The 57671-nt window shown below is 46.2% G+C and carries 54 protein-coding genes (2 of these 54 cut by a window edge); 17 read left to right on the forward strand and 37 right to left on the reverse strand.

All coding sequences use genetic code 11. From position 1 onward, the window contains the following. The 4 genes from CSH93_RS07725 to CSH93_RS07740 form a co-directional block, all read right to left on the reverse strand. Nucleotides 1-78 carry the 5' portion of a DUF808 domain-containing protein gene (locus CSH93_RS07725; protein ID WP_100642658.1) on the reverse strand. It extends 867 nt beyond the left edge of the window, so the window shows 78 of its 945 coding nt (coding positions 1-78); the start codon lies at nt 76-78; its stop codon lies off the left edge, out of view. Nucleotides 79-153: 75 nt separating this feature from the next. Further along, complete coding sequence (locus CSH93_RS07730) at nt 154-333, reverse strand: hypothetical protein (protein ID WP_100642659.1); 180 nt, start codon at nt 331-333, stop codon at nt 154-156. A gap of 11 nt (nt 334-344) precedes the next feature. Next, nucleotides 345-638, reverse strand: a complete 294-nt coding sequence (locus tag CSH93_RS07735; protein WP_100642660.1) for a hypothetical protein — start codon at nt 636-638, stop codon at nt 345-347. 224 nt (nt 639-862) lie between these two features. Then, complete coding sequence (locus CSH93_RS07740; protein ID WP_124748956.1) at nt 863-1585, reverse strand: hypothetical protein; 723 nt, start codon at nt 1583-1585, stop codon at nt 863-865. A gap of 233 nt (nt 1586-1818) precedes the next feature. Between CSH93_RS07740 and glnK the strand changes: the two genes are divergently transcribed. The 4 genes from glnK (at nt 1819) to CSH93_RS07760 (ending at nt 6224) form a co-directional block, all read left to right on the forward strand. Then, the gene (gene glnK / locus CSH93_RS07745; RefSeq protein ID WP_100642816.1) at nt 1819-2157 is read left to right on the forward strand and encodes a P-II family nitrogen regulator; all 339 of its coding nucleotides are present in this window, start codon (nt 1819-1821) and stop codon (nt 2155-2157) included. 32 nt (nt 2158-2189) lie between these two features. Next, nucleotides 2190-3428: an ammonium transporter gene (locus tag CSH93_RS07750; protein WP_100642662.1), complete on the forward strand. Its 1239-nt coding sequence runs from the start codon at nt 2190-2192 to the stop codon at nt 3426-3428. A gap of 179 nt (nt 3429-3607) precedes the next feature. After that, nucleotides 3608-5296, forward strand: a complete 1689-nt coding sequence (gene ggt, locus CSH93_RS07755) for a gamma-glutamyltransferase (RefSeq protein WP_100642663.1) — start codon at nt 3608-3610, stop codon at nt 5294-5296. Between the two features lie 10 nt (nt 5297-5306). Beyond that, the gene (locus CSH93_RS07760) at nt 5307-6224 is read left to right on the forward strand and encodes a Dyp-type peroxidase (RefSeq protein ID WP_100642664.1); all 918 of its coding nucleotides are present in this window, start codon (nt 5307-5309) and stop codon (nt 6222-6224) included. On the opposite strand, the gene CSH93_RS07765 is transcribed toward CSH93_RS07760, so the two are convergent. From CSH93_RS07765 to CSH93_RS07795, 7 genes are all read right to left on the reverse strand, one after another. Beyond that, a complete protein-coding gene (locus CSH93_RS07765) occupies nt 6214-7317 on the reverse strand; it encodes an adenylate/guanylate cyclase domain-containing protein (protein WP_420807248.1) in 1104 nt (367 codons plus the stop codon). The genes CSH93_RS07760 and CSH93_RS07765 overlap by 11 nt on opposite strands. Nucleotides 7318-7333: 16 nt before the next feature. After that, nucleotides 7334-8623 carry a glutamate-1-semialdehyde 2,1-aminomutase gene (hemL, locus tag CSH93_RS07770; RefSeq protein WP_100642665.1) on the reverse strand — a complete coding sequence of 430 codons (1290 nt, stop codon included), beginning with the start codon at nt 8621-8623 and terminating at the stop codon, nt 7334-7336. 14 nt (nt 8624-8637) lie between these two features. Then, nucleotides 8638-9645, reverse strand: coding sequence for an aspartate carbamoyltransferase (locus tag CSH93_RS07775; RefSeq protein WP_100642666.1), 1008 nt, complete (start codon nt 9643-9645; stop codon nt 8638-8640). A 174-nt stretch (nt 9646-9819) separates the two neighbouring features. Then, nucleotides 9820-10197 (reverse strand): VOC family protein, encoded by a 378-nt coding sequence (locus tag CSH93_RS07780; protein WP_100642667.1) that lies wholly within the window; start codon nt 10195-10197, stop codon nt 9820-9822. Between the two features lie 209 nt (nt 10198-10406). Further along, entirely contained in the window at nt 10407-11732 is a 1326-nt protein-coding gene (locus tag CSH93_RS07785) for a S41 family peptidase (protein ID WP_100642668.1), read from the reverse strand. 1 nt (nt 11733) lies between these two features. Further along, a complete protein-coding gene (locus tag CSH93_RS07790) occupies nt 11734-12210 on the reverse strand; it encodes a winged helix-turn-helix transcriptional regulator (protein ID WP_124748957.1) in 477 nt (158 codons plus the stop codon). 128 nt (nt 12211-12338) lie between these two features. After that, on the reverse strand, nt 12339-12992 hold the full coding sequence (locus CSH93_RS07795; RefSeq protein WP_100642670.1) for a TetR/AcrR family transcriptional regulator: 654 nt from the start codon (nt 12990-12992) through the stop codon (nt 12339-12341). A gap of 136 nt (nt 12993-13128) precedes the next feature. Here CSH93_RS07795 and CSH93_RS07800 point away from each other — a divergent pair, with 136 nt between their 5' ends. The 3 genes from CSH93_RS07800 to CSH93_RS07810 all read left to right on the forward strand — a co-directional run bounded on the left by CSH93_RS07800 (nt 13129) and on the right by CSH93_RS07810 (nt 18291). After that, entirely contained in the window at nt 13129-14274 is a 1146-nt protein-coding gene (locus CSH93_RS07800; RefSeq protein WP_164078322.1) for an efflux RND transporter periplasmic adaptor subunit, read from the forward strand. Between the two features lie 2 nt (nt 14275-14276). Next, nucleotides 14277-17420 (forward strand): efflux RND transporter permease subunit, encoded by a 3144-nt coding sequence (locus tag CSH93_RS07805; RefSeq protein WP_100642672.1) that lies wholly within the window; start codon nt 14277-14279, stop codon nt 17418-17420. Between the two features lie 181 nt (nt 17421-17601). Then, nucleotides 17602-18291 carry a DUF2982 domain-containing protein gene (locus CSH93_RS07810; RefSeq protein ID WP_100642673.1) on the forward strand — a complete coding sequence of 230 codons (690 nt, stop codon included), beginning with the start codon at nt 17602-17604 and terminating at the stop codon, nt 18289-18291. Nucleotides 18292-18298: 7 nt separating this feature from the next. Here the strand turns inward: CSH93_RS07810 and CSH93_RS07815 are convergent, their stop codons facing one another. Continuing rightward, entirely contained in the window at nt 18299-21457 is a 3159-nt protein-coding gene (locus tag CSH93_RS07815; protein ID WP_100642674.1) for a hybrid sensor histidine kinase/response regulator, read from the reverse strand. 134 nt (nt 21458-21591) lie between these two features. Here CSH93_RS07815 and parC point away from each other — a divergent pair, with 134 nt between their 5' ends. Further along, nucleotides 21592-23904: a DNA topoisomerase IV subunit A gene (gene parC / locus CSH93_RS07820; protein ID WP_100642675.1), complete on the forward strand. Its 2313-nt coding sequence runs from the start codon at nt 21592-21594 to the stop codon at nt 23902-23904. 24 nt (nt 23905-23928) lie between these two features. Here parC and CSH93_RS07825 read toward each other — a convergent pair whose 3' ends face one another. From CSH93_RS07825 to rpe, 10 genes are all read right to left on the reverse strand, one after another. After that, nucleotides 23929-24306, reverse strand: coding sequence for a GFA family protein (locus CSH93_RS07825; RefSeq protein WP_100642676.1), 378 nt, complete (start codon nt 24304-24306; stop codon nt 23929-23931). Further along, entirely contained in the window at nt 24306-24842 is a 537-nt protein-coding gene (locus CSH93_RS07830) for a DUF4136 domain-containing protein (protein ID WP_124748958.1), read from the reverse strand. The genes CSH93_RS07825 and CSH93_RS07830 overlap by 1 nt, the downstream gene beginning before the upstream one ends. Nucleotides 24843-24915: 73 nt before the next feature. Beyond that, nucleotides 24916-25716, reverse strand: coding sequence for a DUF1338 domain-containing protein (locus CSH93_RS07835; protein WP_100642678.1), 801 nt, complete (start codon nt 25714-25716; stop codon nt 24916-24918). Between the two features lie 14 nt (nt 25717-25730). Further along, nucleotides 25731-27203, reverse strand: a complete 1473-nt coding sequence (gene astD, locus CSH93_RS07840; protein ID WP_100642679.1) for a succinylglutamate-semialdehyde dehydrogenase — start codon at nt 27201-27203, stop codon at nt 25731-25733. Beyond that, nucleotides 27200-28246 (reverse strand): arginine N-succinyltransferase, encoded by a 1047-nt coding sequence (gene astA / locus CSH93_RS07845; protein ID WP_100642680.1) that lies wholly within the window; start codon nt 28244-28246, stop codon nt 27200-27202. Before astA ends, astD begins: the two co-directional genes overlap by 4 nt. A 19-nt stretch (nt 28247-28265) precedes the next feature. Further along, nucleotides 28266-29489 carry an aspartate aminotransferase family protein gene (locus tag CSH93_RS07850; RefSeq protein WP_100642681.1) on the reverse strand — a complete coding sequence of 408 codons (1224 nt, stop codon included), beginning with the start codon at nt 29487-29489 and terminating at the stop codon, nt 28266-28268. A gap of 281 nt (nt 29490-29770) precedes the next feature. Next, on the reverse strand, nt 29771-30895 hold the full coding sequence (locus CSH93_RS07855) for an HDOD domain-containing protein (RefSeq protein WP_164078323.1): 1125 nt from the start codon (nt 30893-30895) through the stop codon (nt 29771-29773). A 113-nt stretch (nt 30896-31008) separates the two neighbouring features. Beyond that, nucleotides 31009-31623: an anthranilate synthase component II gene (locus CSH93_RS07860; RefSeq protein ID WP_100642818.1), complete on the reverse strand. Its 615-nt coding sequence runs from the start codon at nt 31621-31623 to the stop codon at nt 31009-31011. Between the two features lie 4 nt (nt 31624-31627). Then, a complete protein-coding gene (trpS, locus tag CSH93_RS07865) occupies nt 31628-32638 on the reverse strand; it encodes a tryptophan--tRNA ligase (RefSeq protein WP_100642683.1) in 1011 nt (336 codons plus the stop codon). Between the two features lie 17 nt (nt 32639-32655). Beyond that, nucleotides 32656-33336, reverse strand: a complete 681-nt coding sequence (gene rpe / locus CSH93_RS07870) for a ribulose-phosphate 3-epimerase (protein ID WP_100642684.1) — start codon at nt 33334-33336, stop codon at nt 32656-32658. A gap of 336 nt (nt 33337-33672) precedes the next feature. Here rpe and CSH93_RS07875 point away from each other — a divergent pair, with 336 nt between their 5' ends. From CSH93_RS07875 to CSH93_RS07885, 3 genes are all read left to right on the forward strand, one after another. Further along, nucleotides 33673-34314, forward strand: coding sequence for a TorF family putative porin (locus tag CSH93_RS07875; protein ID WP_100642685.1), 642 nt, complete (start codon nt 33673-33675; stop codon nt 34312-34314). A gap of 228 nt (nt 34315-34542) precedes the next feature. Next, entirely contained in the window at nt 34543-34854 is a 312-nt protein-coding gene (locus tag CSH93_RS07880; protein WP_100642686.1) for a hypothetical protein, read from the forward strand. Nucleotides 34855-34861: 7 nt separating this feature from the next. Next, nucleotides 34862-35059: a DUF2970 domain-containing protein gene (locus CSH93_RS07885; protein WP_100642687.1), complete on the forward strand. Its 198-nt coding sequence runs from the start codon at nt 34862-34864 to the stop codon at nt 35057-35059. A 16-nt stretch (nt 35060-35075) separates the two neighbouring features. Here CSH93_RS07885 and CSH93_RS07890 read toward each other — a convergent pair whose 3' ends face one another. The 9 genes from CSH93_RS07890 to pilM all read right to left on the reverse strand — a co-directional run bounded on the left by CSH93_RS07890 (nt 35076) and on the right by pilM (nt 44062). Then, entirely contained in the window at nt 35076-35900 is an 825-nt protein-coding gene (locus CSH93_RS07890) for a Dam family site-specific DNA-(adenine-N6)-methyltransferase (RefSeq protein WP_100642688.1), read from the reverse strand. Between the two features lie 72 nt (nt 35901-35972). Further along, a complete protein-coding gene (locus CSH93_RS07895) occupies nt 35973-37577 on the reverse strand; it encodes an SPOR domain-containing protein (protein ID WP_100642689.1) in 1605 nt (534 codons plus the stop codon). Between the two features lie 75 nt (nt 37578-37652). Next, on the reverse strand, nt 37653-38720 hold the full coding sequence (gene aroB / locus CSH93_RS07900; protein ID WP_100642690.1) for a 3-dehydroquinate synthase: 1068 nt from the start codon (nt 38718-38720) through the stop codon (nt 37653-37655). A 17-nt stretch (nt 38721-38737) separates the two neighbouring features. Continuing rightward, entirely contained in the window at nt 38738-39253 is a 516-nt protein-coding gene (gene aroK, locus CSH93_RS07905) for a shikimate kinase AroK (RefSeq protein WP_100642691.1), read from the reverse strand. 237 nt (nt 39254-39490) lie between these two features. Continuing rightward, the gene (locus CSH93_RS07910) at nt 39491-41263 is read right to left on the reverse strand and encodes a type IV pilus secretin PilQ (protein ID WP_100642692.1); all 1773 of its coding nucleotides are present in this window, start codon (nt 41261-41263) and stop codon (nt 39491-39493) included. After that, complete coding sequence (locus tag CSH93_RS07915) at nt 41256-41804, reverse strand: pilus assembly protein PilP (RefSeq protein ID WP_100642693.1); 549 nt, start codon at nt 41802-41804, stop codon at nt 41256-41258. Before CSH93_RS07915 ends, CSH93_RS07910 begins: the two co-directional genes overlap by 8 nt. Beyond that, nucleotides 41801-42427 carry a type IV pilus inner membrane component PilO gene (locus CSH93_RS07920; protein WP_100642694.1) on the reverse strand — a complete coding sequence of 209 codons (627 nt, stop codon included), beginning with the start codon at nt 42425-42427 and terminating at the stop codon, nt 41801-41803. Before CSH93_RS07920 ends, CSH93_RS07915 begins: the two co-directional genes overlap by 4 nt. Before the next feature lies 1 nt (nt 42428). Further along, nucleotides 42429-43010: a PilN domain-containing protein gene (locus CSH93_RS07925; RefSeq protein ID WP_100642695.1), complete on the reverse strand. Its 582-nt coding sequence runs from the start codon at nt 43008-43010 to the stop codon at nt 42429-42431. Continuing rightward, entirely contained in the window at nt 42998-44062 is a 1065-nt protein-coding gene (gene pilM / locus CSH93_RS07930; RefSeq protein ID WP_100642819.1) for a type IV pilus assembly protein PilM, read from the reverse strand. The genes CSH93_RS07925 and pilM overlap by 13 nt, the downstream gene beginning before the upstream one ends. 265 nt (nt 44063-44327) lie before the next feature. Between pilM and CSH93_RS07935 the strand changes: the two genes are divergently transcribed. From CSH93_RS07935 to CSH93_RS07955, 5 genes are all read left to right on the forward strand, one after another. Continuing rightward, the gene (locus tag CSH93_RS07935; protein ID WP_100642696.1) at nt 44328-47066 is read left to right on the forward strand and encodes a penicillin-binding protein 1A; all 2739 of its coding nucleotides are present in this window, start codon (nt 44328-44330) and stop codon (nt 47064-47066) included. A gap of 29 nt (nt 47067-47095) precedes the next feature. Then, complete coding sequence (locus CSH93_RS07940) at nt 47096-48781, forward strand: NAD-dependent malic enzyme (RefSeq protein WP_100642697.1); 1686 nt, start codon at nt 47096-47098, stop codon at nt 48779-48781. Between the two features lie 6 nt (nt 48782-48787). Beyond that, nucleotides 48788-49543: an MBL fold metallo-hydrolase gene (locus tag CSH93_RS07945; protein ID WP_100642698.1), complete on the forward strand. Its 756-nt coding sequence runs from the start codon at nt 48788-48790 to the stop codon at nt 49541-49543. A gap of 26 nt (nt 49544-49569) precedes the next feature. Then, complete coding sequence (locus CSH93_RS07950) at nt 49570-50004, forward strand: PAS domain-containing protein (RefSeq protein WP_100642699.1); 435 nt, start codon at nt 49570-49572, stop codon at nt 50002-50004. A 66-nt stretch (nt 50005-50070) separates the two neighbouring features. After that, the gene (locus CSH93_RS07955; RefSeq protein ID WP_100642700.1) at nt 50071-50466 is read left to right on the forward strand and encodes a hypothetical protein; all 396 of its coding nucleotides are present in this window, start codon (nt 50071-50073) and stop codon (nt 50464-50466) included. An 18-nt stretch (nt 50467-50484) separates the two neighbouring features. Here CSH93_RS07955 and argA read toward each other — a convergent pair whose 3' ends face one another. The 6 genes from argA to argC are packed head-to-tail and all read right to left on the reverse strand — an operon-like array spanning nt 50485 to nt 57211. Continuing rightward, entirely contained in the window at nt 50485-51798 is a 1314-nt protein-coding gene (argA, locus tag CSH93_RS07960; protein ID WP_100642701.1) for an amino-acid N-acetyltransferase, read from the reverse strand. 5 nt (nt 51799-51803) lie between these two features. Continuing rightward, nucleotides 51804-53201 (reverse strand): argininosuccinate lyase, encoded by a 1398-nt coding sequence (argH, locus tag CSH93_RS07965; protein WP_100642702.1) that lies wholly within the window; start codon nt 53199-53201, stop codon nt 51804-51806. A 2-nt stretch (nt 53202-53203) separates the two neighbouring features. Further along, nucleotides 53204-54421 (reverse strand): argininosuccinate synthase, encoded by a 1218-nt coding sequence (locus tag CSH93_RS07970; RefSeq protein WP_100642703.1) that lies wholly within the window; start codon nt 54419-54421, stop codon nt 53204-53206. A gap of 21 nt (nt 54422-54442) precedes the next feature. Continuing rightward, on the reverse strand, nt 54443-55372 hold the full coding sequence (locus CSH93_RS07975) for an ornithine carbamoyltransferase (RefSeq protein ID WP_100642704.1): 930 nt from the start codon (nt 55370-55372) through the stop codon (nt 54443-54445). Nucleotides 55373-55383: 11 nt separating this feature from the next. Beyond that, nucleotides 55384-56184: an acetylglutamate kinase gene (argB, locus tag CSH93_RS07980; protein ID WP_100642705.1), complete on the reverse strand. Its 801-nt coding sequence runs from the start codon at nt 56182-56184 to the stop codon at nt 55384-55386. A 1-nt stretch (nt 56185) separates the two neighbouring features. Beyond that, nucleotides 56186-57211, reverse strand: a complete 1026-nt coding sequence (argC, locus tag CSH93_RS07985) for an N-acetyl-gamma-glutamyl-phosphate reductase (RefSeq protein WP_100642706.1) — start codon at nt 57209-57211, stop codon at nt 56186-56188. 380 nt (nt 57212-57591) lie between these two features. Between argC and CSH93_RS07990 the strand changes: the two genes are divergently transcribed. Beyond that, nucleotides 57592-57671 carry the start of a methylglyoxal synthase gene (locus CSH93_RS07990; RefSeq protein WP_100642707.1) on the forward strand. The gene runs 331 nt beyond the window's last position, so only the first 80 of its 411 coding nucleotides appear in the window; it begins with the start codon at nt 57592-57594; its stop codon lies off the right edge, out of view.

Consider the following 57671-nt stretch of genomic DNA (forward strand, 5'->3'; position numbering starts at 1 on the left):
AACTTTTGATAATACAGCGATATCATCTAGAACGGTGGCGATATCATCGAGCAGAGTAAGGAGGCTGCCTGCTGCCATGTGGGGATCTCAAATTTTTTCGCTAGCATACCGTAGCGACTTGGGGAATTCAAAGACGGCTGCGAGTCGCCGAGATTAACGACTCGCGTTATGCAATGCGAACGATTGAGATGTTGACTGATTCAACTGGCTGATTCTAATGATGTTATTGCTTAACTTACGTGTTTGAGTTAATGCCGCAATGGTTAGCCCTGCAACCACGAAAGCCGCGATGGGTACCATTAAGATCACAAGTAATACTAATGGGTCAATCATAATCGTAAACCTTATTCTGCGCCTTTATTAAGCTGTTTGCGTGCTTGCGCTTCGCTAAGCTCAGTTACTTTAACGGTTGCGACCAACGTAGTGTCAGCATCTGAATCGAGCTCAAATCGATATGCGATGTTGGCAACACTTTCGCTAGTGCCATTATTTAATTCGTACTTAGTGACGGCTACCTGGTTGGCAACGACTGAATCTAGATACTGTTCCAAAGATGAATCATGTGCATTTGCTGCAAAGCCAACTGATGAAAGTAATGTAACGGCTACGGCAGCTTTTAAAGTTGATAAACGTGTCATGGTTATGTCCTCAATAAAAAATATAAAACTGCTCTCTCATTACTGCTTGGCAGTTGTACTACTAAGTCGTATGAACTATTGCGATAGTTGTGCCAAACTGAAAATAATTTTTAAGTAATTGAAAAATATAAGATTTAAATTAATTGATTGAGTGGGTGTTAAGCGCAGGAATATTCCTTTTGCCAAAATGTGCGTAAATTGACCAATGGATTTGGCAAAATAGACTACTGTTTCTTTTCGATGCGCTTATTGATAAAGGTGTCGATGTCAGATTCCTCTCGACACCGTAGCGTGCCCCCTGCAATTTGACTGACCATGCGTAAAATATTGACGGTGGTATTGTCGCACGCCACTATCTTTTGCTTAACGACGGGCTCATTGCTGGGTTCCTGATAGGCCGGAATATTCAAATCAGGCGAGGTTTTTTGTTGCTGATAGCCTTGGCTAGCTTCGCGGGCGGTTTGGATTTGTTGTTGGGAGTGCAATTGACCCAAATGCCTATTCAACATATCACGTGTCGATGTCGATCTCGGAGAACGTTGTGAAGGGGAGCCGTTGTCGACAGCAGGTAGGTCTTCTTGTGTTCGTGTTTGTGTTGTAGGTATTGGTTGCGCCGACGGCTCAGGCTCCCTCAATTGAGTCGTTTTTTCTGCTGCCGTACTCGTTTGCTCAACCTCCTCGGACAATGCTTTTTCTGTCGCGTCGGCACTCTCCACTTCAGCTTTGTCATATTCGCTCTCTTTAATGACTGCTTCAGGAAGAGTCGGATACACGATACGTGCCCGGATAGTCTCAGGCTCGGTGACGTTAGGAGTCGTGGCATCCATTGTGGATTTGCTTAATACCGCAATGATTAAGCTATGCAAGGCTATGGAGACAACAATAAATATCAGTAGCGAGCGATTCACCTCGACCGATTTTAGTGGGGGATGTTGGGGGGCTGTCATTTCCATGATGTCTGAGAGCCGAAGGATGAATTTTAGTTCCCGACGCAATGCGACTTATTGGTGCACTATTTTGGTGCATTTTAAAGGTGCAGATCAAAAATAGTGCAAATATTAGGCGTGGTTATAGGTGCTAGCTGCATAACTATATGAATTTGCTGCATAAAAATTATGGCACGGGACTTGTGAGAGATAAGGCAAAACAACAGAAATACACAATCCTGTGGGAGCAATCTATGAAACTAGTAACCGCCATCATAAAGCCGTTCAAGCTTGATGATGTTAGAGAGGCAATCTCTGAAATTGGAATTGACGGATTAACCGTAACGGAAGTTAAGGGTTTTGGTCGTCAGAAAGGGCACACCGAGCTTTATCGTGGTGCCGAGTATCAAGTCGATTTCCTGCCAAAAGTTAAATTGGAAATTGCAGTACTTGACGATCAAGTAGAACGATTGGTGGAAGCCATCGTTGGGGCAGCCAAAACCGGCAAGATCGGTGACGGCAAAGTGTTTGTATATGACCTCAATCAGGCAGTGCGTATCCGTACCGGTGAAGCTGATGCTGAAGCGCTGTAACGTCAGAATTTAGAATTGCGGAGAACTCAACAATGGAAATCACATTCGAACTTGGGTATGCATTAGATACCTTTTACTTCCTAATTTGCGGTGCACTGGTTATGTGGATGGCCGCTGGTTTTGCCATGCTAGAAGCTGGCTTGGTTAGAACCAAAAACACCACAGAAATTTTAACTAAAAACGTAGCTTTGTATGCGATTGCATCAATCATGTACTTAGTGTGCGGTTACGAATTAATGTATGGCGGTGGCTTTTTCCTTGATGGCCTAATGGCTGACGGTGCTACTGGCGTAGCAGAAGACCCAGCAACTTATGCACCTTCTGCAGACTTCTTTTTCCAAGTGGTATTCGTAGCGACTGCGATGTCAATCGTCTCTGGTGCGGTGGCTGAGCGTATGAAGCTGTGGGCTTTCTTATTGTTCGCTGTTGTTATGACGGGCTTTATCTATCCAATGGAAGGTGCTTGGACGTGGGGCGGCAACGCTGTGTTTGGTATGTACACGCTTGGCGACCTTGGTTTTAGTGACTTCGCTGGCTCGGGTATTGTACACATGGCAGGTGCTGCTGCAGCGTTAGCCGGTGTGCTTGTGCTAGGTGCTCGTAAAGGTAAATACGGCGCAGATGGCAGTGTTAAAGCGATTCCTGGTGCGAATTTACCACTGGCAACATTGGGTACTTTCATCCTTTGGATGGGCTGGTTTGGTTTCAACGGCGGTTCTGTGTTGGCAACCGCGACGGTCGAAAGTGCAAATAGCGTTGCAGTCGTATTCTTAAACACCAATGCAGCTGCTGCTGGTGGATTGGTTGCTGCACTACTATTAGCACGCATCATGTTTGGTAAAGCCGATTTAACCATGGCGTTAAATGGTGCGCTTGCGGGTCTTGTTGCGATTACCGCTGAGCCGAGCACACCAACTGCACTGCAAGCGACTTTGTTCGGTGCGTTAGGTGGTGTTTTAGTAGTATTCAGCATCGTTGGTTTGGACAAATTGAAGATCGACGATCCTGTAGGTGCTATTTCAGTTCACGGCGTTGTTGGCTTACTCGGTCTATTGCTAGTGCCGGTAACTAACGGTGACTCAAGCTTTTCTGGCCAAATCATCGGTGCACTAACAATCTTCGTTTGGGTGTTCGTAACAAGCTTAGTGGTATGGTTAGTACTGAAAGCGATTATGGGTATCCGCGTCTCTGAAGAAGAAGAGTTTGAAGGTGTAGACCTAAGTGAATGTGGTCTAGAGGCCTACCCAGAATTTACGAGTGGCCGTAGCTAATCGTAAAAGTAAAAAGCGTTTCTGACAGGCACATGCGCTAAACAATAACTATAAGGCCTGCTCACCTGACTTAGCCCCGCGATGCGGGGCTTTTTTATGTCGATTGATTGTCAACGTAGCAAATAGCGGTTGATGCCGTTATATTAATCAATAAGTTGCACCAAACGAGATCCTACTCAATGACTGTTCGCTTTTTTGTTTTTGTATTGGCACTTTCGCTTATTAACCCGTTATTTGCTTATGATCGCATCACTGGGGAAATGTTCGCTTCGCGTTCAGAAGTGCTAGCGCGTAACGCCATGGCAGCAACAAGTCAGCCGCTTGCGACTCAAGTCGCTTTAGATGTTATGGAGCGTGGGGGAAATGCCATCGATGCGGCGATTGCTGCGAACGCTATGTTGGGATTAGTTGAACCAACAGGCTGTGGGATCGGAGGAGATTTATTTGCCATTGTATGGGATGCTGAAACGCAGCAGCTGTATGGCTTAAATGCATCTGGGCGCTCTCCGCAAGAACTGACGCTTGACTATTTTAAACAAAACAATCTGACCTCGATCCCTAAATTTGGCCCACTTCCGGTATCGGTTCCTGGCGCGGTAGACGGTTGGTTTCAGCTGCATGAACGTTTTGGCAGCATCCCCATGACGGCAATTCTGGCCCCTGCCATTACCTATGCGAAAGAAGGATTCCCAGTATCAGAACTGATTGCCTACTATTTTGAAATGAATAAGGCGCGTATTGGTCAGTATCCCGGATTTGCCGATGTATACATGCCTACGGGTGATGTACCTAAAAAAGGTGATATTTTTGCCAACCCTAATTTGGCGGCAACCTATGAGAAAATTGCAACCGGTGGCCGAGATGCCTTCTATAAAGGCGATATTGCTAGAAGCATTGCCGCATATATGAAAGCGCAGGGCGGATTCTTAGCTTATGAAGATTTAGCAGCGCACACATCTGAGTGGGTCACGCCGGTGTCTACCAACTATCGTGGGTACGATGTTTGGGAGTTGCCACCAAACGGCCAAGGGATTGCGGCGTTGCAAATTCTCAACATCCTTGAACAGTATGACATTAAAGGGATGGGATTTGGCTCTGCTGAGTATGTGCATACATTTGTCGAAGCGAAAAAACTGGCGTTTGAAGATAGGGCAAAATTTTATGCCGACCCAGCCTTTAGCCAAGCCCCTGTTGATTGGTTGATCTCCAAACCCTACGCACAACAACGGCGCCAACTTATCGATGACAAAAAGGCTGCAAAACGCTATGACGCTGGGCGTTATGAGGGTGACACCATTTATTTAACCGTGGCTGACCAACAAGGCAACATGGTGTCGCTTATTCAAAGCAATTATCGTGGTATGGGCTCTGGCATGACGCCACCCGATTTAGGTTTTGTGCTGCAAAACCGTGGCGAAATGTTTACTTTACAAGAAGGGCACGCAAACGTGTATGCCCCCAAAAAGCGCCCATTTCATACCATCATTCCCGCGTTTGTTACGCATAAAGGGAAACCATGGCTAAGCTTTGGTGTAATGGGGGGAGGAACACAGCCCCAAATGCATGCTCAGATCATGGTGAATTTGCTCGATTTTGGCATGAATTTGCAAGAAGCGGGCGATGCACCGAGGGTCTTACACAGTGGTTCTAGCCAGCCAACGGGTGAGAAAATGGTGGATGGCGGTTACGTCAGTCTTGAGTCGGGTTTTTCACCACAGGTAAGACGCCAATTGATGGAAATGGGACATGAGCTAACGGATAAAGTAGGCGTTTATGGTGGCTATCAAGCGATAATGCGCGATCCTAAAAGCGGTGTATACTACGGCGCGTCTGAATCACGCAAAGATGGGCAAGCGGCTGGTTTTTAATGGATAAACGATGACACAACCACAAAAGGGCGTATGCGCTGAGCCCAACTTACATGCACAATATTTATTGTTAAACGTGGTCGATGAAGATACTCATGCGATTCGCGCAAAGTTAGCACGAACGTTAGAATTGTTTGATCACTATGATAATGAACATTATGAAGCGATGGTCACGGGAGTGATTGCCATAGGTGTGCATTATTGGCCTGAAGTGTATCCAGAAGCTTACCCCACTGAACTCAGTCCGTTCCCCGATATGCAATGTGAAGACCGTTGTGCACCTTCAACACCCTGTGATGTGTTTATTCAGATCCGTGCTGATCGTCAGGATATTTGTTTTGAGCTGGGGCTCGAGATCATGGAGCTATTTCGCATTCATGTGGATATGGTTGAGCATGTGCATGCCTTTCGTTATCTGGATGGGCGTGATTTTACCGGCTTTCTCATTGCGCCTGATAATCCTCGTGGAATGAAAAAGCTAGACATCACCATTGTCGGCGATGACGATCCGGAATTCGCTGGGGGCAGCTACATTCATGTGCAACGCTTTCGACACGACTTTCGTCGTTGGCAGTCACTGACCGAGAGACAAAAAGAACAGATCATGGGGGTTACCCGTGAGCATCACAGAGAAAGTCCGGAAGCCAATGCCAGTTCTCACTATGTGCGTATGCAGGCGTTGGACGCGGATGGTAAAACGGTTCCACTGCTGGACCAGTCAATGCCCTACGGTGATATGAATGAGCAGGGGTTATTTAGAGTGACTTGTTCTGCTGTTGGGCCAGCCTTTAAACAACAACTCCACAGTCGAATATTTGGCGACGAAAACGGTGACTATGATCGTTTGTTAGATTTCACTGTCGCGGAAACGGGATCAGCGTTCTTTGCGCCTTCCATAACCTTTATTCGTGAACAGGCTATAAAGTAAAAGCACCATCCCAATCATCGGGGAGACTTAATTTTTTATATCGATGACAGACATCGATATGATGGAAAACCAATGGGTCGTCCGGAGAGGTTGCGAGAGCCTCGTGCAATAAGTCCAATGCATCTTCAAAACGTTGTTCGATACGGGCCTTTAAGCTGGACTCGATAAGATCAGCGACAACTAAACGTTGTTCTTGCTGCTCTTTAGACAAATGCCCCAACACCTCAAATATCTTGATAGGCGCTTGCCTACCGCGAACTTTTACCCAATCCAATGTGCGATATGTCACTGATTTATTGGCTGCTGTCGTAAGTAATTGTTCACTTACCACTATATCCGCATGATAAAGAGGCGCGAGTGCCTCTAATCGATTTGCGATATTCACACTGTCGCCAATAACCGTTGTATCCATGCGGTCATCTGAGCCTACCGTACCGATGATAACGGCGCCAAAGTGAATACCGATACCAATTTTGATTGGTTCATAACCCGATTTTGCACGGTGGTGGTTGTATACCGCGAGGGCTTTATTCAGATCTATCGCGGCGCGCAGTGCATCGTTGGCTTTGTCTTCTGGGCGTCCATTGGGATGGTCAAACAATGCCATAATCGCATCACCGATAAACTTATCGATAAAGCCGCCATTCTGGTGGATTGGGTCATTCATTCTGAGGAAATAGGAGTTCAAGAACTTCATCAGTTCTTGTGGTTTCATTTTCTCTGAAAGACCGGTAAAACCGCGAATGTCGCAAAATAGGATCGCCACGTCATCTTCATCCGCTCGACCTAACTCCAAGCTACTAGAGCCATGTTTAGCAAAATGATCGACAAACTGCCGAGGGACAAATTTCTGGAACGTTTGTGTGAGGCGCAGGGCTTCATCGGCCTTATCCTGAAAGCGCGTTTGTTCTAACAGCAAGTCATCAGGTACTTCGGCTGGCACAGGTTGAATCAAGCTATTCGATAATACAACGCCCTCATTAGAGGCTGCAGCATTGTCATTTGATTGAGATGGACGGCGCTTGAGCAGCAATAGCGTAACGACGATACTGTATATCGCTAATATGACTAAACCCCAAACAATCATGTCCATCTCTACCTATGCCTCGCTACATCGCCGCTACTTTGGCAAATGCTTTATCAGCAGCTGCAAGTGTAGCATCGATAATATCAGCTGTATGTGCTTTTGAAACAAAGCCTGCTTCATAAGATGCCGGCGCAAGATAAACCCCTTCATCGAGCATAGCGTGATAAAACACATTAAACTGTTTCGTATTACAGTTTATGGCTTGCTGATAATTGGTCACTTTTGGCACGTCGGTAAAGAAAATACCAAACATGCTACCTGCGATATTATAGGTCATGGGAATGCCATGTGCATGAGCAAGCTCAGTTAATCCTTTTGCTAGTCGTTCCGTTTGCGCGAAAATCTGGTTATACATATTCTCATCGCGTAATTGCCTCAACGCAGCAAGGCCTGCCGCCATCGCGACGGGATTCCCTGACAATGTGCCGGCTTGATAGATGGGGCCTGTTGGGGCTACGTATTCCAAGATCTTACGTTTACCACCGAAAGCACCCACCGGCATGCCACCACCGATCACTTTACCCAAGCAGGTTAGGTCCGGTTCTACTTGGTAGCGTTGTTGCGCGCCACCTGGGGCGACTCGAAAACCGGTCATCACTTCATCGAATATAAGCACGGCACCGTATTCGTCACAAATTGAGCGCAGCCCTTCTAGAAAGCCTTCAATCGGTGGAATACAGTTCATGTTACCTGCTACCGGCTCAACAATGATGCACGCAATATCATCACCGTGCTGCTCAAACGCTTCACGCACACTGTCTAGGTTATTAAACTCAACGGTTAGCGTGTGTTTGGCAAAATCTTCGGGAACGCCGGGTGAGCTGGGTACGCCCAATGTCAACGCACCGCTGCCGGCTTTAACTAACAAAGCGTCAGCATGGCCGTGATAACAGCCTTCAAATTTAAGTGTTTTGTTGCGATTCGTGTAGCCACGAGCAAGGCGTATTGCTGACATGGTAGCTTCTGTACCCGAATTCACCATGCGCACCATTTCCATGGAAGGCACTATTTCACTGACCAACTCAGCCATGATGATCTCCGCTTCAGTCGGCGCACCGAAACTCAAGCCATTGGCCGCCGCTGCGATGACGGCTTCACGGATGTCATCATTATTGTGCCCCAATACCATTGGGCCCCATGATTGAATGTAATCGATATAGCGTTTGCCATCGACATCGTAGATATAAGGGCCATCTGCTTTGGTAATAAAACGTGGGGTTCCGCCAACGGCTTTAAATGCGCGCACCGGAGAATTAACCCCACCTGGGATTGTTTTTTGTGCACGGGTGAAAAGTACTTCTGATTTTTGCATGGAATAAAGATCTCTTACTTATTGGTGTACCAGACGACGTCTCTATCGTAGTTACTGACAATATTTTCTACCCCAAGGGTCAGCGCAAACAGAGCCATGCGTACGAGTACACCGTTATCTGTTTGTCTGAATATGGCTAAATTGGGGTTAAGGTTTAAATCATTGTCTAATTCGTTGGCTTCCGCGCGCGAGTCACGCGGTAGCGGATGCATGATAACGGTATTGGACTTAAAGTGTTTGGTATATATATTCTGATTCAAACGAAACTTGCCGCGGTAACGATTGGCTTCTTCCTGCGAAGCAAAGCGCTCTTCCTGAATACGAGTTTGATAACAAATATCAGCGCTAACACTGCCACTCAATTGGTCTGTGATTGTGACTTCATGACCATGCGCCGTAATGACGTCTACGACACTGTCAGGCATGGCTAATTCGGTTGGCGATATCAGTGTGAAGTGAACCTTCTTGAACAAGGCGAGTAACTTGGACAACGAATGCACAGTGCGGCCATGCTTTAAATCACCAATCATGGCAATGTGCAAATTGTCGATATTGGCGCCATGAGCGCGTAATTCTTTATCGATTGTGTATAGATCTAACAGCGCCTGAGTAGGGTGTTCGTTGGCTCCATCGCCACCGTTGATGACCGGTACACGACTGCCTTCAGCGAACTCAGCAACAGAACCTGACTGAGGGTGACGCATGGCAATAATATCAGAATAGCCACTGAGCACTCGAGCCGTATCAAACAGTGATTCGCCCTTGGCGAGCGCAGAAGAGCTCATACCGGTGGTTTCGCGTACCTCTCCACCTAGCAAATTAAAAGCCGTGCCAAAACTGACGCGGGTTCGTGTGCTGGCTTCAAAAAATAGGTTACCCAGAATGGCACCGTTTAATACGGTTGTGCGTTTCTGTCTTAGTGCATAGGGTTGCATGCTATCAGCGACCCTAAATACCTGCTCGATGGCTGCGCGGTCAAACTGTTCGACTGAAAGAATATGTTGGCCGGTAAAAGAATTCATCGCGATTTAATACTCAAGGACATAAACCCGACAATTGTATCAAGTAAAATCGCATTCGTCGTTAATCAGACATCAACTTTCGTTGATTGAGGTCAACATGGATCCGTTATTCATTTGTATGCATGGAGCAAACGGAGATGGATAATACCAGCTGCTATAGTGCCAGCGTAATAGCTAGGGGATAAATCTGGCACTTTCGCGGATACTGATAGGGTTGCCATCAGGGTCGACACACCTGACAATCGTGCCCCAGTCATTGTCTATCAACTTCGCCTTTGGATCATGGTGCTTTGCTTCCTCAAATGCCGCGTATATGTCTTCAACGTTGAAACGCAGAATTGTGGGACTTTGCGACAGGGTTTTTTCTGTGTCACTGGCAACTCCTCCGGTTTCAATCATCAAATAAGCTCCGCCGAACTCAAGACAGGTTAACCTGAAGTCACCCTCAACTTTTGAGAATTCTTGCTGAAGTCCAAATAAAGATTGATAAAAGGAAACGCACGCGTCGAAATGGGCGACGTTTAAAATGATCCCGCAGCGTTGTATATTCAAAATGACTCCCTCTATATGGTCAGGAAAAAGGCAGTCGACATATAGTCGCTTCCAATACAGTTCTAAACTCTACTGTGCGATATATGCGACTGCAAAGGTCCCCCTGAGTTCAAAGACTATACCTGTACAATGCGTTTGATTAGACGCTTAAAGTTCAAAATTCATAGCTCGACGTTCAAAACCTAGACGCCTTCATTAAGCGAGTCGTACTATGATTCGATAATGACGTTTGGTGGGCGTTTTGCCCTGAATACCTGTACCGCCCATTTTCCATTGGTCTTGATAAACCTGAATTGGCGTTGAATGGATCTATCATCGTAAAAATACCCATCATGCAATGTTTGAAGCTTAACCCAAGGCAATTCTCTGAAAGACATCCACAGTTCACCGTTGCGTGGGCTAAACCTAAATTCTTCAAAATGTTGGTTTTCATCAATATCGGGTAACACTGGTTGCTGCTTAGGTGGATCGATTTCAGCTGCTACTACTCTTTGTAGCCATTGCAAGTAATCCGTTTGCGATGGATTTTTGTCATTTTCTAGCATCAGTTGCTGCAATGCTGCCAGGTAAGCAACATGAAACGCCGAATCAGCCGACACGGCTATATCAGGCAGGATCCCTTTGCCTTCCTCATACATGTCATGTGTAACGGCATTGGCCATTTCTATCCTGGGGATCCGAAGATAAAAGTCGTCATTTAAAACTACTGGGTCGAACGCTTTACCACCGCCATATGTACGTTCTCCAACGATGGTAGCACGGTCGAAAGCTTTCAAATGATAGGTGACATGTTCAGCCAAACTAAAGGTTGTACCGCTGGTGAGAATATAGAGAGGTTTATCAAAGAAGCGTGCGCCCTTAACTTGATTGTCTGTCATCAGTGTTTCTTGACTGCCCTTCCAGCGCTCATAGCGAGTAGCGAAATGGACAGGTTCGGGGCCCAAAAAATAGCCTAAAAATAACGGCAAGATGCGACTATTCCCGCCGCCATTACGACGTAGGTCCAGAATAATAATGTGTGAGCTACTGAGAAAATTCATTGCGCTCTCAAATACCGGAGCACTTTCATCGACAAAACCATCAAAGTAACTCATTTCTATGTAACCTATATCCCCGTCAAGCACACGAAGTTGCCGGATACCAAAGTTTTCGGCGACTGATTCGGCTAGGCGATGCTGATAGTTTTCTTTGTTCTGAGTTCGTGCGGCGTCATTTACTTTTGCCTTTTCGCGGATGCGATAACGCTCAACATCCTTTGGGGCGAATACGATACCAATGTGATTATCGCCTGATACTTGCCGCAAGGCTTTAGACAACTTTTGAGCGAATGCTTGCTTGTCTTCAGACGTTGCGTAATACGCTATAAAATCGGGCTGCTTGATCTGTTGGGCAACCTCTTGCCCAATAGTTTCAGAATATAATTGTGTCTCAATGATGTCCGCGGCGCTGAGGATGACGTCTTTAAATTCATTCTCGTTGGCGACGCTTGTCTGAGTGTTAAGCATAACAGCCAAGGCAAAAATGTACGGTTTCATATTAATCACCACTGTTAAAAAAACGCGTCAGCAATGAACGAGAATGAAAGCTATCGCTAAGGTTTATTAGTACTTTTTGTAGGTCAAAGCCGAGCTCGTCGTTAATCTGCTTAAATACCGCATCGGCTCGTTGCATATAGGCCTCGATAAGTTCACATTGCGCTTCGCCCAATTCAGTCAAGGAATAATTGGTTTTGCGTTTATCCGAGCTGTCCTTTTGCGCCACAATAACCTCGAGTTTAAGTAACGTTTTTACCCGTTGAGCAGCCAATTGATGCGATATATCCAGACCCCGAGCAATGTCCAGTAAAGAGGCTTCTCGGTGTTGCTGTATAAACATGATGGTTGACGTTGTGATCACAGGGATAGTAATCCCCATGCGCTGATATACCGGCTTGGCTTGGTTTTCCATCATTGAAGCAAAGTCTAAAGCGGCCTTTGGCATGAAACCCTGCCTTGAGGTTAATTGTTTACGCATGGTTGGTTCACTCGATGTGTATATGCAACATATTGCGCAATATATTGCATATGTTTGTGAAAGTAAACATAAAGAATGGTTAAGCGATTACGACATTCTATATATGGGTATTTAAAAATCCGACTGGATCAGTGACTCACGATGGGTAAGTTAGCAGCATTCGCAATCAACGTCTGGATCTGCTGGCACACCCGCAAACAGACTAGGCGTTGCTGCTCTTGTGAGAGGGTAAATTGCAGCTGCAATAAGCTGCGCATATGAAAGTCCGCTTTGAGTAAATTAAAGAAATCCACAGCGAAACTCTGCGCTTGTTCTTCACTTAGAGATGGGTAAAACGACGCGAGAATCGACGCGACGGTTTTCACACTTTGTTGTGGACCAGCGCGATAAAACAGCTCCGCTACGCGAGGGTTATTGTTGGCTTCTCCAATCACAACTTTGTACATTGCGATAACGTCGCTGTCCTGCAAAAGGCTAATCGTCTGATTGGCAATTTCAAATAATACCTCTTGGCATGGCGCATCACATCCTTCTAGGCGTGATGCATCTAGCCTATATTCGCGACACTTGGCATCAATCACCGCAGTATACAAGTCATCTTTATTTCTAAAATGGGAATACACGGTTTGCTTTGAGACGCCCGCCTCTTTTGCCACAAGGTCCATTGACGTATTAGTAAAACCATTGCTTAGGAATAGGCGGCTGGCGCACGCCATGATCGCTTGGCGCTTTTCTTCGCTTTTCGGTCTGCCGAGTTTTACTGCAGGGGCTTGGGACGTCATATCTACTTCGTTTAAACCATTTATTTGTGTCACACGTAATTATCATACTGGACAGTCCAGTAAATTTAAACTACCATTTTAATTAGTGAACTGGCTAGTCCAGTAATTAAGTTAAATGATTTTAGGAATACAGTCCATGTCAGGCGCAACATCCAAACTATCCTTTTGGGGGCTCGTTACTATTTGCTTCACAGGCTTAGTCGTCTTGTTGTTTATGTCCGGCGCGGGCAAAGCTTCAAACAGTAACGTTGACACCTTTATTGAAACCGTCGAAGTAAGTGATCTTCAGTGGCAAGACAGTTACGAAAAAATTCAACGCATCGTTGGTCGGGCAGAATCTGCACAAACAGCGCTAGCGGGATTTGAGATTGGTGGGCTTGTTAATGCCGTAAGTGTTGACGATGGTGACAGTGTGAAGCAAGGGCAAGTGATTGCTGCGCTGGATACATCATTATTGCAAAGCCAATTAAATCAAATGCAAGCAAGCTTAACCCGTGCGGAAGCCGAACAAACGCTAGCGAAAAGTACGCTAAAACGTATTCATGACTTGGTTAAAAGAGGCCTTGAATCGCAGCAAAAATTAGACGAAGCGAAGCAGGCGCTGGAGGCGGCTAATGCTAGCGTAAATGAAGCTCAGGCACGTGTTGAATTAATAAAGGTTAATTTAGCGAAGAGCACGCTGGTTGCCCCATTTGACGGCGAGGTTGTACATCGACACGTTGATACGGGAACCGTGGTTGCTGCTGGCCAGCCCATCTTGGAGCTAATTGCGTCGAATGTAACCGACGTACGCTTGCCCATGCCAGCCAATCTGGTGCAGACCCTGAATGTAAACGAACGCTATGTGCTACATGCCGAAAACCATTCATTCCCAGCGGTGCTAAGAGCGGTAGGAAAACAGCGTAATCGCACAACTCGTGCGGTTGATGCTCTATTTCAGCTGGCGCCAAGTGCAGAAACTAGCACTTGGCTACTGCCAGGTGATTTACTTTCTTTAGATGTCTCGATTGAAGTTAAAGAATCTGGTGCATGGATACCCATGTCGGCGTTAAGTCATGGTGTCAGAGGGTTATGGAATATTTACACAGTGGATAGTGATAGCCCAACTATCGTCACCCCCAGAGCGGTTGAAGTGCTATACAGTGATGGTCAGTTTGCTTTTGTGCGTGGCGCTATTTCGCCAGCCATGCAAGTCGTGGTATCTGGCACACATCGCTTAGCGCCAGGCCAAGAAGTGGCTGTTAAATACGTGCCAGCTGACGCAATCGCAGAGCGCCGATAGTCATGAATACGCCAACCAATCAGCATACTTGGTATACCTTATTTTTTAGACGTGGGCATTTATTGCTGCTGAGTTTTATCATCATTATGGTAGCAGGTTACTCGGCGTTAACTAACCTTCCTCGTTTGGAAGATCCGCGCATTGATACGCGCAATATGTTGGTCATCACACCATACCCTGGTGCTTCGGCTGAACGTGTCGAGGCCTTAGTAACCGATGTACTTGAGGACCGTTTGCGTGAGATCTTTGAAATCAAAGAAATCAAATCAACGTCTCGGGCTGAGATATCGGTCATTTCTATTGAATTGCAAGACTGGGTAAACAACAGCAACAACGAGCAATTATTTTCAGAAGTGAGAGATGCGATAGGGGAGGTAGCACAAACGTTCCCCAATGGCGTAGGCGATCCGGTTTTAGATGAAAAACGTGGCGCCACAGCATTTACGGTTTTATATGCGATCAAGCCGACATTTCCTGACACCACATCCATGCCGATGGTTGCACGCTTATCAACCGAGTTGGCCGATCGTTTACGCAACGTGGCGGGCACCGAACTGGTGCGCATTTATGGTGAGCCAAAAGAAGAGTTTGTGGTCAGTATTGACCCACAACGTTTGGCACAAGCAGGATTAACAATAGCGGATGTCGGGCGAGCGATTAGCTCTGCCGACCCCAAATTACCCGCAGGTGTTTTATATACAAGCGAACAGAATATCAGGCTGCAAGTAGCTGAGCCATTAGAGGGGCAAAGTACAATCCGTAATGTACCCTTGGTCAATCAAGATGGTCTGTTTTTACGCTTAGGTGATATTGCTGAGGTTCAACGCCAATTTCAACAGCCAATGAATGATGTTGGTTACGTTAATGGTGAACAAGTAATATTTGTCGCTGCTCGCATGCAAACCACGGTCAGAGTTGACCAGTGGACCGCGAACGTTAAACAGGCGGCGTCACAATTCTCCCAGCAATTCAGTGGCACCGTAGAGACTCAATTGGTGTTTGAACAAAACATTTATACTGAGCAACGCCTATCAGACTTGTCCCAGAATTTGTTGATGGGATCTGCTGTTGTAATGCTGGTGGTGCTGGTCTTTATGGGGCTTAAAGCTTCTGTAATTGTTGGTGTAGCACTTCCATTGTGTGCCGCGTTTACGTTGTTTAGTTTGAGCTTTTATGATGAACAAATTCATCAAATGTCCATTTTTGGAATCATCATTGCGATTGGTTTGTTAATTGATAACGCCATCGTGATCACCGACGAAACGCGATTGAATCTTCAGAACGAATCATTAACGCGTGTGCAGGCACTGGAAAAAACGCTGAAGCATTTATTTGCGCCTTTGACGGCATCAACCTTAACCACGATCTTAGGTTTTATGCCGGTATTTCTGCTAAGTGGTAATATCGGTGACTTTATCGGCGGCATTGCTATCAGTGTCGTGATGGCGTTGATTGGTTCTTTGTTCATTTCGCTAACATTGATTGCAGCCTTGGCAGCGCGCTACCTGTCGCGAAAACCTGCGACGTCCAGAGCTTGGTACTTATCGGGTCTGCAAATGCCGGGTATTACTTCGTTATTCCGTGAGTTAATACTGGGCGCTATTCGAAAGCCATTGATTGCACTCCCCCTAATCATGGTGTTCTGCCTAAGCGGTTTTGTATTGTCATCGCAATTAGCCAATGTGTTCTTCCCCAGTGCCGATCGTGATCAATTCGAAATTTATGTCTGGACTGCAAATGGCAGCGGTATCAAGCGCACAGAAAGTGCGGCTTTGGCGGTTGATAGTGTGTTGCGCAATTACGATTCGATCGAACAAGTGACTTGGTTGGTCGGAGGATCTGCTCCGTCAGTGTATTACAACCAAGTGATGAACCGAGACAATACGCCGAATTTTGCCAATGCTGTGATAACCGCGGAATCGGTTCCGGCTGCAGCAAAGCTGATTGGGCAACTGCAGCGCGAGCTAAGTGAGGCCTTTCCGGCATTAAAAATTGTGGTGCGCGCGTTTGGTCAAGGCCCACCGATTGCAGCACCAATAGAAGTGGATATTTACGGTCCTGATCTCGAAACGTTAACCGAATTGGGTATGCAAGTGAAACTGGCTATGACCCATATCCCCGGGATAACACAATCGATTGCATCAGTGACGCAAACAGAGCCTGAATTTAAGCTAAATACCCACAGTGATGTTGCTGAGTTAGCTTCGCTTTCGTTGGCTAGCATCGCGAATCAGTTGCAAACAGCGCTGCGCGGACAGTTGGGTGGTACGGTTTTAGAAGGCACAGAAGATATTCCGGTGAGAGTGCGTATTGGCGATAACCTGCGTGAATCTATCGTAGATATTGCCAATCAGCCTTTACAGGGTGGTAATGGATTGTCGAATACAACGACAACGGTAGCTGCCTTGGGGGATTTCACATTACGCCCAACCATTTCAGGGATTACCCGTACCAACGGAGAGCGTTTGAATCGGATCCAAGCATTCTTGATGCCTGGCGTCCCCGCGATTGACGTGTCTAATCAACTGCGAGACCGCTTAGAGAATGGTGACTTTGTGTTGCCGCAAGGCTATAAAATCAAGATGGCCGGTGACGCAGATGAGCAGCAAGAAGCGGTCGGACAACTGGCAACTTATGCACCGGTTTTATTGGTGCTGATGATTACGACATTGATCCTCACATTTAGCAGTGTGCGCATGGCCGGTGTGATTGTGTTAGTTGCTATCTTATCGGTGGGATTGGGTTTTCTAAGTTTATGGATCAGTGGTTTGCCGATTGGCTTTAACCCGTTATTAGGTACTGCAGGGTTAATCGGTGTTGCGATTAATGGCTCCATTGTAGTGATCGCTGCGATCAATGGGAATCCCGAAGCAAAAGCGGGTAAAACCAGCGCTATCATGGCTGAAACCATGGGATGTAGCCGCCATATTCTGTCTACCACATTTACCACTGTGGGTGGGCTAGTGCCGTTGCTGCTGTTCAGTGAAGGGACATTTTGGCCGCCATTGGCGGTCGTCATTGCCGGTGGTGTTGGCTTCTCGGTGATCCTCTCGTTGCTGTTCACACCATCACTGGTGGCATGGTTGTGTCGGGTAAGACACAAGCGTGTAAGCCAAGCTGCTGAACTTTCGTTAGGCAAAGCGTAATACGCTAGAGTTAAGCCAAAACGCTGTTATTATCGTATTGGTGTAATGACAACTATCTGGCGAAGCAAACGAATGCGCAGTGAAAAACCAGCGGCAAGCTGGTGGAATACAACATGTGAACGATGTAAGCGATGGCGTCTCATTATTTTGTGGGGGGTTATTATGCTGGTGGTGTATTTTTATGTCTGGCGATAACTCAGTCATCGCCATCCGGGCAACGTCTAAACGCAATGGGATTACAACCACGGTTATCGGTGTCGCACTGGTGGTTTTCGGTTTTATGTTGTTATCGCTATTTCGTGAGTACCTGTTCCTCGCGGGAGTGTTTGTCGCCAGTGCTGGTATCGTCGGAATTATCATGGGCTGGTTTAAAATTCGAGAGCCTGAGCACAGCGTATTGATATCGCCAGAGGGTATCAGGTATATCCATCGACATGGTGAGTGGCAGGTAAGTTGGGACAATGTTCAACGCATTGATGCCCCCAGAGTAACGCGTGGCGTGACGACTCACAACCTCGACATGTTGGGGATCCGCTTGCGTGATTGGGAATCGATTGTTCATAACATTTCTCCGCGTTTGGCTACGAACATCCTCATGGAACAACGCCCCCTTTTATTGCAAAACCCCGACGACAAGTGCGTCACCGGCACTTGTGCTAGCAGTGATTTACTGGAAGACGACCGTTTTAAATTGAGTAGCGGTGAATTTCTGGTGGGGATCAAAGCGATGTTTGCTCACCGTATGTGTAAATTGAGAGAGCGTTTAGGTTTTGATTTATATATTGCCGCGGCTGAGCTTGATCGCCCTGTGCTGGAGTTTGTTCAGCTATTGAGAGATGTCCAGAGCCAGCAGCAGAAGCATCATTCCTAATTACGGGCTAGCGCATACCAGAGTTAAGCATCTCATTGCCTTGCTTGATGACACTTTCACTTTCTTTTAATAATGTCGGCACGAGTGCATTCACGACATCCATTTGCTCACGTTTAATAGCACTTTCTAATTGATCACATAAGGTTTGAAACTGACTGACGCCGGTGTAACAACTTGCGCCATGGATACGGTGTACTTGTTGCAACAAGATCTCATGTTCTTTAGTTTTCCATGCGTCATGAATGAGCTCAACACTTGAGGGAAGTTGGCTCACAAAAGCTTCTAACAACTCGATGGCGGTCCCAGCATTGCCATTGGCGCGTTTCAGTGCAAGCTTCCAATCCACACTGGTCATTTCTTTGGGTTTTACTTCGTTATTCGTGCACCAACGGTTAATAATATCGACTAGCTGAGTCAATTCGATGGGCTTAGGCAAATAATCGTCCATGCCCGATGCCATGAGTCGCTCTTGTTCCTCTTTAAACGCATGTGCGGTAACTGCAATAATCGGGGTTCCGGCGTTTAATTCAGAACGCCGAATAAGTTTAGTGGCTTGCAAGCCATCCATATGGGGCATTTGCACGTCCATAAGAATGACATCGAATTCGGTTGATTGGCAGTGCTCTACAGCATCTTCACCGCTAGGCGACAAGGTTAAACGCACTGGCGTGTCACGCAGCCAGGTGTCGATTAACTTCAAGTTCATATCCATATCATCAACAGCAAGAATGTTGACACTCGGTAGTTCAGCTAGGCGCGTATTGACGGGGTTTTTATCGGCGAATTGTGGCGCTTTCAACAAACTATCGACCTTGTTTGGCGTCAATGGCATGCGCAATTGGGTATTAAAATGCTGACTTAAACTGGGATAATGATTGAAAGGGTCTGGGCCAGAGTATAGCAGTATGCGTTTGCCCGCTCTAAAGTCGAGTAAATGGCTTAAAACATCGTTGCGTTGCTCAAGCTTGTATTGCGGCAAGCAGGCGAACAAGTAGTCTACTGCGTGGCCTTCAGCGTCCAGGGCTGATAAGTAGCTCAATGATTCGACGCAAGTAACCTTTGCACCAAGGTAAATCATGAGTTTGGCACTGGTTTGTCGTGTGGTTGGGATCGGGTCATAAATCACAATATGCTTATTGCGCCACTCATCACCAGGCGTTAGATAGTAGCGATTGCTGAGTTGATTCATTTGTAATGTGACGCAGAAACTACTGCCTTGTCCCGGTGTGCTGTGTAGGGTCAGTTGGCCGCGCATGAGGCGAACCAATTCCTGCGAAATGACTAAGCCTAAGCCTGTGCCCTGATAGTTCCTGTTCAGTGCATCATCTACTTGCGAAAAAGCACTAAACAGTTTTTTGCGATCCTGGCGGCTAATGCCTATCCCAGTGTCTTCAACCGTCAACGTTAGTTCATAGAGGCCATGCGGTAGATTGCGCCCTTGCGCTGAAAATGCAATGTGTCCACTGGCAGTAAATTTAATCGCGTTACCTAACAAATTGGTTAGGATTTGCTTAATACGATAAACATCACCAATCAATTTGTCAGGTAATCGACCAAGATCAAAAATAAATTCCAACTGCTTTTGATGCGCCGATTTTGCCATCAATGTAACCATTTCCTCTAACAACATGTTCGGGGAGAAGGGTTGGCTATTCAGTTGTAGTTTGCCGGCCTCAATTTTAGAGAAGTCGAGGATGTCGTTCACAATGGTCAGTAGACCGTCTGCTGCACCATTAATAATTTTAACCTGTTCTTGCTTATCAGCGGGGAGCGGTGCATGCAGTAGTTCGCGGCTAAAACCGAGGATGGCATTTAATGGGGTTCTGATTTCATGGCTCATATTGGCCAAAAATTGTGATTTAACATTGCTGGCTTTAATGGCGTCTTTCCGCGCAATGTCCAAACGAGCGTTTTGTTCTTCTATCAGCTCCATATTATTGCGCAAATCGGTCGTGGCTTGTTCTACTTCACTTTCGAGTTGATTGCGACTCTTGTCCATCAAGGCTAATGAGAACAATGCCGCTTGAAGGAACACGCCGATTTGGAAACAGTGCGCGGTAAAACTGTTCGCGGGTAATACGCCGAACAGACTTAGGATCCCGACAATTGCACCCGTCGCCAACATTGCCCAAGCCAATATGAAGTAGCGTGCTGAACTGAATTTATTGGTATAGCTTTCGACGCCGGCCATTATATAGCTGCTGATTGCTAAGGTACCGATGGTGTAGATAGCACCGTTTAGCCACATAACAGGGAGAATATTTACCAGTGAAGCAATGCCTAAAATGCCCTGTAAATACAGCATGAGCATCACCAGAATATGGGCTTTTGACGCATTGACTGCTGTTTCTAAGAAGGTGAGAGTGAATACACCGCTACTGATGCCGATAATGATAAAAATCAGCCCTGTGTGTTCGATCAGCCAGGGCGACAATGCGCCAACACTGAACAAATGGATGTGCCCGCCCCAGATAAATTGCCAGATCAACACGGTTGTTATATAGCCCACATAGGTCAGTAGGCTCTTTTCTCGCACGCCAAAATAAAGGACAAGGTTGTATATTGCTAGAATAATCAGGCCACCGTAAAACAGCCCCCAAGCAAGGCTATCTATCGCCATGGTTCGCGTGTGCTTTTGTTCCGAGTGAATCGTTACTGGCGCGATTAAGCTTGAGCTGCTGCTTTGAATGCGAAGATAGAGTTGTACAGGCGTGCCACTGGGCACTTCAGCCAACATCACCGGCATTCGGTAACGTTGATTCGCACGTAGCTTTCCTTGTTTTTCTTGGGCGATTATTTCGCCATTGGCGACCAGATAAAAATCCACCTGATCCAGTTGGCTAAAGTTTAAATCAATAGCCCAATGAGTGTTGTTGGTAAAATGGGTGAAACTGGCAAGTAGCCATATTCCTTTGTCACTAAAACCAAAATTGGGATTGCTTTCACCCGCCCAGCGAAAACTGTTACGTGAGGCAATGACATCTTCTATTGAGAGTTCACTTTCACCTTCGCGGTAGATGAGGAAGTTATCTGACAACTTGATGCTGTCTGTCTCATCGAGGATCTGCATGGAAATTTGTGCATGAGCATTGGGCAGTAAACACGTTACAGTGAAAATAAGCGCTACTTTAATCAGCAACAACCAACACGGCGCGCGATCATGCATAAAATGCCATCCGCTGATTATTCTCATTTTTCCACGTTAAGCTCATATCACTCTGCTAATGAATCGTTTATGATGATCAAAACTCAAACGTCATTGTTACCAAAACAACAGCAAAAATACAGTACAACAAGCATATGAGTGACAACATTACCATTAACGCTGATGGTGTAGAGCAACTAGCACTGCAGCGATTCACCGAAGAAGCCTACCTTAACTACTCCATGTACGTCATCATGGATAGGGCTTTACCCCACATAGGCGATGGTCTGAAGCCCGTACAGCGCCGCATTATTTATGCGATGTCAGATTTGGGACTCAGTGCCAATGCTAAGTATAAAAAGTCAGCACGTACCGTAGGTGACGTACTCGGTAAGTTTCACCCGCACGGCGATAGTGCGTGTTATGAAGCTATGGTGTTAATGGCACAGCCGTTTTCGTATCGGTATCCGTTGGTCGATGGTCAAGGAAACTGGGGAGCGCCAGACGATCCGAAGTCTTTTGCAGCGATGCGTTACACAGAGGCTCGCCTGTCTAAATTCAGTGAAGTTCTGCTGAATGAGTTAGGCCAAGGCACAGCCGACTGGATCCCCAATTTTGACGGCACATTAAAAGAACCTAAGGTTCTCCCTGCACGCTTGCCTCATATTTTATTGAACGGTGTAACGGGTATCGCGGTAGGCATGGCAACTGATTTGCCTCCGCACAATGCACGGGAACTGGCAAACGCTTGTGCGGCATTGTTAGATAATAGCCGTACAGAACTGTCTGAGCTGCTTAATATTGTACAAGGTCCGGATTACCCTACGGAAGCTGAAATCATTACGCCACGCAGCGAAATCGCTAAGATATACGAGTCAGGCCGCGGTTCGATTAAGATGCGCTCGGTATTCCATGAGGAGAGTGGTGACATCGTCATTACTGCGTTACCGCATCAGGCCTCCGGCGGTAAAATACTGGAACAAATTGCGGCCCAAATGCAGGCCAAGAAATTACCTATGGTCAGTGATCTGCGCGATGAGTCTGATCATGAAAATCCAACGCGCCTGATCATTACGCCACGTTCAAACCGTGTGGATACAGAACAGCTAATGCAGCATTTGTTCGCCACCACAGATTTGGAAAAGAATTACCGCGTTAACCTGAATATGATTGGCCTTGATGGGCGTCCACAGGTAAAAGATCTTAAGTCGATTTTGTCAGAGTGGTTGGTATTCAGAAGGGATGTGGTAACGCGTCGTTTGCAATACCGTTTAGACAAAGTACTGGCTCGCTTACATATTCTTGAGGGCTTGTTGATTGCCTTTTTGAATATCGATGAAGTGATCGCGATTATTCGAAATGAAGATAAGCCTAAGCCGGTATTGATGAGCCGTTTTGGGCTCTCAGACACACAAGCGGAAGCGATTTTAGAACTGAAATTGCGTCATCTTGCTAAGCTTGAAGAAATGAAAATCCGCGGCGAGCAAGAAGAATTAGCCGCAGAACGTGACAAGCTGCAACTGACATTAGGCAGTGATCAACGCATGAAGACCTTGATCAAAAAAGAACTACTGGCTGATGCTGAAACCTACGGTGATGAGAGACGTTCGCCAATTGTTGAACGTAGCGACGCACGTGCGCTGTCTGAAAAAGAGTTGGTACCTTCTGAGCCAGTAACGGTAGTCTTATCGGAGAAAGGTTGGGCACGTTGTGCTAAAGGGCATGACGTGGATGCACCAGGTTTAAGTTATAAATCCGGTGATAGTTATCTTGCCAGTGCGATAGGTCGTAGCAATCAACAAGCAGTGTTTATTGATACGTCGGGGCGGGCGTTCGCATGTGATGCTCATTCGTTACCGTCTGCACGCAGTCAGGGAGAGCCAATGACCGGACGCTTCTCCATTGTCGCCGGCGAATCTTTCGCGCATGTATTAATGGCGGCTGATGATCAAGCGTTCTTAATGGCTTCAGATGCGGGCTATGGCTTTGTCGGTAAGTTTGCCGATATGGTAAGTAAGAATAAGGCCGGTAAGGCTTACTTGACTTTGCCGACCGGGGCGAAAACCATGGCACCTCAGCGAGTCGTCGACCTACAAACTGATTGGTGTTTATCAATCACCACTGAAGGGCGTATGTTGATGTTCCCATTGCGTGACTTACCGACGTTAGGTAAAGGTAAGGGGAATAAGATTATTAATATTCCAAGTGCGCGAGCTCAGAGTCGAGAAGAGTACGTGAAGGTACTGTGTGTAGTACCTGAAGGTGCCAGTGTGCGTATTGTCGCGGGCAAGCGTGGTATGTCATTGAGTGCCAGTGATCTTGAACACTATAAAGGTGAGCGCGGAAGACGTGGGAACAAATTACCACGTGGTTTACAACGTGTAGATTCGGTTGAACTGGAAGCTCCGGCATTAACTACGAGTGCCCCAGAAGAAGGGCCTGAGACACCAGAATCACCTGATGCATAGATGATGGAGCGCTAGGCTTCTTGCCTAGCGACTTTTATGCGCCAATGTATGGGCGTTTTGTTCCCAATTATCACCATCGAATGGTACCACTTTCACAACCGGTGGTTGGCTATCTAAACAGCGTAAATTGACATCAATACCGTCCGGATTTGAGCGCGGAATATAATACGGCTTGATCCCACAGGTTTTACAGAAATAGTGTTTAGCGACCCCTGTCCCAAATGTATAAAGCGATAGCTCGTCTTCGCCGTCTGTTAGTGTAAAGTCACGTTTTGGCACTATCACGTGTAAGTAGCCCGACTTTTTACACACGCTGCAATTGCAGTCTTCAACTTCTATTTCATCCGGTAGGTCAATGTCGAATCTAACCTTTCCGCAATGACAACCACCATGGTAAATCATTATTGTGGCTCCGTTTTTGTATTGATTGGGAGTTGTTCGAGTAGTCTATCGAGCATGTCATTGTGCAGTTTATTGAGCCCTTTGCCGTCTCGTATAGAAATTTTTGCTTCATCATGGGCGGTCCAAATCACCTGATTTTGTTCAATCAAATCAAGTTGCATGACCTGCCAATCTACCGTTTCTTCGCCGATGGGGATATTGACCGACGTGCCAATACCAATACTCGAGTGACGCCCACCCGTGTGCGAACCTAAACCAATCGAAATGGACTGGTCATTCGCACGTTGTTGGATGTCCATTTTGAGTCTGATCGTTATCTCTGCATTAGCATCTGTGTTGATACCTTTAGCAAGGAGTTTTTCTTGCAGTAGGCGTTGGGCGTAATTCAGAGACGGTTGTTCACTCACATCGGGGGTAAGGATCTGGACGTTAGTTATGCGGGAGAAATCATATGCGGGGTCAAAGTCGGTGATAACTTTTTTCGCTGCACATGAAGCCAGTAGGCATGTCATGGCTAATAACAATATGCTTTTCATGAGGCGGCACTCATAGTCCTTGAAAAGCATTAGCATATCAGCTCCACGGATGTGGAGCTAATCAAACAACTGACTAGTTGGCGTTGGTGCTCTCAAAAATTTTGTCGGCAGATGCTGCGACAAAACCGTGATACAACTCACCATTAGGAAGCGTATAACGCTGGGCAAACTCATAGAAACAACTAGGGATTGTTAGGGTTTCATCGGTGAATTCAACCGCTTGCTTATCTGCCATTGTCGATGATTGCGCTAAGAACACATCCTCACCGCCTTTGATTTCACCACCTGAAGTATTCAATTTGAAACCATTTTGCTTCAGTAGCTCATTGACTTCGGCTAATGACAGACCGCTTTGCAATTGGTTGATGCTGACGGTGAAGTGATTGGCACGGAAGCCCCACGCCGCCATCCATGATGCATATTCTGATTCCTCAGCCAATGCGCGGTAATCTTCTGCACTAATCGACCACTGGGCACCAGAGTACAAGAAGTTGGTTTGCTGTGCGGCATCATCACTAACCTGTGCAACCAACGCATCAATAATACCAATAGCGCGATCAGACAGCTCATCAACGCGTAATTCGCTGATAAATACTTTTGGGTATTGCGTGTTTGGGTGCTCAAAATGTTTAGCTGTGAGCTTTTTCGCTTCAAAGTTGTAATCGCCTTTCGCTTCATACCCCAATGCTAAGAAATGTGCAGCTAACTTATCCAAATTGATTTTCGCACGATTAAACGTACGAAAAGCCACGTGGTCATTGATAATTTCTTCGCCATCACTTGCCAATAGTTTGTGAACTTCCTTGGCTGATGGCGTAATAGCAACATAGTCTTGCCATAAAGCATCAAATAAGCTTTCTACTTGAGTGTGCATGCGTGTTCCTGTTATTAAAATGTCAAACCTGGGCTTAGGCTTCCAGGCATGGTTACTTTATCCAGCTCGACCGAGGCGACTGGGTAGGCGCAATAGTCTGCTGCATAATAAGCACTGGCGCGGTGATTACCACTGTCGCCAATCCCACCAAATGGTGCTGCACTTGAAGCACCCGTGATCGGACGGTTCCAGTTCACAATCCCTGCACGAATATGGGTTAAGAAATGATCATAATCGGCTTTGCTATCTGCCAATAAGCCTGCCGATAAACCAAAGCTGGTAGCGTTGGCAAGCTCAATAGCGCGGTCAAAATCAGTGTAACGAACCACTTTCAACAAAGGGCCAAAATGTTCTTCATCCGGCATTGATTCAATGATGGCGGTAACATCAATGATACCTGGTGTAGCAAACCCTTTTTCAGTGTCGGGTTGTGTCAGCTCGACCAAAACGCTTGCACCTAGGTTAACGAGTGCGGTTTGTGCATGGACCATTTGTGCTGCGGCGTTGGCTGAAATCATAGCGCCCATAAAAGGTTGCTCTTCTGCGTCATAGTCGCCGACTTTGATCGCCTTAGTGACTTCAATTAAACGGTTTAAAATCGCGTCGCCTTCCGCGCCTGCAGGTAGGAATAGTTTACGTGCACAGGTACAGCGTTGGCCCGACGTTACGAACGCAGATTGAACGATGTCATGCACAACGGCATCAATGTCGCTTACGCCTTTCACGATCAGTGGATTATTACCGCCCATTTCTAGGGCAAGGATTTTGCCGGGATGACCCGCAAATTGTTCGTGTAACAGCTTGCCTGTACGAGAGCTGCCCGTGAAGAACAGTCCGTCGATATCAGGATGTGATGCTAGCGCTTTGCCTGTGGTGACTTCGCCTTGCACTAAGTTGATAACACCTGCAGGTAAGCCTGCTTTTTCCCACAGCTTTAGAGTTTGCTCTGCGACCATTGGCGTCAAATCGCTCGGCTTGAAAATGACCGTGTTACCGGCCAACAGGGCTGGCACGATATGACCATTAGGCAAATGGCCCGGGAAGTTGTATGGACCAAACACCGCAACAACACCATGAGGTTTATGACGAATATACGCTTTACCTTGTGGCATGGCGTTTTCGACAGTACCCGTACGTTCTTGGTAAGCGCGAACTGATATGGCGACTTTGCCAATCATCGCGGCCACTTCTGTGGCAGTTTCCCACTGCGGCTTACCCGTTTCTTTGGCAATGGTTGCAGCCAATTCGGCTTGATTTTCTTTTAGTTGCTCAGCAAAGGCTTCGACAATTGCGAGACGCTGCTCAAATGAACGTTGAGCCCATGCAGGGAATGCGGCTCTTGCGGCAGCGACAGCGGCATCTACGTCTTGTTCAGAGGCGCTTACGCCTTCCCAAATAATGGCGTTTTTAGCTGGATCTATCGACTTGACTGCATGGCCATTGCCAGGTGTCCATTGACCGTTAATAAAAAGTGTTGCTTGTGTCATTTAGCGTCTCCTAGTCGAACCGGTGCAAACCGAATAATATCGCCGTTATCTATATTGAGGGCGTTTGCGACTTCTTGCGTAATGGTCGCCACATCTTGTGTTTCGTCTATTTGCACCATATTCACAACGGCTCTAAAGTCCGTAATGGATGTATTGATGATAATGCTCTCTTCCACGTTATCTTGCTGTTCAATGGCATCGACAATATGGACTGGCATTCTACGGCTGGCTTGCGCCGTTCTTATATTTTGCAGTTGCGCTTCTACCGTTGGGCCAGCATCAAAAATATCAACGTATCCGCGGCAACTAAATCCTTCCTGCTCGAGTAACTGCAGAGCTGGCTTGGTTTTGTCGTGAACTTTACCAATGACACTTTGTGCTTCGGGTGAAAGCAGGCTGGTATAAATCGGATACTTCGGCATCAACTCAGCAATAAATACTTTATTGCCAATCCCAGTTAAATAATCGGCAGTCGGAAAGTCCATTGAAAAGAAATGTTCTTCCAGCCATTGCCAGAAGGGAGAACACCCATCTTCATCACTCACGCCGCGCATTTCGGCTATGATTGTTTCAGCAAAACGCTCGGGGTGTTCTGCCATAAACAAAAAGCGAACTTTCGATAAGAAGCGCCCGTTAAAACCACCTCTTGCTTCTTCGCGCAGGAACAGTGTGCATATCTCGGTCACGCCTGAGTAGTCATTACAAAATGTCAGAATGTCGACCGTATTATGTATATTCAACTCACGTGAAGCATGCACGACCTTGCCCACATGGTAGTGGTAGAACGCGTCATCTAAACCAACAGCTGCTTCGATACCGGTTGTACCAACCACATGGCCATTAGTGGTGTCTTCCATTACAAACAGATAACTTTGGTTACCTGGCTCGGTGACACCTTCAACAAATGAATTTTCTGACTTTTCGATCTTACGTCGTAATAAGCCTTCGTTTACGGGCAACGACGTAAAACCGATACCAGATTCTTCCGCTATGGCATGCAGAGCAGCGTAATCGCTTCGCTGAATAGGGCGAATAATATTCATGGTGTGCTAACTGCTGCTATTAAGCGGCAGATTCCTGTGTAGCATTCACGATTTGCGCAACCGCTTTTTCGAAGCGTTCCATACCGGCATTGATATCTTCATCAGGAATAACCAGTGATGGCGCAAAACGGATCACGTTAGCACCAGCAACCAAACACATCAGATTTTGTTCAGTTGCAGCAACCATAAAGTCACGCGCACGGCCTTGATATTTTTCATTTAATGCACAACCCAACAGCATCCCTTTACCACGTACTTCACTGAATACATTGTATTTTTCGTTAATACGGTCAAGGTGCTTACGGAATAAAGCTTCTTTTGCGACAACACCGTTCATCACTTCAGGTGTGTTAACAATGTCAAACGCACGCTCAGCAACGGCACACGCTAGTGGGTTACCACCGTAAGTACTGCCATGAGTACCGGCCTTTAAGCTAGCGGCGATAGGCGCTGTAGTTAACATTGCGCCGATAGGGAATCCACCACCTAGTGATTTTGCTGTGGTTAAAATATCAGGTGTTACATCTAATCCCATGTATGCGTATAGGTGGCCAGTACGACCCACACCTGATTGAACTTCGTCAAAAATAAGCAATGCATTATGTTTGTCACATAAATCGCGTACACCTTTAACGAATGCTGGATCAGGTGAAATGATACCGCCTTCACCTTGTAGTGGTTCCATCATGACCGCACAGGTATTGTCTGAGATAAGCTGTTCGAAGGCTGCCAAATCATTGTAATCACAGTGTTGGATAGCGCCTGGCTTAGGCCCAAAACCATCAGAATAGGCTGCTTGCCCACCCACGGTGACGGTGAAGAAAGTACGTCCGTGGAAACCCTGTTTAAATGAAATGATTTGGTCTTTCGACTCACCAAAATGGTCAAGGGCATAACGACGGGCAAGTTTCAATGCTGCCTCATTGGCTTCAGCACCAGAGTTGGCAAAATATACACGCTCAGCAAACGTTGCATCGGTAAGCTTTTTGGCTAAACGAATGGCGGGTTCATTAGTAAACACGTTACTTAAATGCCACAGTTTTTCGCCTTGTTCTTTTAATGCCGCAACTAATTCAGGGTGGCAGTGACCCAATACGTTAACTGCGATTCCGCCGGCGAAGTCAATGTACTCGTTGCCTTCTTGATCCCATACGCGAGAGCCTTCCCCCTTGACTGGGATCATGGACGCAGGATTATAGTTTGGGACCATTACATCATTAAACATTTCACGAGTTACATTCATTAAACTACCCTCTATTCAGTTGCTGTTCGCTTTGTGCAACAGCAAAGATGTGTGCAAAAACTAGCCGACAAGTATGCCATTTCTTCTTTGTCTTGTCTCCATTGATCTGGCTCTAGTCCTTGAAAATAAAGGCTTTATGCAGCATTTTGCAAAAAAACTGCATAACTATTTAGGGGCTTAAATTTAAGCGCCGTAAGGCTGTACTAGAGGTTACGCATAGCGTTGATCGTCAGAGGATGTTGTAAACAAAATGTTGGTTTGCATAGTTATATGCAAAAAAATTAGTCTAATTCGTTTATAGAGGAGCTAAAGTTGAGCGGAATGTGGTGCAAGTCGATTTGATTGAGAGCCAAAATGTTGTCTTTGCCAATTTTACTGCTTGAAACGATGCAGTTTGCATCGTCAATATCGAGTAGGCGGTGTGCTTTGAGCATACGATATTTAGTGTATAAGCGAGAGCGATTGGTCAATTGGGCTAACGCGGGTTGCTCTTGGCTAGTATCACCGGCAGCAATTGCCTGCATGGCTGGCGTAACAGCGAGTCGTTTGAAACGCATATAGTGTAAAAGGTCAGCTGCAACATGGTCAGCAAAATCATTCCACAGCGCAATGATGAAATTGTTTGACGGCGTGATTTGGGTCAGCGCCTCATGCAACTGCCTTTTCTTGTTGGCTTGGGCTTGTTGCAAGGCTTCACGTTGTAATCGCTCAAACATTTTAAAATAGACCCGAGTCACTGCATTTCGGCCTATGGCTTGGAATAACCCGAGTACGTATGCATCATTTGGTCTGAGTTTATACTGTGGTGCCAAATGACGATTGGTTAATGCTACACCTAACGCGTAATGCCAAATATGCTGCTTAATTTCAGGGTAAGGGTCTGTGATCTGCGGTATACAGCGTTTGACAATCAACGTTGGAATAATTAACTGCAGGTTATCTATATTCAGAAAACTCAAGGCTGCCCTCAACGTCTCAACGACAATTACCTTGCCCCTTGAGTCTTTGCGCCGATGTTGTGGTGCATTTACAATTTTCATCAACTCTGGGTACATCCATGGGATGCTAGCGACGAGCGGCTCGACGCGCGGAATAGTGCAGGCTTTGACCGATAAAAGATCGAGTAGCTCTGCGACGGTATCGCCTAACCCCAGCCAATCTCTGTAAATAGCGCCTGGCAGCCTGATTTCTGTTTCAAAGTGGGTCAGCAATTGCTTATGAAAGTCATTTCTGACAGCGTCGACATAGGCTTGCTGAGTCATTTCCTGGCGTTGGCGATTTTCTATTGCCAGTTTTTCGACCTTCAACAGTTCGCGCCTAGCATAGCCTTGTTCGGAATCTTCGAACGCTATCATACCCGGCGTTTCGCGCCCCATCAGATCATTCGCCTCACTGACAGATGTCATTAAACTCTCAAAGCGATGATTGAGTATAGCGAGCTGATGTGGAGAAGCGTTTTTCATTTCTTGGTATTAACGTTTTATTGATGCTGAGACAACGGCATGTACTTGATAATAGCTTATGCGGCACCGACTGTCATAACTGTTTGATTCTGCTTATGGAATAAAAAGTTTTGCAGGATCTTGTGACCTTGAGTCGTTAACAGGGATTCAGGATGAAACTGAACGCCGTACAATGGCATCGATTTGTGCTCAAAGGCCATAATTTCGCGTAAACGTGGCTGACTGGCTTTAACCCATGCCGTGACAGTGAAATCGTTGGGCAAGGTGTCAGGTTTTACCACCAGTGAGTGATACCGCGTTGCTTCAAAGGGCGAGGAGACATCACGAAACAATGCTGAACCACTGTGTTCGACAGAAGATGTCTTGCCGTGCATGATCCGTTCGGCATTAACCACCTCAGCACCAAATGATTGAGCTATCGCCTGATGCCCCAGACAAACCCCTAGCATGGGAATTTTGCCCGCGAAGTGCTCGACAACTTGTAGTGTTATCCCTGCTTCATTGGGCGTACAGGGACCCGGCGATAAAACCAAGTAACGTGGCTTTATCGCATCGATGTCAGCAAGACTGATTTGGTTATTTCTCACAACCTCTACGGTTTGCCCAAGCTCGGTGAAATAACGTGCTAGATTGTAGGTAAACGAATCGAAGTTATCAATGAGTAACAGCACTGAATTAGCAGACCCTTGGCACGAATCCAACCGCTTCATATACGCTTGCTAATGTTTTCTCTGCTCGCGCTGAAGCATTTTCAGCACCGGCTTTCATAATCGCATCAAGTGCTGATCTATCATCGCGTAGCTGGTGAAAACGTTGTTGTATAGGCTCAACCATTGCCACGACTGCATCAGCAACGTCGCCTTTAAGGTGGCCGTACATCTTATCTTCGTATTCTGGTACTAGTTGTTCGACCGATTTGCCTGTTACTCCTGACAAGATCGACAGCAGGTTTGAAACACCGGGTTTTTCCTCAACGTCAAAGTAGATACGCGCTTGCTCATCGGAATCAGTTACTGCACGCTTGATCTTTTTGACCAGTTTTTTCGGGTCTTCCAATAACCCAATCACATTGTTGGGGTTAGTGTCTGATTTTGACATTTTCTTAGTCGGATCTTGTAAACTCATCACGCGCGCACCGTGCTGAGGGATAAAAGGCTCAGGCAGGGTTAAAACGTCGCCGTAAAGGTTGTTGAAACGCGTAGCAATATCACGGGTCAGCTCTAAGTGTTGTTTTTGGTCTTCGCCAACCGGCACTTCATTAGCTTGATAAATTAAGATGTCCGCTGCTTGCAAAACCGGGTAGCTATATAAACCGACGTTAACGTTTTGACTGTGTTTGGACGATTTGTCCTTGAACTGCGTCATGCGGTTCAATTCACCCATTTGCGCATAGCAATTTAAAACCCAGGCTAACTGAGCATGTTCAGGTACGTGAGACTGCATAAATATAGTGCTTTTGGCAGGATCTATCCCACAGGCGACATATAACGCTAAGCCATCTAAGCAAGCGTCATAAAGTGCTTTAGGATCTTGTCTCACGGTAATGGCGTGTAAATCAACCAGCATATACAAACAATCATGACTGTCTTGCATGGTGACCCATTGACGCAGAGCTCCCATGTAATTGCCCATAGTTAATTGTCCGGATGGCTGACAGCCGCTTAATACGATTGGTTTGCTACTCATGAGAAAAATTCTTTTGCTTATGCTTGGTTTAATGTTGCTAGTTCAGCGCGCATATCCGCGATAACTTTAGCGTAATCTGGCTGATTAAAGATAGCTGAGCCCGCGACGAACATGTCAGCGCCTGCTTCAGCGATTTGGCGAATATTATCGACTTTTACGCCGCCGTCAATTTCTATTCTCGTATCTAAGCCTCGCGCTTCAATCATTTGACGGGTTAATCTCAACTTTTCTAGTGTTGACGGAATAAAAGACTGACCACCAAACCCCGGATTGACCGACATTAGCAATACGTAGTCGAGTTTATCTAAAACATGTTCCAGCACATTTAAAGGTGTTGCCGGGTTTAGCACTAAACCTGCTTTGCATCCTGCATTGAGTATTAGTTGAATGCTGCGATCCACATGCCTTGACGCCTCGGGATGGAAACTGATCATATCAGCGCCCACTTTAGCAAAGCCTGAAATTAAGTCGTCTACCGGTTCAACCATGAGGTGGACGTCCATTGTCGCCGTAATCCCGTGCTTTCGCAGAGCACTGACGACCATCGGTCCAAAGGTTAAATTGGGTACATAATGGTTATCCATAACATCGACGTGGATGACGTCTGCTCCCGCGTCCAATACGCGTTGAACATCGTCACCAAGAGCTGCAAAATTTGCCGACAAAATAGAAGGCGCTATAAGAAATGGGCGTTGCACAATACACTCTCAAAAACCAGATTTGGGCGTAGCATATCAAATCTTAGCAAATGCTTGATACTATTTATAAATGGCACTAAAGTGGTGCAATTGGAGTGTAATGGTGCAATACGCGACAGTTTACGTTTTGTATTTCGTTATAACACTTTCACAAAATCCTTCAAAAACAAAAGGTTAAGTTTTTTGTGTAAATGTGGTTGTTGAGTGAAATATCGGCACTGGATTTGCGTGACGTTTGCTTAGAACAATAATAATACACTGCAGACAGATTTTTACTGCAGCTTACACAGGTGAGCTGACGAGTAAGCTAAAAATATAAAACAATGGAGAACACACATGAAACTCAAAAAGTTAGCAGCGCTTACAGCCCTAGCAATCAGTTCAACAATGGTAAGCCACACTGCTTCGGCAGGTTGGTCTGCAAATCTTGGCTTGATGACGGATTACCACTTCCGTGGCCTTCAACAAGCTGAATCAGCTTCTGCATATGCGGGTGCTGATTATGAATCAGAGGAAGGTTTCTACGTCGGTACTTGGGCGGCAGAAGTCGAAGACGGTCTAGAAGTTGATTTGTACGGCGGATACGGCACTGAATTTGAAAACGGTGTTGGTATGAGCGTTGGTTTTACTACTTATCAGTACACTGGTGATTTTGATTCTGCTTACAATGAGTTGAACTTTGGTATTTCATACGGATTCATCAGCGCAAGCTACAACATTGGTGATTGGGACGGTGTTGTTGGTGATGAAGCAAACACTGAATCTAAGTATGAGTATGTTGAAGTTACACTAGAACATGAAGGTTTCTATGCGACCTTTGGTAAGTTTGGCCGTGAATTCTCAGGAGAGTTTGGTGAGTTTGGTTACTCAACAGAATATGAAGGATTCGATATTGGTGCGGCGATCGTCATCAGTGGTAGCGAGCTAGATGATAGCGAATCGCTATATTTCACAATCGGCAAGACATTCTCTCTATAATTAAGAGAATATTACCGATAAAAAAGCGCGAAATTCGCGCTTTTTTTGTGCCTAAACAAAACCTTTTAGGGTCATGTTTAATTTTTAGTGGTTAATGGTTGAGCGTTGCTCATTTCGAGGTTAGGTGAAAATTTAACCGACCAGCGAACAAATTTATCCGATAAGTTCCTTTTCGTACCTCTTATATAGGCGTATACTTACGCCGTTCATCTATGGGGAGGGTTGCCAATGAACTGGAAGTCGTTAGGCAAGAAGAGTTTATTTGTCGCTACTGGAGTGTTTGCTCTAGGCGTAGTGCTGAGTGCAAATGCGCTTAAACCCCATTGGCAAGACAGTTGTGACACTGAAATTTCCCAACCCCTAAATGCACAGTCTCCATGCGCTTTAGTGGCGAACGAAAAGGTCAACTGGTTTGACTGGATCGGGGGGAAGTCACGCTCGTATCAATTTCATTTCTTAGATTTGTTGGAATTACTTTACAGTAATGACAGCGAAAGTCGCGATTCTATGGGTTCTTCGGCACCAACAGGCTCTATGTAGGCCATTTATGGCAGAAAATTCGCAAAAGCCAACATTCATACAAGTCTTAATGAGTGTCCTGGCGAGTTTTTTTGGGGTGCAAAGCCAAGCGAATTACCAACGAGACTTTGAGCAAACCACAATCGTGCCTTACATCATCGTGGGCGTTGTAATGGTCGTGCTGCTGGTGGTGAGTTTGGTCGTACTTGTGAATTGGTTGTTGTAGCTGTTCTGGTTGCACTTTATTTCTGGTGATACAACGCAAAAAGTTCACCAACGGCTTGTCGCTTTTCCGCATTTTGGCTAATAGAGCGTTTTACTTTTAATTTGCTTAACTGGGCATGTTGGTAGATCTCGCGAGTAAACGCCACGTCATGGTTGCTCAGCAGCACCGGAATGCCGCGGTTAAATGCGGTATGTTTTGCCAGTCGAGCTAATTCCACTTGTTGATCCAAGCTAAAACCTTTACTGCTGTAGTCTGTAAACATAGCGGTCGCATTGATCGGCACATAGGGCGGATCACAATATATAACTGAGCCTTTTCTAACCCGTCTGAAGACCTGATTAAACGACAAGCAGGTGAATACGGCTCGTTTAGATTTTTCAGCAAATATTTCTAATTCTTGCTCTGGAAAATAAGGTTTTACATAGCGACCAAAGGGGACATTAAAACCACCGCTGCGGTTATAGCGACACAAACCGTTATAGCCATGGCGATTCAAATACAGAAACAATAAGCTACGTAAATAAGGATCTTCTGTTTGGTTGAACTCGTCGCGTAGGGCGTAGTAAGCCGAATCTGTGTTGTTTTCAACAACGAAGTACCGTCTGGCGTCATCAATAAAGGTTTGTGGGCGTCGCTTTAGGGTTGAATACAGTTCAATGAGGTCGGGGTTAATGTCGTTTAGGTGGTACTTGTCAAAGTCACTGTTCAAAAACACTGACCCTGCGCCTACAAAGGGTTCTACTAACTTATCTGCGTCAGGTAACAGACCTACAATGCGTTCGGCTAAACTGTATTTCCCACCGGCCCACTTTAAAAACGCGCGGGTTTTCTTATTCTTCATTTTTCGCGCAACTACAAGCGGCTAAAGTCGCCAAATTGTACCCAGCAGCTCGTTAGCAAACAAGCTTTTGCACTATAAATCAGCGGGATTTCGTTCGCGCTCTATTTGCCTGATAGATTTTACAAAAGGCGTACTGATCTGGTTGTATTGCGGCAGTGTCGCAATTGCAGCGCGTGCACTGTCTATATCATTGAAAATATCATTCGCTACGATCACGTACCAAGGGTAACTATTGAGTGTTGATTGGTAGATCCATACGTCTTGAGTCAATGCATTGTCGAGAATAAATTGTTTTGCTAAACCCAAGCTACTCACGCCCGTTAATTGAATGACATAGCCATTGCCAAGCCCCTCAGGCAACCAAATAACATCTTGCTCTCTGGTTGTGCTGATTGGTTGTGCAGGAGGCTGTGTGTTGACTTCCGGTTGTGCGACGTTTGCTACTGCCTGCTCAGATTGCGTGGGATTCGCGGTTTGTATTGGGCCTTCAATACTATTAATCGATTGAGTGGGCATCGACACCACTTGAGAATTCTCACTTTGCTCTTTACTAATATCATCCAGCGCCGTAGGAACGGTTGCGGAGAGAGAGTCCATCGATTGCTGGGGGGCATTTCCATCGGATAAGGTAAGGTTTTCGCTCTCAGAAAGGGCGTTGCTTGACTGAGTCGCCGCATTCGATGTTTTCCATTGGGAAACTAACAGCTCGGAAGTTACTCTTGGTTTTGTTTCAACTACACTCTCACTTTCTCTCTCAGTTACCTGCGAGGTGTCAACGGCGTACGGCCCTGTTGTTTCAATGGATGTTTCAACGGAAGTCTCGACCAATGTCTCGGCAGTCTCTTGCGGGTTCGCGCTGAGTTGAAGAACCTCATTGTTTGCTAATTGAGTACCTGCTAATTGGCCAGGTACGCTGGTACTCGTAGCATTTTCCGCTATGTTTTCTATGCCAAAGAGCGCGGCAACTTTCTCGGGGTACTGCCACCATAAAAGGCCACCAAACGTCACGACAAAACAGGCGACTAGTAGAAGGGTGAACCAGGGTTTACGGAAAGGCGAGACTTTAGTCTCTATTGGTGCCTGAGATTGTTGGCGTAACGCTAAGCGTTGATGGAATGCCGCTCTTTTTTGGGCGATGAGTGCGTCTAACTCACTGGTTTCACCACTTACCACTTCTGAACTTAGTAGCAATGGAGTAGCGGTGTTTTTCGCAGGTAACCAATTTTGTGCTTGTTCAGCCCAAGCAGTTTCGCCGAATAATACGATATTTAGGTGCTGTTTATTGGCTGCGAAACGGCTTTGTAACACAAGCTCCCAAAGCTCTTGTAAGAAAGCGTTCGGCAACATTTGCGCTTGCATGATACCAATCAACACTGGACCATCATGGTGATTAAGTGACTCGAGAAGCTCATTTAAAGGCCTGATAAAGCTTCCCGCCACTTGGCCAAGTAGTTGCTGACACAGTTGTCGGCGGTATTGGACGATATTACTGTCAGCGTTTGCGGTGATAAAGGCAACTTCGGTGTGCTCATCTTGGCAGGCAAGAAAGCTTTCCAATGTTTTTCGTTGAGCGGCAATGGTGTCGCTACTAACAAAAATCAACTGTGATGAATAGTTCACCATTTGATTTAAGCGTTCATGAAGCTCTGAATACACTGCGTTCACTTGTTTATCCAATACCTGTGTCTATTAGTGTAGTGAACATTCATCTCTTCGCATACTAATTGGACTCGGTTGTCGAACAACTCACGCTTAAACGAAGATTTCTCTCAGCGTTTGCTCTGAAACAGCATCAGTCACAATAGCCTTACCAATACGCGTCGGGATAACAAAACGTATGCGGCTATCCAGTACCTTTTTATCGTGGCGCATGTGCTTCATGTATGTATCAAAGCCCATGTCGCTGGGTCCGCTGGTGGGCAATTCAAATGCTTGCAACAAACGTTCTACGCGACAAAAATCTGACGAAGAAAATGAAAATTCACGTCTTGCAGTTTCACAAGCAAGGATAATACCAGCTGACACGGCTTCACCGTGTAGCCAGTTGCCATAGCCTTGTTCCGCTTCAATCGCATGCCCAAAGGTGTGTCCAAGGTTGAGCAATGCTCGAATGCCACTTTCGCGTTCGTCTTGCGCAACAATTTCGGCCTTTATTTCACAACAACGTTGAATAGCATATTGAAGTGCTTCGGGCGCTTTGTCGCGTAATGCTTGTGTATTGTCTTCAAGCCATTTGAAAAAGTCAGCGTCATAAATGACGCCGTATTTAATGACTTCAGCCATTCCCGCAGAAAACTCACGAGCGGGCAATGTGGAGAGGGTTTGTGTATCAATCAGTACGGCTTGGGGTTGGTAAAATGCGCCAATCATGTTTTTACCCAACGGGTGATTGACCGCTGTTTTTCCGCCAACTGATGAGTCAACTTGTGCGAGTAGAGTGGTTGGGACCTGAATGAAAGGCATGCCGCGTTGATAGGTGGCCGCAACAAAACCAGTTAGATCGCCAACAACCCCGCCGCCGAGGGCTATCAAGGTGGTGTCACGAGCCGCTTCATTTTCAAGTAAAACGGTCATGACTTGCTGATAGGTTTCCAGTGTTTTGTATTGTTCACCATCATCAATCGCTACCGTTGTGATTAGGGTATCACCAAGCAGAGCTTCAATTTGCGCAAGATACAGTGGCGCAACGGTGGTGTTGGTTACTACGATGGCTTTTTTACGGATGTAGCGTGTTAGATGATCGCTGGCCTGTTGCAACAAGCCAGCGTCAATGATTATCGGGTAGCTACGTTCACCCAATTCAACCTGTAACGACATGATGGGTGAACCTCCAATTTTTACAACCCGATTTTATTGATAATCTGGTTCGCGACTGCGCGAGCGCTCTGGTCGTCGGTATCGACAACATAGTCGGCGACTTCTTCGTACATAGGGTTACGCTCTTCGGCAAGATCACGTAAAACTTGTTCTGGATTATCGTTTTGAAGTAGAGGACGACGCTTATCACGTTGAGTGCGAGCGACTTGTTTATCTATAGTCGTTTGAAGATATACTACGATTCCGCGAGCAGACAGTCTGTTACGCACAGCTTTGCTTACGACAGAGCCGCCACCTGTAGCAAGTACGATACCTTGCATGTCAGTTAAATCGTTGATAACCGTTTCTTCGCGTTTGCGGAAACCTTCTTCACCTTCTAGGTCAAAGATCCAAGCAATGTCAGCGCCTGTGCGACGTTCGATTTCTTGATCCGAATCATAAAATTCAAGGTGGAGTTCATCTGCGAGGTGTCTGCCTATGGTGCTTTTACCTGCGCCCATAGGACCAACTAAAAAGATATTACGTTTTTCAGCCATTTTGCTATTTTCACAACTCAGTATTGATAATAGGGCAGCGAATTGTTGCTCTGCTGACTACCCGTTCATGCGTGCATTGGGGAAATCGCCCATGTGCACGACTCCTCAGACCTCGTTAAAAATTTCGAGGGCGCGATTATCTCAGTTAAACTGGGCAATATGCAAGCTTCGTGGTGAAATCAACAAAAAAGCCGCAAAAATTGCGGCTTTTTCCAGTCAAACTTTCACTTTGTCGTGTTACAAGCTCTCATTCATGATTTTAGGTGTTACGAAAATCAACAGCTCGCGTTTCTGATAAATGGTTGAGGTGTTTCTGAACAGGGCTCCAACGACGGGCAAATCGCCCACCAACGGTACTTTTGTGACATCGTTGGTATTGGTTTGTTGGAAAATACCGCCTAGTACCACGGTTTCGCCATTTTCAACCAGCACTTGAGTGCTGATTTCTTGCGTATCGATGGCAACTGCTGGTCCAGTCGAAGTCGAAACGGTTTCACCGCGTGTATCTTGGGTAACAACCAAGTCGAGAATAATACGGTTATCTGGTGTGATATGCGGTGTAACTTTAAGGCTCAGTACTGCTTTTTTGAATTCAACAGATGTTGCGCCGCTCGATGTTGATTGTACGTACGGGATTTCAGTACCTTGTTCAATATACGCTTCTTGCTGGTTTGCTACTGTGATACGCGGGCTAGCGATGACTTCCCCTTTATTTTCTGACTCTAATGCAGATAGCTCTAAGTCAAGAATAGTGCCGTCAACAAGGCTTGCGACTTGGAAGCCAATACGACCAGCCGGGTTCGCTACAGGTAGATTAACATTTAAGCGGTCTGATAAAGATGGGATCACACCGCCGGCGATAGAGTCTGCACCTTCCAGTGAGCCCGATACTCCATCGTCACCTTGTCTGTCAGAGAATCCCCAGCGTACACCAAGCTCCTCATCAACATTGTCACGAACCGTAACCATCCGGCTTTCAATCAATACTTGCTTAACAGGAATATCAAGTTCTTTGACTACGCGACGAGCTTCATCAATGGATTCTTGAGTGTCACGGATCAATAGTGTGTTAGTACGTTCATCTACGCTAACGACACCACGCTCACTCAAAATACCACCACTGCCACTCTTCAATATTTCAGATAATGGCATTGCTTTAGCATAGTTCACCGTGATGCTTGCAGACTTCAACGGCGCTAAGCTTTTCACTTGCTGTTGCCCTTGAAGCTCTTGTGTTTCACGCGCCATCAATTCTTCTGATGGGGCAATCAATAGAATATTACCTTCTAGACGCTTACCTAGGCCTTTGATTTTTAGGATCATGTCTAATGCTTGATCCCATGGAACTGCTGAAAGGCTGATAGTGACGTTGCCTGTAACGGTATCGGTCGTCACTAAGTTAAATCCGTTCACTTGCGCAATAATTTGCAGTACTTGTCGTACGGGCACATCTTGGAAATCAAGAGATATTGGCTTTCCGGTATACGCACTCTTTTGTTCAAGCTCTTCCACTTGCTCTTCTGTTAACGGCGATACTTCAACGCTAATGTTACCGTCTTCATCATTTAAGCGTGCGGTAACTTGACCTTGGTATTCAATAACAACGCGTGATTCGGCTTCATCTTGGAAGGTTTCGATTTGTGTGATGGGAGTGCCAAATTCATTCACTGCGATTTTAACGAATTGGTCATCTGCAAGGCGTGTTGCCGGTAACGTAACCGTGATCTTTCCTTGAGACTCTATCAACTGTGGCGTCGCTGGGGTTGAATCAAAGGCAATGATAGCCACGCCTTCACCATTGCTACCGCGTTTAAAATCGATACCGGTTAATGACGTTGTAAATACGCTTTGGATCTCTGCGTTAGGATCCATTAACTCTACGTCTTGAGCCCATGCTTTTGCCCACACGCTACCACCGGCGGCCAATACGGCGCATGTCGCTGCCATCCAGATATATTTTCGTGTGCGATTTTGATTTAGTTTTTTATTAAAGATAAAACGCTCAGACATTATCGTTCTCTCCTGCCAATGACGCCATAGTCAGTTCAGTTTCTTTTCGCTGCCAACAGCCAGCGCCATCTGGAAGTAACTCAGTAATAGTGACGGTTTGATTCGTAATGGCGGTTATTTTGCCATGAAATAAACCCAAATGGTTCCCATAAGATGCTTTATGTAATGAACCATCATTGGTTTTAAATAAAACCCAAGTTTTATTGGCTACATTAAATACACCTGACATCGTTATGGCATCAATTCCATAATTCTCTAACGGTTCTTTCGTGCGAGCGAAGTCAGGCTGTAAGCAATTGGCTTTTGCCACCTCGGCCGCAGGTTGTTCGATTGTGCGAGGTCGTACAAACGGACTACGCAATGTATTCGCTGAATAATCAAAAGGTGGCTGAGCTTCAAACTCGGGATAGGGTTCAATTTGAACTTGAGTTTGCGCTTTCACCTGTTGAGTATACGCTTGTAAGTCACTGATATCAGCCGTACAACCGGTTAAGGCTATTATTGCTGCTATAGCAAGGGGTTTCACAATACGCTGTTTCATTGTGCACCTCCTGTCGCTTTTTGGGCAGTGGGAGATGACGTTAAAGCGGTACGGTAGGTCTTAGCCTGCATTTGCAACTTAAGTCCGTCCTGTTCACTTTCGATTTCAAAGTCATGAAGCGTCACAATCCGTGGCAAGCCTGCGATTGATGATACGAAGTCACCAAATTCGTGATAGCTACCTTTCACTTCAAGCTCAATCGGTAATTCAGTATAAAATTCTTTGGGTATTTCATTCTGCCAATTCAACAAGCGGAAGGTTAAACCGGCACTTGTACCCACATAAGTAATATCATCAAGCAACCCTGGTGTTTCATTACTGGTGGGCAAAGAGCGCAACATTGAACTGAAGTCTTCTTCGATACGCGCAAGTTGCTCTTGATAGGCTTCTAGGTTCACTGCGATACGGTATTTCGCTTCAAATTCACGTTTCAGCTCGAGCTCTTTGAGCTCTGCCGCATCTAACTGTGGTAGTTTACTGCTTACAATCAGGTTGTAGCTTAAAATACCGACAATGATGGCGAGAACCAAAGCAACCACTGACTTGATTTCAAATGGCCAAACGGCAACATTCTCAAAATCAAGTTCATTCATTTCCTTTAGTTTTGCAAAATCAAATTGCATCTTATTTACCCTCCTTGTTGGCGACTTGTAGCTGTGGTGCTACACGAGGGCTGATAGAAAACGTTAACTTAAATTCGCTAACGGCTTCTGAAGAAGTCGTATCGGCGACAATCGATGACAGGACGCCATTAGTGAACACATCTGACGTTTCCAAGCGACGCATAAAGTCAGAGAGGCGATTGTTACTGTCACTGATGCCATCTATATCAATTCTGTTGCCTGTGCGCGTCATGGTTCTGAATGCTACGCCTGGTGGCACTATGCGGGCCAGTTCATCAAATACGCGTGGCGCAATATTACGACTGGTTTGTAGTTGCTCAATCAGTGCCATACGCTGTTCGATAGCTAACTTTGCGTCCTTGATGGTTTTGATCTTTTGGATCTGCGCATCGAGGGTGCGGATTTCAGCAGACAAATAGTCATTTCTCGCGTTTTGCTGGCTGATCTGTTGGTCGATAAACGCGCCGACAAACCAGAAAACCAATCCGACGAATACGGCGGTGACAAACAACACTCCAAGGTATTGTTGCTTTTGGGCTTGACGTTGCTTCTCACGCCAGGGGAGAAGATTTATATGTGCCATGGGTTAAAACTCCTGCTGGCTAACCCGGCGGCAATCGTCATTTGCGGGGCAATCATCATTGCTTTTTCAACATCGATATTTTTCGCAAATTGCATGTTGCTAAACGGATTAAAAATCTCAACTGCAACGCCTAAGTCTTGCTCTAATAGTGTTGCTAACTCACCAATTACTGCGCCACCACCACTGAGTACTAACTTTTCTGGGCGGTTAGCATGGGTAGCGCTAATATACATTTGCATCGCGCGGTTAATATGCTGCTGCAAATTCGAAGCGAATATTGGCAGTATTTCCTGTTTCCACGTTTCTGGAAGCTCGCCATTGATAAGCTGATTCTGAGCATCTTCGCGCTCTAGCATCATAGATGCGCAGATATCTTGTAGTAATGCATCAGTACCAAAATTGTGTTCTTTACTATATTCAACTTCGCCATCTCGAGTTACTGATACCTGTAATAGAGAGGCGCCTATATTGATACATACGGTTGATGCTTCACTGGGCGGATAAAATGCGGTAACAGCATTAGCCATTGCATAGCCTTCGATATCAATGATCTTAGGTTCGAATGGAATTTCGCGTATCAAGGTTACGCGGGAATCGACAATATCTTTGTGCGCAGCACTAAGTAATACGTTGACTTGATCCATATGGGTTTTGCTTGGACCAAGCTCTTCAAAGTCTAAGTAGACTTCCTCTAGCGGGTAGGGGATCAAACTATCTGCTTCAATCTCGATTTGCCCTTCCAACTCATAATCAGTTTGGTCAGGTTGCATTTGCACTACTTTAGTTAGCACAGATGCGCCAGCAACGGCGATGGCAACATCTTTCACTTTCTTTTTGTTCAGGCCCACTTTAACTTTTTTCAAGCACTGACTGACGGCGTCAAAATCTTTTAACTCTCGCTCAGCAAATGCGTTCCCATTAATGGGCTCGCATGCGAGTGCGGCTACAGTATACGTGTCGCCTGTTTGTTCTAACAGGACGGCTTTAATGAAGCGAGTGCCTATATCCAACCCTATGATGGGGGGAGCGCTTCTGCTAAACAGAGATTTCATTAAATCGTTATTCCGCGTCATTGGCGTTTTGTCATGGCTGCAATTCCTATGAAGCCATCATACGCCGTTATTTTCAATAATATGGTTCTATTATCGACACTTACGTATAATCCTAGACAAGTAATTGTCGATCTGACCTGTTAACGTCATTGCAAATAACAGCAAAACGATGCCGTAACGCGTGTGTTTTCGACAGCGATTTTATCTTTGCGATTAGTTATAATATAAGACATTTCAACGATTTTGCCTCGGAATCTGAAATTTTGTGAAGTACATCAAGCCGTTATTAATGCTATTTGTCATAGGATCAGCCCTTGGTTTTGCGCTGCTGGTTGGTATTTATTTTTATATCAAACCGGAGCTGCCAAGTGTAGATGTACTGAAGGAGGTAAGACTTCAAACCCCCATGCGGATTTACACCCATGATGGTAAATTGATCTCGCAATATGGCGTTAAGCGCCGTATTCCGCTGACGTTGGAGCAAATCCCAGAGCAGTTAAAGCAAGCCTTACTCGCCACTGAAGACAGTCGATTTTATGATCATATAGGCATTGACCCGATTGGTGTAATGCGTGCCGGGGTTAATTTAATCGTGACCGGTGAAAAGAGTCAGGGAGCCAGTACGCTCACCATGCAGCTCGCTCGATCTTTCTTTTTAACCCGCGAAAAAACCTACATTCGAAAGATAAAAGAGATCTTTATCGCGTTACACATGGAGCGCGTGCTAACCAAAGATGAGATCTTAACCTTGTATTTAAACAAAGTTGAGTTGGGTCATCGAGCGTTTGGCGTAGGGGCCGCCGCGCAAGTTTATTATGGTAAATCCGTAGACCAATTAACCTTGGCCGAGATTGCGACCATTGCGGGGTTGCCGCAAGCGCCTTCAGTACTTAACCCTATTAGTCGACCCGACCGTTCGGTCGAGCGTAGACGCATTGTATTGTTACGTATGCTAGATGAAGGCTTTATAACGCGTGAGCAATACCTCGCGGCCAATGAGGCGCCGGTTACTGCGCGTAAGCACGGCGCAGAGATTGAAGTCGATGCGCCTTACCTTGCGGATGTCATTTATAACGAAATGATCAGTATTTATGGCAAAGAAGAAGCCGAAACCGGTGGATATCAAGTTTATGCGACTGCGCCGTCAACCATGCAGATCGCTGCGCAACACGCCGTAATCCGGAATATTCACGATTATGATGAACGTCATGGGTATCGTGGGCCGATGGGATACTTATGGGAAGTGCCAGAGAGCACTACCGACAGTAATGAAGATGATACGTTAGATGCCGCGAGCAGTGAAAGTGATGCACTTGAGCTAGACGCTGACATTGAGCATGAAGATTTATACGCAGAGGCCCTCCCTGCATTTGAGCCGCCGCTTGCCAATGAAGAAATCATGCAGCAGTTGCAAGCAATATCGCCGATTGATCCGCTCATTCCGGCTGTTGTGACAGAAGTCGCGGACAGCAGTGTTAGAGCACTCATTATCCAAGATGATAGAACGCTAAAAGCTATCCATATTGAATGGCCAGGATTGGCGTGGGCGAGAGAATATATCAGCGACTCTAAACAGGGGCCAGATCCGCAAGTGGCGTCTGATATTCTGGCGTCTGGTGCATTGGTGTGGGTGCGCAAACAAGAAGGGGCATGGCGTTTATCCCAGCTTCCTGATGTCAGCGCAGCGTTTGTAGCACTTGATCCCAGCAATGGGGCTGTTCAAGCCGTAGTGGGCGGTTACAACTTTTATCAAAGTCAGTTCAACAGGGCGACTCAGGCTAAACGTCAAGTTGGCTCTAATATTAAACCGTTTGTCTATTCTGCAGCGATTAACAGCGGTTATACGTTAGCGAGTATTATTAATGATGCGCCCATTAATCAGTGGGATGCCAGTAGCGGAATCGCATGGCGACCGCAAAACTCTCCGGCCGAATACGATGGGCCTGTGCGCATGCGCTACGCGCTGGGGCGTTCTAAAAACGTTGTGTCAGTTCGATTATTGCGCGGCGTTGGTTTAGATGAAACGGTCCAATACCTGACGCGTTTTGGTTTTGACCGAGGCGATATTCCACGTGATGAAACGGTATCATTGGGGTCGGGCTCTCATACACCGATGGAAGTGGCACGAGGTTTTGCCGCTTTTGCGAATGGTGGATTCTTAGTACAGCCTTACTTTATTTCCCACATCACCAATGAACAAGGCGTTGAAATATGGCGAGCAAATCCACCTTTGGCTTGCGATCCTTGTAATGTGAACGATGAAGATGACGTCAAGGAATCATTGGAAACGACCGATTTAGAGGCATTATTAGCGCAACAGTTTGCCGACTTAGGCGAGCAAAATGGTACAGCAGACATTTCCTCTGAACTAACGCCTGCAGAGCACTTACAAGCTGAGCGTGTGATCAGTGAGCATAATGCTTTTTTAACAAGAGAGATGATGCGAACCGCGGTGCGTGCAAATGGTAGTTGGAATAACAATACCTATTGGTTAGGCACGGGATGGCGAGCACGGAATATTCTACAACGAACTGATATAGGTGGTAAGACCGGTACGACGAACGATTCGCGCGATACTTGGTTTAGCGGTTTTGCACCGGGGCTCGTTGCGACATCCTGGGTTGGCTTTGATGATATGAGTCGCCAGTTAGGCCGTGTTACTCGAAATCAAAACTTGGTCAATATGGATCCTGAGAAATTCAATTGGATTGGTAATGCTTTGATTGGAGTAGAGGATGGCGCAAAGGCTGCCCAGCCGGCGTGGATCCGCTTTATGCAGACGGTTTTGGATGGCGTCGAGGAGCAACCTACCATGATCCCGGATGGATTATTGCGGGTGCGTATCGACCGATCTACTGGGTTATTGACACCGCGAACGGATCACACAACCCTGTTTGAGTATTTTATACCGGGCACAGAACCGACACGATATGTGCTGGAAGAGGACATCATCGATCCAGCGACAGAACAAACAACAACGCCTGAAAGCGAAGAAATCTTCTAGGTGTTCGATTACATTATTTGAGACGGTGAATGGCTAACAATAATTATTTATACATCCCCCATGCAGGTCCAGCGTTGCTTGAAACGCCGCTGCTGAATAAAGGTAGTGCCTTTAGTTCAGACGAAAGGGTTCTTTTCAATTTAACCGGTTTGTTGCCTCCGCGTTACGAATCGATAGATGAGCAAGTTGAACGTGCGTACATGCAGTACAAGAGTTTTGAAAACCCTCTTAACAAGCATATTTATCTGCGCTCTATCCAAGATACCAATGAAACCTTGTTCTACAAGCTTATCCAAGCGCACATTGATGAAATGATGCCGATAATCTACACCCCGACTGTTGGGGATGCCTGTGAGCAGTTTTCTGATATTTATCGTTCATCTCGCGGACTCTTTATTGCCTACAGCGAGCGTCACCAAATAGATGACATTTTACGCAATGCGACGAAGCGCAAAGTAAAGGTTATTGTGGTAACCGATGGCGAACGTATTCTAGGTTTGGGCGATCAGGGCATCGGTGGTATGGGTATACCGATTGGTAAGTTGTCTTTATATACCGCGTGTGGCGGGATAAGCCCGGCCTACACCTTGCCGGTGATGCTAGATGTGGGCACCAACAATCAAAAGCTGTTGGATGACCCTATGTATATGGGCTCGCGTCATCCGCGCATCAGTCAGCAAGAATATGATGAGTTCGTTGACTTGTTTATCAAGGCGGTCAAGCGTCGTTGGCCAGAAGCAATGCTGCAATTTGAAGATTTTGCTCAGCCCAATGCTATGCCATTATTGTCACGCTATCGCGATAAAATTTGCTGTTTCAATGATGATATTCAGGGCACAGCTGCGGTAACACTCGGCACAATCTTAGCCGCCTGTCGAGTTAAACAAGCCAAACTGTCAGACATGAAAGTCGTCTTTGTTGGAGCCGGTTCAGCGGGGTGTGGTATTGCTGAGATGCTGATCCAGCAAATGGTCAGTGAAGGATTAAGTGATGCGCAAGCACGTCAGCAGATCTTTATGGTCGACCGGTTTGGTTTATTGACCGAAGGCATGGAAGGTCTGCGTGATTTCCAACAGCGTTTGCAACAATCAACAGCGGATCTTGAAGAGTGGGCCTATAGTGGTGACTACGCCAGTCTGTTGGATGTGGTGAATTGTGCTAAACCTGATGTACTGATCGGTGTTTCGGGTCAGCCTGGCTTGTTTACTGAGCAAGTAATAAGAGCAATGGCGAAACACTGTGAACAGCCCATCATCTTCCCATTGAGCAATCCATCGCGCCAAGTAGAAGCACGCCCAGAGCAGGTAATAGAGTGGACTGAAGGAAATGTGATTATTGCAACTGGTAGTCCGTTTAAGCCCGTCGAGTATGACGGAAAAACATTCCCTATCGCACAATGCAACAACAGTTACATCTTCCCGGGTATTGGGTTGGGGGTTATTGCCAGCAAAGCGAAATTGATCAGTGATGAAATGTTAATGGCGACCAGTAATGCGTTAGCTGATGCATCTCCTCTAGCCTTAGGGCAAGGGAATGAGCTATTACCTCCCTTAACGACGATTGCTGAGCTCAGTAAGAAGATTGCTTTTGCGGTTGCTAAAGTGGCGGTTGAACAAGGCTTGGCATTAGAACAATCTGATGAAATGCTGAACAACGCCATTGAACGTAATTTCTGGCAGGCAGAATATCGCCCATACAAGCGTGTGAGCATATAATTGACGATGCAAATTCATAGACTCAAAGGTTATATTCAAAATATATATTTGGTCGAGTATGACCATGGCTTATTGCTGCTTGATGGCTGTAGTAAAGCGGATGTAAATAAGGTGTGTGACTATATTTCGCACCAGTTGAAGCGACCTTTGAGTGATTTGACATCGTTAGTTGTGACACACATGCACCCTGATCATGCTGGTGGCGCGCATCGTTTACGCGAGCGTACAGGGTGCAAGGTATATGCACACCCCAAAGCAGCGCGCTGGTATTCAGGAATCGCAGGAAGGCTAGCTCACATCATCGATATTAGTTTGGCGTTGTGGGTGGCGGGGCGCCTGGGTCAACCCAAAAAAGGCATTTGGTATGATGCTGTATTGCGACCAGATGCAGTTTTGAAAGATATGGACCCAGTGCCAAACTTTCCAGAATGGCGTGCGTTACATACCCCTGGGCACACAGATCACGATTTGTCGTTGTTACATGAAAACTCGCAACAAGTGTATGTGGCTGACTTGATTGTGCGGGTGAAAAACCAATACGTACCGCCGTATCCGGTATGTCATCCCAATCAGTATAAGCGTTCGCTAGCGCGGATCGCTGAGCTGACGCATCCAACTATATTTTTCGCTCACGCGGCGCCGGCAGAATTAGCACCGCAAACTTTCGAAACCATTATGCAGCTTGCTCCGCATGAGCCTAAGAATCATTGGCGATCCATGAAATCTCGGATCCATCGAGTACTCCGTTTACCGCTGAGTTAAACATTGATAATTGAGCAGTCTGAACTATGCTCAACTTATTAGCGTTGTGTTTAACCTGTAGTATGAAAGATTACGCCTATTCAATTTTGGAAATATTGCCTACCGCTACGGCAATCATTAAGCACATACCGGATTCTCTCAATCACGAGTTGATCTATGTAAATCCGGCATTAACGGCTTTATTAGGCTGGGTGCGTGAAGATATTCCAGACAAAGATGCCTGGTGGAAGCGAGCCTATCCGGATCCCGACTACCAAAAAGTAGTGGAGCGGCAGTGGGAGCTAGCAATGGAAACCGCGAGTGCTTCGCAATATAAACATGTGATGATGGACGTGAATATCATGACTAAATTTGGCCATGTCCAGCGTTGCCGTGTGTATACCGAGCAACCGGGGACGTTAATTCCAGGTCATTATATTGTTGCTTTTATGCCCTGTGAGGCTGAGGATTGCTCGAAATAACCTGTTGTTGCGAACTGAATTATGTATAGTCAGTGTAATCTTGCACGGACACCAAACAACCTCTAGATGATGAAAAAAGCGGACTTTTCAATCCAACGTAAGGATCGCATGATCAGCGTAAAGTTAATCGGGAAATGGACGACGTCTGCCGATCTAGCTTACCTTACCTCTCTTTCTCAGGCGATTAATGCAATGCGAAGAGGTACTTGGGGGATCATAGTGGATATGCGGCAATGGCAAGTGGATGAGTCTGTTGCCGAAGAAAATAAAAACTACCCAGTGGTGATAGACCGTCGTAATCAAATTGCTGAAGCTTGGCTAGTAAATGATGCTAAACAAGCTCAGCATTTGGATAAGTACTTTGAATCCCTGCCATTTTCTCCGCTTCGTGTGCAGAGCCAATCAGAACTCAACGCGTGGGCAAATGCCCATGGCTTACCGCTTGATAGTGAATACTACTGACCCGCGGTAAGTCTTTGTTCAGCCGATGACTAACTCAAACACCTTTGAGTTACGTTGGAAGTTATACAGTTGTTTTTTCTGATTCGGCAGGCTATCCAAGGTCGCAGGTTTGAAGCCCTGCTCAAGGAACCAGTGAGCCGTCACAGTGGTTAACACAAATAAGCGTTTAATCCCCTGAAATTTGGCATACTTAATGACTTCTTCGAGTAACCTTTCACCACGATTCTTTCCCCGATAATCACGATGCGTGGCGACGCATGCGAGTTCGGCACATTCATCTTCTGGGTACACATAAATGGCGGCGCAGCCAATGATCATGCCGTCTCGCTCTATGACACTGAAATGATCGATTTCATTTTCCAGTCTTTCGCGCGAACGTTTGACCAGCACACCGCTTTCTTCCAGCGGTTTGATCAAGCGTAAAATACCGCCCACGTCTTCAATAGTCGCGCGGCGCAATTGTTCATAGTGATTACGAAGCACCAGAGAGCCGGTTCCGTCACGAGTAAACAATTCTTCCAGCAATGCCCCATCTTTCTCATAGCTAATGCAGTGAGCGCGGGGGACATCTTGCGATACGCTGGTAGTCAGAGCCCGTAAAACACTGTTTTCGGTGGATATTTGTCCGTTCTGGATCAATGTGCGCAGTTGCTCTAATTCCAGCGTTCTCAGTAGTTTTCCATCCGAGTCGACTACACCTTGCCAGTGCGAGAATACGATCAGCTTGTCAGCTTTAAGTGATATCGCTGCTTGCGTGGCTACATCTTCGTGGGACAGATTAAATACTTCTCCGGTGGGCGAGTATCCCATAGGGGAGAGCAGCACGATTGAGCCATCATTGAGGTGGTCGTTGATGCCATCCACATCAATGCGCCGGACCAATCCGGTATTCTCAAAATCGATACCGTTGTGCACGCCCATCGGTTTAGCGACGACTAAATTTCCCGAGCACACCCGAATTTGGGCACCGTGCATAGGCGAGTTAGGTAGCCCCATTGTGAGCAGCGCTTCAATATGGGAACGAACTGAACCGGCAGCATCTTTGACACATTCCAATGTCGCTTTATCGGTTACGCGTGTATCTTGTTCAAAGCGCCCTTCGATGCCGCGTAACGCAACGCGTTGGTCAATTTGTGGGCGGGCACCGTGCACTAACACTAAACGAATACCCAAGCTAGATAACAGGCCGATGTCATGAATGATATTGGCAAAATTGTCATGCTCAATAGCTTCACCGCCGAACATTAATACAAAGGTTTTGCCGCGATGTGCATTAATGTAGGGAGCTGAACTTCGGAATAGCCGAATGCTGTCCTTGTCGCTGATAACCATAGTGCTTATTTTTCCATTCGCTCAAACTGTTCATCAACCCACGCGTGAGCCGCGAACAACGCATCGTTAACCGGCTCAGCACCTGTGCCACCCAAGATGTTGCGTTTATCGACAAGGTAGTCGAGCGCCAACACTGGATACACATCATCCTCGATTAACGGTGATACCTTTTGCAACGTCGGCAGATCTAAATCCTCAATACCACAACTGGATTCGATGGCTTGCAACACCGCTTTACCGGCTAAGTCATGTGCAGTTCTAAACGGTATACCCTTATCAACGAGATAGTCAGCCAGTTCAGTTGCGTTGGCATAACCTTTTTGCGCCGCGTCCCGACAACGCGCCTCGTTCAGACTCAATCCATTAAGTACCTCTACACCAATCGATAAGCAGATATGCCATTGTTTGACTGCATCCATGGCGCCTTCCTTATCTTCCTGCATATCTTTGTTGTATGCCAACGGCAGACCTTTCATGGTCACGAGTAACCCTTGCAGGTGGCCAAATACGCGCCCACATTTACCTCGCATTAATTCCAATGCATCCGGATTCTTCTTTTGCGGCATAAGTGATGAGCCGGAAGTGACATCATCTGACAATTGGGTAAATCCAGCTTCGCCGGAGTTGTAGAAAATCAAATCTTCTGCCATGCGCGATAAATGCATCATACTGGTCGACGCATTGAACAAGAGATCTAATACGAAGTCTCGGTCTGACACGGCATCTAAACTGTTCAAACAAGGAGAATTAAAGCCAAGTTCTGTCGCGATGGCTTGGCGGTCCACCGAGTATGTCGTACCCGCCAGCGCGCCGCATCCTAGTGGCGACTGGTTCATACGCTTAAGGCCATCTTCTAAGCGACTGAGATCGCGCTTTAACATTTCGACGTAAGCCAAGCACCAATGTGGAAATCTAACCGGCTGCGCACGTTGCAAATGGGTATACCCCGGCAATATCACGCTTTGATTGCGACCGGCACAATTTAACAGTGCTTTTATCAGTAGCAGTACATCATTGCGTAGGGCTTCAATATGACTTCGGCACCACAGGCGAAAATCTGTCGCGACCTGATCATTGCGGCTCCTACCGGTGTGCAATTTTTTACCGGTATCACCAATGCGTTCAATCAGTGCAGACTCTATGAAGCTATGAATATCTTCTTCTTGGCTACTGTTAAAATCCAACTCACCTTGGTTTGCTTGGGTGAGCAATTCGTTTAACGCACTCAGCAGTGCCTGATGCTCTTCATCGTTCAGCACGCCTGCTCGTGCAATCGCATTGGCCCAGGCGATTGAACCGGTAATATCTTCAGCCGCCATAACCTGATCAAACGGTAAGCTGTCGTTGACTTGTTTAAACATCTGACTCGCTTGGCCAGTGAACCGTCCGCCCCATAACGCCATGACTAATCTTCCTTATTGGATTGGTTTTTCAACGCTTTTATGCGGCTTGATAAGCTAAACAAACGAATAAAGCCTTCCGCATGGCTTTGGTCATAGACCGTATCGGCACCAAAAGTGGCAAAGTCTTCTGAGTATAAGCTGTTGGGTGAACGACGCTGAGTGACCGTTGCTTGGCCTTTAAATAGTTTAACCACAATGTCACCAGTGACTTGTTGGGCAAAACTCGCGGCGCCAGCCAACAATGCATCATTTAAGGCGGTAAACCAGCGGCCATCGTACATCACATGCGAGAATTCCAGGCCAATCTGTTCACGATACTTCAACGCTGCTTTATCGAGCACTAGGGTTTCGAGCGCTTTATACGCTTTCAATAGTACGGTCCCCCCCGGGGTTTCGTAACATCCGCGTGACTTCATACCGACAAGGCGGTTTTCAACAATATCAATTCGGCCAACACCATGAGGTGCCGCAATGCTATTGAGTTTCACCAGAGCTTGATAGGGCGATAAAGCTTCACCATCAACGTGAGTGAGGCGACCTTCACTAAAGCTCAGCATAACCTTGCCGGGTTGATCTGGGGCTTTCTCAGGATCTGTGGTTAAGGTCCACACTTGTTCACTTGGCTCACACCAAGGGTCTTCTAGCTCTCCGCCTTCATGAGAAATATGCCATGCGTTCGCATCGCGGCTGTAAATCTTTGTTGCGGACGCCGACGTCTTAATATTGCGAGCAGCCAAATAATCTAGTAGGTCTTCACGTGAAACCATGTCCCATTCACGCCATGGCGCGATAACGGTTAGATCTGGCGCGAGGGCGGCGAATGTGCTTTCAAAGCGCACTTGGTCGTTACCTTTTCCGGTACAGCCGTGGCACAGCGCATCGGCGCCAACCTTTCGCGCAATCTCCACTTGAGCTTTGGCAATAACCGGGCGTGCCATAGATGTACCCAGTAGGTATTCCCCTTCATATACCGCACCGGTTGTAATAGTGGGAAAGATAAAATCGCTGACAAACTCTTCTTTTAAGTCCACGATATGGCATTCGCTCGCGCCTGACGCGATGGCTTTCTCGTGTAATCCTTTAAGCTCTTCATCACCCTGACCGACATCGGCGGCAAAGGCGACAACCTCACAATTATAGTTCTCACGTAACCACGGAATGATAGCGGAAGTATCCAGTCCACCTGAGTATGCTAGTACGACCTTTTTGATTGCGCTCATTGATGTTTTTCCTAAACCTGTTTAATCGTTTGCTAATAATTGAACTAATATCGCGTTTTGTGCGTGCATGCGGTTTTCTGCCTGAAGCATCAGTAATGATGCCTTGCTATCCATCAGACTACCGGTAATTTCCAGGTCTCTGTGAGCGGGTTGGCAGTGCATAACGTATTTAGTGTTGCAGCCTGCCAATAGTGCTTCGTTGACCTGATAGGGCATAAACGTTTCTTTGATATCTGCTAAAGGCGTATCGTCACCCATCGATAACCAGGTATCAGTATAGATGACATCCACACCATTGCTGTTTTCTGACATTTCAGCAATGCTATTCGTTACGTGTATTTGAGTATTGGTTTTCTCTGCTATGGCCTTTGCAACCGCCAAGATACCAGCGTCGACTTCATAGCCTTCAGGTGTGACTACCCATTGATGACACCCAAGCAGAGCGCCCAATATCAGCAAAGAGTGTGTCACATTGTTGCCGTCGCCAACATAAGCCAATGTTAGGCCTTTTACTTTACCAAAGGTTTCATACATACCCAGATAATCGGCCAAGGCTTGGCACGGGTGATACTTGTCACACAGGGCGTTGATCACCGGTATGTCAGCTGAGTCATCCAACGCTTTCAACGTATCGTGACTAAATACGCGCGCGATAATCGCATCGGCCCAGCAGGCAAAGTTAGCACCCATATCGCGCACATCTTCTCGGCCTGCCAAATTATTGGATTGGCTATCCAGATAGACCAAATGCCCACCTAACTTATTAATGCCGATATCGAAGCTCACTCGGGTACGTAATGAAGGCTTCTCAAACAACGCGATCAGCGATTTTCCAGCCAAGCTTTGTGCATACTTGTGCGGCGCGCGTTTTACATCGAGTGCTAAAACGAGAAGTTGTTCGGCTTCATGTGGTTGCCAATCTGAAAATGTCAGTAAGCTTTTATGTGTCATTACGTTTTCACTTATGGTTTTACTGGGAGTATTTCTGTACCAAAAGGTACGCTATTTTGCTGAGTTGCATGGGCAATCAGCGGTTGTGTGGCAGTCCAACTACCAATAATTACACTGCGAGATAGATCTGTGGCAGCCTTTTGAGCGGCTAATACTTTGACCAACATGCCATGTTGTATCGCGCCATTATCAATTAATCGCTTGGCCTCAGTATTATCGAGTTGTTGTATGGAGCGCTTTTGATCGTCTAATACCGCATCAACATCAGATAGCAGATATAGATCAGCACTGAGCAATGCGGCTATTGCCGTGGCAGCTTGATCGGCATTAACGTTCAGCAATCGACCTTGGTGATCGCAACCTATTGAACTGATGATTGGGAAAAAGTGTGAACTCAACAGTTGATTGAGCAGAGTGGGATCATCCGGTGTCGGTTGACCAACTGCATGTAACTTGTCAGACATTACCTCACACTGAACACTGCTGCCATCAAATAGGCTCAAACCTACAGGGTTTAAGCCGGCTTTTTTGGCATCAGCACATAGGCGCTTATTCGCAGTGCCTGCTAGCGCCCCACTGATAATTGGCATTTGTTCATCCGGCGTTACCCGCAAACCTTGATATTTTTCAGTGGTATGGCCCAACTGTGTCAATAATGACTCTACGCCGTTTCCTCCACCGTGCACTAATACAACCGGACGAATTTTCTGTATTTGGAGTATGGCGTGCATGAGTGCATCGATGCAATCGGGCTTGTCCAATAGGGCGCCGCCGACTTTACATACTACTGGGTTAACGATGCTAACTGACATACTAATGACCGCCTTGCAGAATGAGACCTGTTTCGACTGACAGAGCATGTGCTAGGTTGGCGCATTGGACCGCCTGACTGGCTGCGCCTTTTAACAAGTTGTCGATGGCGCTATTGATCACAATGTAATTTGTATCCTCACAGTAACGCCAGTATAAGTCTGCGAAACATTGATTTACCACGTTATCTAGTTTGGGTGGTTGATTTAACCGCCGCACCATAGGTGCATCACTGTAGGCATCTGCGTATGCCTGATCGATTTGCTCGCCCGTTACGCCATATTTCAATTTACACACAACGGTGGCTAATATGCCGCGCTTAAAGTTACCTAGATGCGGTGTGAAAATGACGGGGGAACCCAAGAAAGCACTTATCTCAGGGCTGTGACGATGGTTAAGCACACCATAAGACTGCAAACTGACTTCACAAAAGCTAGTATTTAATGCGGCTTTCCTGCCTGCGCCGCTGACACCCGAAACGGCATTGATGACAGGTAATTGGGATAGATCGAGCAATTCATTGTGCATCAATGGTTTTGTCGCTAGTAATGATGCCGTCGGGTAACACCCCGGCACGGCTACAAACTGTGCTGCAGCGATACTATCGGCATACCACTCTGCCAAACCATATACAGCCTGACTGAGCGTAACCGGATACTTGTGCTCAAAGCCGTAATAGTGAGCAAATACGCTGCGATCTTGCAGCCGAAAAGCACCACTGAGATCAAATACTTTCGCGCTGCCCTTTAATAATTGATGGACCCAATCATGGCTAGCTTCGTGCGGCGTGGCTAAAAAGATCAGGTCAAACTCATTTGCCATACTTTCAAGTTGACTCTCATCCAGTGGGTGCAGTGGCATATCGATAATATCCACAAGTGCTGGATAGAGTTCAGATAGCGGCTTACCCGCATCTGCGCTGTTTGCTGACACGAACAGTTGCGATAACTCAAACACGGGATGTTGATAGATCAAACGTGCAAGTTCAGCTCCAGTATAGCCGCTTGCACCGACAATGCATGTTTTCATTTTTATTCAATTTAATAAGGTTGAAAAAATCTTTTTATCTTTGCTTGAACATACCATCCATATGTTTCCAAACAAAGATAAAAAGCCGTTGAGGTTAGACACTAGTCTCGTCGATAGTGCTTATTCCTGCAACAAGTCAGGGAGAATTCAATTGACAGTAAGCGGAACGATTTCATGCAATGCTTAAAGGGTTAGTTTCGACAAGGTCAGAGAATACAGTAAAAAGAATAAATATGAAATAAAAAAGAATAAAAATTCAAAATAATGGATATTGATATGACATATTGCACCCAATTTACTTGTTACCTGTGTAACTGGTTGGGCTACTTATCGTTTTCAGATTGGTTTACGCTGACTTTTTACCGCGAATGAGAAGCAACATGAATCAACCAAGGGTAGCGTTAGTCGCGCACGATCATAAAAAGGCCGATTTATTATCTTGGGTTGAGGCCAATGTAAT

It is taken from the genome of Neoalteromonas facilis, from assembly GCF_002807665.1.
GTDB lineage: Bacteria > Pseudomonadota > Gammaproteobacteria > Enterobacterales > Alteromonadaceae > Alteromonas_E > Alteromonas_E facilis.

What these genes read in the sequence shown, in the direction of transcription:
- CSH93_RS07730 (WP_100642659.1), bottom strand. Translation starts at nt 333, where the DNA reads ATGATTGACCCATTAGTATTACTTGTGATCTTAATGGTACCCATCGCG.
- CSH93_RS07735 (WP_100642660.1), bottom strand. Translation starts at nt 638, where the DNA reads ATGACACGTTTATCAACTTTAAAAGCTGCCGTAGCCGTTACATTACTT.
- CSH93_RS07740 (WP_124748956.1), bottom strand. Translation starts at nt 1,585, where the DNA reads ATGACAGCCCCCCAACATCCCCCACTAAAATCGGTCGAGGTGAATCGC.
- glnK (WP_100642816.1), top strand. Translation starts at nt 1,819, where the DNA reads ATGAAACTAGTAACCGCCATCATAAAGCCGTTCAAGCTTGATGATGTT.
- CSH93_RS07750 (WP_100642662.1), top strand. Translation starts at nt 2,190, where the DNA reads ATGGAAATCACATTCGAACTTGGGTATGCATTAGATACCTTTTACTTC.
- ggt (WP_100642663.1), top strand. Translation starts at nt 3,608, where the DNA reads ATGACTGTTCGCTTTTTTGTTTTTGTATTGGCACTTTCGCTTATTAAC.
- CSH93_RS07760 (WP_100642664.1), top strand. Translation starts at nt 5,307, where the DNA reads ATGACACAACCACAAAAGGGCGTATGCGCTGAGCCCAACTTACATGCA.
- CSH93_RS07765 (WP_420807248.1), bottom strand. Translation starts at nt 7,317, where the DNA reads ATGGACATGATTGTTTGGGGTTTAGTCATATTAGCGATATACAGTATC.
- hemL (WP_100642665.1), bottom strand. Translation starts at nt 8,623, where the DNA reads ATGCAAAAATCAGAAGTACTTTTCACCCGTGCACAAAAAACAATCCCA.
- CSH93_RS07775 (WP_100642666.1), bottom strand. Translation starts at nt 9,645, where the DNA reads ATGAATTCTTTTACCGGCCAACATATTCTTTCAGTCGAACAGTTTGAC.
- CSH93_RS07785 (WP_100642668.1), bottom strand. Translation starts at nt 11,732, where the DNA reads ATGAAACCGTACATTTTTGCCTTGGCTGTTATGCTTAACACTCAGACA.
- CSH93_RS07790 (WP_124748957.1), bottom strand. Translation starts at nt 12,210, where the DNA reads ATGCGTAAACAATTAACCTCAAGGCAGGGTTTCATGCCAAAGGCCGCT.
- CSH93_RS07795 (WP_100642670.1), bottom strand. Translation starts at nt 12,992, where the DNA reads ATGACGTCCCAAGCCCCTGCAGTAAAACTCGGCAGACCGAAAAGCGAA.
- CSH93_RS07800 (WP_164078322.1), top strand. Translation starts at nt 13,129, where the DNA reads ATGTCAGGCGCAACATCCAAACTATCCTTTTGGGGGCTCGTTACTATT.
- CSH93_RS07805 (WP_100642672.1), top strand. Translation starts at nt 14,277, where the DNA reads ATGAATACGCCAACCAATCAGCATACTTGGTATACCTTATTTTTTAGA.
- CSH93_RS07810 (WP_100642673.1), top strand. Translation starts at nt 17,602, where the DNA reads ATGTCTGGCGATAACTCAGTCATCGCCATCCGGGCAACGTCTAAACGC.
- CSH93_RS07815 (WP_100642674.1), bottom strand. Translation starts at nt 21,457, where the DNA reads ATGCATGATCGCGCGCCGTGTTGGTTGTTGCTGATTAAAGTAGCGCTT.
- parC (WP_100642675.1), top strand. Translation starts at nt 21,592, where the DNA reads ATGAGTGACAACATTACCATTAACGCTGATGGTGTAGAGCAACTAGCA.
- CSH93_RS07825 (WP_100642676.1), bottom strand. Translation starts at nt 24,306, where the DNA reads ATGATTTACCATGGTGGTTGTCATTGCGGAAAGGTTAGATTCGACATT.
- CSH93_RS07830 (WP_124748958.1), bottom strand. Translation starts at nt 24,842, where the DNA reads ATGAAAAGCATATTGTTATTAGCCATGACATGCCTACTGGCTTCATGT.
- CSH93_RS07835 (WP_100642678.1), bottom strand. Translation starts at nt 25,716, where the DNA reads ATGCACACTCAAGTAGAAAGCTTATTTGATGCTTTATGGCAAGACTAT.
- astD (WP_100642679.1), bottom strand. Translation starts at nt 27,203, where the DNA reads ATGACACAAGCAACACTTTTTATTAACGGTCAATGGACACCTGGCAAT.
- astA (WP_100642680.1), bottom strand. Translation starts at nt 28,246, where the DNA reads ATGAATATTATTCGCCCTATTCAGCGAAGCGATTACGCTGCTCTGCAT.
- CSH93_RS07850 (WP_100642681.1), bottom strand. Translation starts at nt 29,489, where the DNA reads ATGAATGTAACTCGTGAAATGTTTAATGATGTAATGGTCCCAAACTAT.
- CSH93_RS07855 (WP_164078323.1), bottom strand. Translation starts at nt 30,895, where the DNA reads ATGACATCTGTCAGTGAGGCGAATGATCTGATGGGGCGCGAAACGCCG.
- trpS (WP_100642683.1), bottom strand. Translation starts at nt 32,638, where the DNA reads ATGAGTAGCAAACCAATCGTATTAAGCGGCTGTCAGCCATCCGGACAA.
- CSH93_RS07875 (WP_100642685.1), top strand. Translation starts at nt 33,673, where the DNA reads ATGAAACTCAAAAAGTTAGCAGCGCTTACAGCCCTAGCAATCAGTTCA.
- CSH93_RS07880 (WP_100642686.1), top strand. Translation starts at nt 34,543, where the DNA reads ATGAACTGGAAGTCGTTAGGCAAGAAGAGTTTATTTGTCGCTACTGGA.
- CSH93_RS07885 (WP_100642687.1), top strand. Translation starts at nt 34,862, where the DNA reads ATGGCAGAAAATTCGCAAAAGCCAACATTCATACAAGTCTTAATGAGT.
- CSH93_RS07890 (WP_100642688.1), bottom strand. Translation starts at nt 35,900, where the DNA reads ATGAAGAATAAGAAAACCCGCGCGTTTTTAAAGTGGGCCGGTGGGAAA.
- aroK (WP_100642691.1), bottom strand. Translation starts at nt 39,253, where the DNA reads ATGGCTGAAAAACGTAATATCTTTTTAGTTGGTCCTATGGGCGCAGGT.
- CSH93_RS07910 (WP_100642692.1), bottom strand. Translation starts at nt 41,263, where the DNA reads ATGTCTGAGCGTTTTATCTTTAATAAAAAACTAAATCAAAATCGCACA.
- CSH93_RS07915 (WP_100642693.1), bottom strand. Translation starts at nt 41,804, where the DNA reads ATGAAACAGCGTATTGTGAAACCCCTTGCTATAGCAGCAATAATAGCC.
- CSH93_RS07920 (WP_100642694.1), bottom strand. Translation starts at nt 42,427, where the DNA reads ATGCAATTTGATTTTGCAAAACTAAAGGAAATGAATGAACTTGATTTT.
- CSH93_RS07925 (WP_100642695.1), bottom strand. Translation starts at nt 43,010, where the DNA reads ATGGCACATATAAATCTTCTCCCCTGGCGTGAGAAGCAACGTCAAGCC.
- pilM (WP_100642819.1), bottom strand. Translation starts at nt 44,062, where the DNA reads ATGAAATCTCTGTTTAGCAGAAGCGCTCCCCCCATCATAGGGTTGGAT.
- CSH93_RS07940 (WP_100642697.1), top strand. Translation starts at nt 47,096, where the DNA reads ATGGCTAACAATAATTATTTATACATCCCCCATGCAGGTCCAGCGTTG.
- CSH93_RS07945 (WP_100642698.1), top strand. Translation starts at nt 48,788, where the DNA reads ATGCAAATTCATAGACTCAAAGGTTATATTCAAAATATATATTTGGTC.
- CSH93_RS07950 (WP_100642699.1), top strand. Translation starts at nt 49,570, where the DNA reads ATGCTCAACTTATTAGCGTTGTGTTTAACCTGTAGTATGAAAGATTAC.
- CSH93_RS07955 (WP_100642700.1), top strand. Translation starts at nt 50,071, where the DNA reads ATGATGAAAAAAGCGGACTTTTCAATCCAACGTAAGGATCGCATGATC.
- argA (WP_100642701.1), bottom strand. Translation starts at nt 51,798, where the DNA reads ATGGTTATCAGCGACAAGGACAGCATTCGGCTATTCCGAAGTTCAGCT.
- argH (WP_100642702.1), bottom strand. Translation starts at nt 53,201, where the DNA reads ATGGCGTTATGGGGCGGACGGTTCACTGGCCAAGCGAGTCAGATGTTT.
- CSH93_RS07970 (WP_100642703.1), bottom strand. Translation starts at nt 54,421, where the DNA reads ATGAGCGCAATCAAAAAGGTCGTACTAGCATACTCAGGTGGACTGGAT.
- CSH93_RS07975 (WP_100642704.1), bottom strand. Translation starts at nt 55,372, where the DNA reads ATGACACATAAAAGCTTACTGACATTTTCAGATTGGCAACCACATGAA.
- argB (WP_100642705.1), bottom strand. Translation starts at nt 56,184, where the DNA reads ATGTCAGTTAGCATCGTTAACCCAGTAGTATGTAAAGTCGGCGGCGCC.
- argC (WP_100642706.1), bottom strand. Translation starts at nt 57,211, where the DNA reads ATGAAAACATGCATTGTCGGTGCAAGCGGCTATACTGGAGCTGAACTT.